Origin of the sequence: Micromonospora sp. NPDC093243, from assembly GCF_044753725.1 — a bacterium.
GTDB lineage: Bacteria > Actinomycetota > Actinomycetes > Mycobacteriales > Micromonosporaceae > Micromonospora.
Window position 1 is genome coordinate 540,368 of record NZ_JBIVNT010000002.1, and the last position, 56,362, is coordinate 596,729.

Here is a 56,362-nt window from a genome sequence, read left to right on the forward strand (position 1 = left end):
CCCGCCAGCCTCGTACGCCTGGGCCGCCCGAATCCGGTTGACGGCGGTGCCCCGCCTCGCGCCTACTGACTCACCGGAACGCGGCCGGCGGGGCCGCGGCGCGGAGGACGGACGACGGTGGACCCGACGACTCTTACCTGGCAGCCCTACGGCGAAGAGCACCTGCCGGCCCTGACCGGGCTGGCCCAGGCCTGTCTCGCGGCCGACGGGGGACTGCCACTGATCGTCCAGTCGCCGCTGCTGCGGGCGCGGCTGCTCCAGGCCCGTACCCTCGGCGCCTGGCACGACGGCGAGCTCGTGGCGGCCGTCGGTGTGGGCACCGACCGGCGCCCGGTCTCGATGACCGGCCTCGTACACCCGGCTTGGCGCGGGCGGGGCCTCGGCGGCCGGCTGCTGAGCTGGGCGGGCGAGCAGGTTGGCGGCGAGGAGCTGCTGGTGACCACCGAAACGTGGAGCCCGGGCGCGGAGGCGCTGTTCGCGGCGCGCGGCTTCGACCGGACCTTCGTCGAGTGGGTGCAGCGGCACGACCTGGGCACCCTCCCGGACGTGGCGGCTCCCGAGGGCCTACGTGCCGAGCCGGTGACCTGGGACGCCGGCCCGGAGCTGTTCGTGACCTACCAGGCGTCCTTCGCCGACCGGCCCGGCTTCCGCGCTCCCGAGGCCGAGGAGTGGCTGGGCGAGCTGCGCGAGGACGACGAGTACCGGCCGGACCTGTCCCTGCTGGCCCGGGGGCCGGACGGGCGCCCGGTCGGCTTCGTCAACGTCATCGGCACCTGGATCGACCAGGTGGGCGTCGTCCCGGAGTGGCGAAAGCGGCGGGTCGGGGCCTACCTGGTGGCGCGGGCGTTGCGCTCGCTGGCGGGCGACGGGGCCGGCGAGGCCTGGCTCTGCGTCAACGACGACAACCCGGCTGCCGCCCTCTACCGCCGGCTGGGCTTCGTCGACGCCGGCCGCCGCACCCGCCACCTGCTGCGCCGCCCCTGACGCGCTTCGCCCCGTCGATCATGCACCCGTGGTGCCCGACCAGCCCTGCTGTGCCCGGTTCGCGAGGCACCACAACTGCATGATCGGCGAAGGCCCGGCGCCCACCTGTGGTGGACGCCGGGCCGTGGGCGGTCCCGGCCGGCCGCTGCCGGGCCGCCGAACGGGTCAGCCGCGCCCGAAGACCTTCCGGCTGGACCCGAGCCGCAGCAGGACCGTCTCGCCGGTGGCGTCCTGGACCGCGTCGTTGTCGGTGATCGCGTACACCTCGCCGTTGCCGGCCACGGTCACGCCCTCGAGCTTCTCCTGCGTCCACCCGTTGGTGGCGCGCAGCGCGGGCAGCACGTCGACCGCGAGCGTCTTCGGCAGCACACGCAGCGGGCCGGGCGCCGCAGCTCCGCCAGGCAGCGGCACGGTGTAGATCCGCTTCACCGTGGCGGCCGGGCCGTTCAGCTTGTCCCGCTCGATGACCGCGAGGCGGTCGCCGACCACGGTGATCTCGGAAAGTCCCATCCAGTCACCCGGCACGGTGGTGCTGCCCAACTGGTAACCGAACCAGCTCCAGGTGCCGGCTGTGACGTCGTACCGGCCCAGCCGGACCACGCCGGCCGGGTCGGTGCTCAGCTCCCGCTGCACGGCCACCCAGACGATCTCCCGGCCCTGCCGGTCGGTGGTCGCGGTGACCCCCTCCAGGCCCTGCTTGGCCAGGCCGGCGGCGACCTCGGTGGGCAGTGCGACGGTCTGCCGGGTGACCCCGGCGGCGTCGAGGCGGACCAGCTTGTTCTCCGCGCCCGTGGCGCCCTCGACGGCGAGCCAGAAGCCGCCCTGCGGGCGGGCGAAGATGCCCTCGGCGTCGTACCCGACCGGCGCGCCGGTCGCGTCCAGCACCGGCAGCGCGCCGGTGATCACGGCCGGAGTCCGCTTCACGTCGACAGTGAGGATCCGGGTCTGGCTGTACGCCGCGTCGGTGACGCTGTAGAGCTGGTCGCGCTTGCCGGGTGCCGCGGTCAGCGCGCCGAGCGCCCCCCAGCCGATCGGCGTGCCGGCCCGGTCGGTGCCGGAGACGATGCTCGGAAAGGCCGGAGTGCCCTTGCCCAGCTGGAAGAGCGAGACCGAGGCGCGGACGTTGACCGAGGCGTCGTCCTCCTCGCTGGAGACCGCGAGCAGGCCGCGCGACGGGATGGGCAGCAGCCCCTCCGGCCCGTTCGTGGTGGGCAGCACCTGCTTGAACACCGGTGCGGTCGGGCGGCTCAGGTCGTAGACGGCGACGAAGTTGCTCCGCTCCGAGCCGACGAACGCGTACCGCACGCCGTCGTACTCGGCGACGGCGACGCCCTCCGGCTCGGTGCCCTTCTTGCCGGCCCGGTCCTCGTTGTGCAGGCCGTAGGTGACGGCGAGCCGCTCGAAGCTGTTGCCGGCGTCCCAGGCGACCCGCCCGGTGCGGCTGTCGAAGACGGACCAGCCCCGGCTGCCGCCCCGCCAGTCGCCCTCGTTCGCCGTCGCCAGGTAGCGGTCGTCGATCCAGGAGACCGCGTCCGGCTCGCGCGGCACGTCGGTGATCGACCCGGTGAGGTCGATGACCCCGTCCTTCTTGGTGTCGATCCCGCTGATCGTGGCGGTCCCGGCGCTGAACACCTTCGTGATCCGGCCGGTGGGCAGGTCGATCAGGGCGACGCCGTTGTTCTCCTGGAGGGTCACCGCCAGCTCGTCGCGGCTGTTGATCGAGACGTACTCCGGCTCCGGGTCGGTCGGCGCGGCGAGGCCGGCCTGGACCAGGGTGGGCAGCGCCTGACCGTTGGCGCCGGTCAGCGGGACCGGCCGCAACCGCCAACCGGCCGGCGACGTGCCGGTCAGGTCGACGATCTGCACGAAGCCAGCCGGGAGCTGGGGCAGGTCGCCCTCCTCGCCGCCGGGCGGGGTGGCCTCCTCGTCGCGCTCGTTCTCGATCGCGATGGCGGCGTACCGCTTGTTCCTGCTGATCGCGATCGAGTCGGGCTGACCGCCGAGGTCGAAGCTCTTGACCCGCTTGCGGGTGGCCAGCTCGATCACGTCGAGGCGGCCGGACGGCTCGGTGTAGCTGCTGCTGGTGTTCACCACCACGAGCACGTACCTGCCGACCACGGCCACCGACGTGGGCTCGTCCTCGGCGTTGCCGAGCTGGGCCAGGGAGAGAGTGCCGAGGCCGTGCGGACGGTCGGCCCGGGAGATGTCGAGGAAGCCGATCCGGCGGGCCAGCGCGTCCGTGTGGATCAGGGTGCGGCCGTCCTCGCTGACCGCCGAGATCTCGGCGACCGTCGGGGTCGCCGGGTCCTCGCCGGCCGGCCGGTTCTCAAAGACCGGGTAGGTGGCGACCCGGTCGAAGGCGAGCGGCTTGCCCGGGTGGTGCCCGCCCGCCGACGCCGGGGCGGCACCGGTCAGGCTGGCGGCCGCGACACCGGCCGCAGTGAGCGCCGTAAATGCTCTTCTGAGTGTCAAGGACTTCCTCCGTAAGGTCATGCCCGGACGGAGGCTGACACCCGTGGGGGAGCATCAGCTTGCGGGGACGTGAACAGTCGGCGAAGCGCGGCGCAGCCGCCACCAGGCGCCACCGATCAGGGCGAACGTGACCACGCTGACCGCGATGTCGCCGGTCAACGCCGCCGCCGCAGACGCCGGCGCGTACGGCGGCACGAGGTACGCGAACGCGGCGGCGGAGACCACGCTGGCCGAGCCGGCCGCGAGCACGTGCCGCTGCCCCCAGCCGGCGCGCCCGGACCAGCGCACGATCAGCCCCCCGACGACGGCGGCGACCGCCAGCGCGATGCCCACCCCCACCCACCCGGGCGCCAGGGCGGTGCCGAGGTGGGCGACCAGCACCAGCAGTGCCACCAGGATCGGGCGCGGTGCCCGGGCGGTACGCGGAGCTGCCAGCGATCGCCAGCGGGGCAGCAGGGCCGCGCCGACGAGGACGAGGATCACTGCGACGGCGAAGGCCAGCTGGAGCGGGCTGGCCAGGAAGCCCTTCCGGCCACTCTCGTCGGAGAAGATCAGAAGGCTGCCGGCCAGCCAGAGCAGCGTGACCACCACCAGGCCCGGCCGGCCCAGCCACGGCCGCAGCCGCCGGCCCGCCCCGAGGTACGACTCGACGATCGCGATCGGCGCGCAGATGGTCAGCATGATGTGGTTGCCGACGTAGTCGAACGCCTGCCGGAGGCTGAATCCGAGCCCGGGCACCAGCGTCGCCGCTGCGGTCGCCTGGGCCTCGGCGTACTCCGTGTCGTCCAGGTAGTCGGGGTTGAACAGCGACTGGTCGACCAGGCCGGCCTGGACCACGCCGAACGCGGCGGCGAGCAGCACGATCACCGGCCAACCGCCGCCGAGGTGCCGGGCGGTCTCCCGGATCAGGATCGCCGCTCCGCCGTACATCGGGCCGAGGAAGACCACCACCGGGAGAAAGTCGTCGAGGGTGAAGCCGCCCCACGAACACTCGGCGGCCCACGGGGCGAGCACCAGCAGCGCAAGGACCGGTACGAGCCGGCGCCGCACGGGTAGCCGGCCGGCGCTGGGCTGTTCGACGGTCGCGGAGCTGGCACGGTGGTGTTCTGCGGCGGGGCGGTGCTCCTGCGGCATGGGCGCTCCTCGGCGGTGCGGGGGTCACCTCGGATCCTGGCCACGCCATCCGGCCAGCCGATACCGTCCTCGGCCCACCGGCCGGTGACCAAAGTCGATCGTTGCGCCGATGGGTAGGCTGACCGCGAAGTCGTCCCGGGGAGCGTGGAGATGCAACCGACCATCGCGACCGACCTGCCGGCCCCGCTCAGCGGCCCGCCGGCGATCCACACCGACCACGCACTACGCGCCGACGGGCCGGCCGCGGACGCCGACCGCCCGTTGCTCACCTACCGCGACGACGCGACGGGTGAGCGGGTCGACCTCACCGCCAGCCAGCTCGGCGGCTGGGCGGCCGGTGCCGCCAGCCTGCTGCGCGACGGCTGCCGGCTCGGCCCGGGCAGCCGGGTCGCGGTGCTGCTGCCGCCGCACTGGCGCACCGCCGCGGTGCTGCTGGGCGCGTGGGCGGTCGGGATGGCGGTGTCGTTCCGGCCCCGGGCCACCGCCGGCCTGCCGGTCCTCGAACCCGGCGGCGACCTGCCGTACGACGCGGTCTTCGTGACCCCGGAACGCCTCGACGACTGGCTGGAGGACGTGCCCGACGGCACCCACCGCTACCTCGTCGGCACCGGGCCCGCCCCGATCGCCGATGTGCCGGTGGGCTGGCTCGACTGGTCGGCCGAGGTGCTCCGGCACGGCGACGCCCCGCCCGACCACACCACCATCCACCCGTCGGACCCGGCCAGCGCGGACGGCACCACCTACGGCGAGTGGGGCGCGATCGCCCAGGGCATCGCCGAGATGCTGGACCTGCGCGCCGGCGACCGGCTGCTGGTCGACGCCGCCGAGCACGAGCAGCCGCTGAAGTGGCTGCTCGCCCCGCTCTCCGCCGGCGCGTCCGTGGTGGTGTGCGCCAACCTCGACCCGTCCCGCCGCGACGCGATCGCCACCGCCGAACAGGTCACCCGGATCCTGTAGCCAGTTGGCTCCCGCCCGTCCGGGCGCCTTGCCAACAGCGCTCCTCGGCCCCGCTTCGTTACATCGAAATCAGTGCTGTCAGCAGGTCTTTTGTCGACGCCACCGACGTGGTCTTATACCGGGCAGACGACGTCATTGGCCCTGGTCATGGCAACCCCGCGTCGATTCCGCACCGCTTCCATTCCCTGAAAGGTGCACCGATGCACAGGAGACCTATCTACCGACTGGCAGTCCTCACCGCCACCGCCGCGACGTTGCTGGCGTCCGGTGGCGCCTACGGCGCGGTGGCGGCAGCACACCTGACCGTCTCCCCGGGTGTCGAGGCGTGTGAGCCGGGTGCCGACGAGCACAGCGTGGCGCGGGTCGCCGAGGGCGCCACCGCGAAAGAGCCGGAGCTGTACTCCAAGAACGAGGCGAACGCCTACGGCGTGATCAAGGATTCGCCGCGCCTGCCCAACGGCAGCGTCACCGTGCCCACGATCTTCCACATGGTCTCCGACCACCCGCTCAGCGCGGCGGAGACGACCAGGTGGAACACCCTGATCGCGGCGCAGATGACGGTGCTCAACGACTCGTTCGCGGGCCGTACGGCGGCGAACGCCTCCGACACGCCGTTCCGGTTCTCGCTCGTCGACACCACGTGGACGGTGAACAGCGACTGGTACACCGTCGTGCCGGGCAAGAACGAGCGGAACATGAAGCAGGCGCTGTACACCGGCGACGCCCGCACCCTGAACGTGTACGCGGCCAACATCGGCGGCGGGCTCCTCGGCTGGGCGTACTTCCCGAAGGGTTACAACAACGGCCGGGACTACATCGACGGCGTGGTGATGCTCGACGAGTCCATGCCGGGCGGAACGGCGGGCAAGTACGCCCTGGGCGACACGCTGACGCACGAGGTCGGGCACTGGCTGATGCTGGAGCACACCTTCGCGCACGGCTGCTCCGCTTCCGGCGACTTCGTCGCGGACACTCCGCGGGAGGCGGCGCCGCAGTTCGACTGCCCGGTGGGCGCGGACACCTGCACCGCGCCCGGGCTTGACCCGATCCACAACTTCATGGACTACACGCAGGACTCCTGCATGAACATGTTCACCGCGGGACAGGCGGACCGGATGAGCGACGCCTGGGTCGCGTTCCGAGCCGGTGGCGGCAAGTAAACAGGCACTGCCGGGTTGACGGGCCGCGCTCAGCGGCCCGTCAACCCGTTCCAGGCCCAGGCTCGCGTAGCGCTAGTCGACGGTCGGGAGCTTCGGGCCGAGGACGTCGTCGGCGTCCACGATGGTGTACGCGTACCCCTGCTCGGCCAGGAACCGCTGCCGGTGCGCCGCGTACTCCGTGTCGATCGTGTCCCGGGACACGACCGTGTAGAAGTGCGCCTGCCGCCCGTCGGCCTTCGGGCGGAGCACCCGGCCCAGCCGCTGCGCCTCCTCCTGCCGCGACCCGAACGTCCCCGACACCTGGATCGCCACCGCGGCCTCGGGCAGGTCGATGGAGAAGTTGCCGACCTTCGAGATGACCAGCGTGCGCAGGTCCCCTGAGCGGAACGCGTCGAACAGCCGCTCCCGCTCCTTGTTGGTGGTCGAGCCCTGCACGATCGGCGCATCCAGGTACTCGCCGAGCTGGTGCAACTGGTCGATGTACGCGCCGATCACCAGTACCTGGTCGTCCTTGTGCCGGTCGACCAGCGCCTTCACCACGGGCAGCTTCGTCCGGGCGGTCGCCGCCATCCGGTAGCGCTCCTCGGCCTCGGCCGTCGCGTACGCCATCCGCTCCGCGTCGGTCAGGGTGACCCGGACCTCGGTGCACTCGGCCGGGGCGATCCAGCCCTGCGACTCGATGTCCTTCCACGGCGCGTCGTACCGCTTGGGGCCGATCAGGCTGAACACGTCGCCCTCCCGGCCGTCCTCGCGGACCAGGGTCGCGGTGAGGCCGAGCCGGCGGCGGGCCTGCAGGTCCGCGGTGAACCGGAAGATCGGCGCGGGCAGCAGGTGCACCTCGTCGTAGATGACCAGGCCCCAGTCGCGGGCGCCGAAGAGGTCCAGGTGGGTGAAGGCGCCGCCGCGCCGCGAGGTGAGCACCTGGTACGTGGCGATGGTGACCGGACGGATTTCCTTGCGCTCGCCCGAGTACTCGCCGATCTCCTCCTCGGTCAGCGAGGTGCGCGCGACCAGTTCCCGCTTCCACTGCCGGCCGGCCACCGTGTTGGTGACCAGGATCAGCGTGGTCGCCTTGGCCTCGGCCATCGCGGCCGCGCCGACCAGCGTCTTGCCGGCGCCGCAGGGGAGCACCACCACGCCCGACCCGCCGGCCCAGAACGTCTCCACCGCCTCCCGCTGGTACGACCGCAGCGTCCACGGCTTGCGGCCGTCCTTGCCGGCCTCGGCCAGCTCGATCGGGTGCGCCTCGCCGTCCACGTAGCCGGCCAGGTCCTCGGCCGGCCAGCCGAGCTTGAGCAGCGCCTGCTTGAGTCGGCCCCGCTCGGACGGGTGCACCGCGATGGTGTCGTCGTCGATCCGCGCGCCGAGCATGCCGGCGAGCTTCTTGCTCTTGGCGACCTCGACCAGCACCACCCGGTCGAACGCTCGCAGCACCAGCCCGTGCACCGGGTCGTTGGCGAGCTGGAGCCGGCCGTACCGGTCCATCGTCTCGGCCACGTCCACCAGCAACGCGTGCGGGACCGGGTAGCGGGAGAACTTGATCAGCGCGTCGACGACGCTCTCGGCGTCGTGCCCCGCGGCCCGGGCGTTCCAGAGCCCGAGCGGGGTCAGCCGGTAGGTGTGCACGTGCTCCGGAGAGCGCTCCAGCTCCGCGAAGGGCGCGATGGCCATCCGGCAGGCCTGCGCGTCGGGGTGGTCGATCTCCAGCAGCAGGGTCTTGTCCGACTGCACGATCAGTGGTCCACCGCTCACGCCAGCGTCCTCTCCTCGGGGTTGCCGCCAGTCGGTTACCCGCTACGGCGAGTGACCGGCCGCAGGCCGACCATCCAGTGTTGCACGCGGCGGGAGGCCCGAAGAAAGATGCTCACCCGATGCAACCGGTCTGGCACTTATAAACGTCTACGAAGGGGACGGTTCTGCAGGGAGGGCTCATGAAGCGCGTTCGACTCACTTCCCGGCTGGTCGCCCTGGTGGTGGTCACGCTGGTCGGCGCCGGCGCGTGCGCGCTCGACCCGTCGACCGGCGGGAGTGGTGGCGGGGGAGCCGCCCCGGCCGGGGCGGCGGAACAGACATCGGGGGCGAGCGCAGCGCCCGGTACCGACCAGCGTGACCAGCCCGCGACGACGGCGCCGAAGCCGACCGCGTCCCGAACGACCCCGCCGAAGCCCAGGCCGTCGCCGACCCGCACCGCCCCGAAGCCGGCGACCAGCACCACCCCGGCCGGCTGCCCGCAGGGCGAGCAGCAGCGCGCGGTGGAGACCTACCTGGCCCAGCTGGGCGGGTTCGGCGCGGTGACCGTCGACGGCCGGCAGTCCGCCGCCGACTGCGCCGCGATCAAGAAGTTCCAGCAGCGGTACGACATCCGTCCGGCCGCCGGTCGCGCCGGCCCGACGACGTACGACGTGGCGAAGCGGCTCGCCACCACCGACACCAGCCGGTGCCGGGCCGGCTCGGGCACCACGTTCTGCATCGACCTGACCCGGCAGACCACCTGGGTGATGCGCAACGGCAAGGTGCTCGTGAAGCCCACGGTGACCCGGACGGGGATGTCCGGCTACCGGACGCCGGCCGGCACCTTCACGATCAACTACCGCAACATCAAGGAGTGGTCCAACCCGTACGAGGTCTGGCTGCCCTACTGGCAGCACTTCACCCAGGGCATGGGCTTCCACGAGACCACCACCTACCTGCACAACAAGTCGATCGGCTCGCACGGCTGCGTCAACCTGCTGCACCGCGACGCGGTCCGCTACTGGGAGCTGGGCAAGGTCGGCAGTCGGGTCGTTCTGATCGGGCGACGCCCCGGCACCTGAGCCGCCCGAATCCGGGATTTATCCCCTGTCACTTCCGCCCCGCCGGTGCCACGCTGGACGTCTGGCGTCGCACCGGCGGGGAGGGGCGGAAGATGACGGTCGATCGTGACGTGGTCCCCGAACACGACCGGGCGCCGGCCGGCGAGGTCTCCACCGCCACCCTGGTCGCGTACGCGGTCGCCGGCGTGGTGCTCCTCGGCTGGTTCCTCTTCGGCTGGCTGGTGCTCCGGCAGGGCTTCGTCAACTCCGTCGGCGAGACGGCCGGCGCCGGCTCCGCGCTGTTGCTGGTGATCTCGGTCGTCGGCACGGTCCGCCGCAGCCGCCGCTGACCGGCCGACCTCGGTCGTACCGGGTCGACCGCAGCACGTCCGGGTCAGTCGGCGAGCACCGCCGCGGTGATCCGGTGCAACGCGAAGGTGTGCAGCATCTCCGTCCGCTCGTCCTCGGCCCGCAGGTAGCCGGCGCCGATCGAGACCGGCTTGACCAGCCGGGACGCGGTCGCCCCGTGCGCGTCGACGTAGCCGACCCAGACCAGCGCCTTGTCCCGTACCGCCTGCTGCAGCACCGCGAGGGCGTCGGTGTGGCTGTGCGTCGGCGTCGGGCCGGTGACCCCCCGGACGCCGCCGCGCACCACCGCCGGGGCCCGCCGGGCCGCCCGGGCCGCGGCGTCCCCTCGCCGGATCTGCTCCACCACCCCGAGCAGCCGCGGCATCGGCAGCTTCGGCGCGACCAGCGGGTCGAGGGTCCGAGTGGCCACCGACACCCGGGCGGGTGCCCGTCGGGTCTTCGGGCGGGAGAGCACCGCCGCGCCGCTGGCGTCCTCGGGCACCGGGGCGTAACCGGCGTCGCGCAGCGCGCCGAGCAGCCGCCCCACCTGGTACGGGGTGATCAGCACGGTGGGCGCCAGCCGACGCATGGCCAGCGACTCCAGCCGCCGGTCGGCGAAGACCTCGCTGAGCAGCGCCTCGTCGTCGCTGCGCAGGTACGCCCCGGCGGCGCCGCCGCGCAGCCCCCCGTGCTTGCGGGCCACGTCGTCCACCAGGTAGGTGAGCGACTGCGGTATCGGGGTGCGGGAGCGCCGACGGAAGACCGCGTGCAGGTCGTCCGCGGTGTAGCCGGCGTCCAGCGCCCGGCGCACGCTCGCCGGGCTCACCCGGTAGACGCTGGCACCGCCCGCCGACTCCTGCTCGGCCACCGCGTCCAGCTCGCCGGCGAGCGTCGGGTCCGGCGGGCCGGGCACCACCACGGTCAGGTCGGCCTGCACCAGGAAGTGGTCGACCGGGGCGGGCAGCAGCGCGTCCAGCGCCCGTACCGCGGTCGACGGCTCCTCGCTGTCGGCCTCGGCGCGCACCCCGAGTGGGTCGTCCGCGCCGTGCTCGTCCGTGTCGGCCAGCAGTAGCCGCCCGTACGAGGTCAGCGCCCCCAGCCCGGTGACGCCGAGCTGAGCGGCCTCGGCGAGCACCTCCCGGTGCGCGTTCTCCCGGCCCCGGCTGCGCCGGGGTGCCCGCCAGTCGAGCAGCTCCAGCACCTCGTCGGGCGTGGGGGCGGTCGCCGGCTCCAGGTCGGCGAGGACGCCGAGCACCGCCCGCCGGGCGGCCGGCGCGCCGGCCCGCTCCGCCTCGGCGGAGTGCACAGTGATCGGCCGATCCCGGTCGTCGCGCTGGCCGATCAGCCCCACCTGCCGGGTCATGGTCAGCCAGGCGCGGGCCAGTTGCTCCCAGCGCTGGGCCAGTGAGGCGGCCCGCCACACCTCGTAGCCGCCCGTCGGCAGCACCTGCTGATCGGCCCCGTAGCGGGTGGTGGTGGCGCCGGGCAGCTCGAGTTCACCGGTCAGCCCGGCCGCGTACGCCACCTCGAGCAGCAGGGCGGCGTTCGGCTCGTCCAGCCCGGCGGCGCGGGCCAGCCGGCGCAGGTCGCGTACCCCGATGCCGCCGGAGCGGAGCACCGGGGCCGGCTCGGCGGCGAGCTGCTCCAGCAGCGCCTCGGTGTGGCGTACCACCTCCATGGTCTGGCCGGCGCCGGCCGAGTCGACGGCCTTCGGCTCTCTCGGCGTGGCGGCGACCGGCGGTGGGCTGGTCCGCAGCGGGCCGAGCGGTCCGCTGTCCCGGCGCAGCAGCAGCCCGATCTCCCGAGGCAGCTCCACCGTGCCGCCCACCCCCGCCCGGCCAGTGGAGATCGAGACCAGCAGCCGGTTGTCCACCAGCCAGCGCACCGGCGACCCGGTCGGCGCGCCGCCGTTGGTCGGGTCCGGCGGCAGCGCGTCCTCCGCCCCGAGCGGCGGCGCCTGCAACGCGCCCGGTGGCACGCTGCCCACCGGCGGTCCGGCCGCGAGTCGGTCCAGGATCGCCCGGGCGGAGGGCGGCGCGGCGAGCAGGGTCCGGCGCAGCTTCGCCGGGTCCGCGCAGAGCGCGGCCGTGCGTGGGTCCAGCTCCGCGGCCGGTCGGCCGAGCCCCGCAGGGTACGGCGCCACCTCGTCGACGCTCGGCACCACGGTGAGGGCGCTCTCCGGGCCGTACAGCAGGAAGAGTGCCCCCAGTCGGTTGACCGCGCGGCGGACGGCGGCCGGCTCGGGTGGCCGGGGACCGGCCGCCGCCATCGCGAGCACGGCTTCGGTCGAGGTGGTGCCGTCCGTCGGGTCGCCGGTCAGCCGGGCGGCGTCGAGGATCAGAAGGGTGAACTGGTCCAGCCCGTCCAGCGCCCGGGCCACCGAGACCCGGGACTGCGCCCGGATGGCGAGGGCGGAGATGTCGGACGGCACGGGTACGACGAGGTCCGGCCGCAGCTGGAGGAGGGCGGCCAGCGACTCGTCGGGCAGCGACCGCAGGTGGTCGGCGAGTGAGGTGGTCATCGTCGTTCCACGCTAGCCCGGTCCGGGGTGGTCCCGCCCCTCGGACGTCCGGCTGGCTGGGTGGGGCCGGTAGGTTCTTCGCATGCTCCCTCTGACGGTCGGGTTCGACCTCGACATGACGTTGGTCGACTCGCGCCCCGGCATCGCCGCCGCCTTCCGGGCGCTCACCGCGCAGACCGGTGTGCCGGTGGACGCGGACGCGGCGGTGTCCCGGCTCGGGCCGCCGCTGCGCACGGAGATCGCCCGGTGGTTCCCGCCGGAGCAGGTCGAGTCGGCGGTGCGGCTCTACCGGGAGCTCTACCCCGCGTACGCGATCACCCCGACCGTCCCACTGCCCGGCGCCCGGGAGGCGATCGAGGCGATCCGCGACCGGGGCGGCCGGGTGCTGGTGGTCACCTCCAAGCTCGGCCGGCTGGCCCGGCTGCACCTGGAGCACCTGGGGCTGGTGGTGGACGAGCTGGCTGGTGACCTTTTCGCCGAGGAGAAGGCGACCGCGCTGCGGCAGCACGGCGCGACCCATTACGTCGGGGATCACGTGGCCGACATGGTGGCCGCCGCGGCGGCGGGGGTGCCGGGCATCGCGGTGACGACCGGCCCGTGCTCGGCCGAGGAGCTGCGCGAGGCCGGTGCCGAGGTGGTGCTGGACGATCTCACCGGATTCCCGGCGGCGCTCGACGGCATGATCCAGCTAGCCTTGGGGCAGTAGACGTCTCAAGCGAAGCAGGGGTTCTCAGGTGCCTACGGGTCGAGTGAAGTGGTACGACGCGACCAAGGGATACGGGTTCGTCACCAGTGACGAGGGTGGCGACGTGTTCCTGCCGAAGGGCGCGCTACCGGCGGGTGTCACCGACCTCAAGGGTGGTCAGCGGGTCGATTTCAGCGTGGTGGACAGCCGCCGGGGCGCGCAGGCCATGGGGGTCAAGCTGTTGGAGGCGCCGCCGTCGGTGGCCGAGCTGCGCCGCCGGCCGGCGGAGGAGCTGCACGGCCTGGTGGAAGACATGATCAAGGTGCTGGAGGCGAAGGTCCAGCCGGACCTGCGCCGGGGCCGCTTCCCGGACCGGAAGACGTCGCAGAAAATCGCTCAGCTGGTCCACGCGGTGGCGCGTGAGCTGGAGGTCTGAGGCACCAGCCCGGCGTCGGCGGCTCGGCCGAGCAGCGCCTCCACGGCGGCGAATCCCGCGTCCCCCAGGTCGGCGGTGAATTCGTTGACGTAGAGGCCGATGTGCTGGTCGACGACGTCGGGCTCCATCTCCTGGGAGTGCGCGAGCACGTAGTCACGGCTGGCGGCCGGGTCGGCCCAGGCCTGCCGCACGGATTCCCGGATCCACTCGGCGGCGGCCTTCGGGTCGACCACGCCGCGCCGGGCGAGGATCGCGCCGAGGGGGATGGGCAGCCCGGTGTCGGCCTCCCACCACTCGCCGAGGTCGACCAGGGCGGTCAGGCCGTGCCGGTGGTAGGTGAACCGGGCCTCGTGGATGACCAGACCAGCGTCGTAGCGGCCGGCGGCCACGCCGGGCATGATCTCGTGGAACGGCACCACCTCGATCCGCGCCGGCGGGTGGCCTGCCGCCCAGAGCCGGAAGAGCAGGTACGCGGTGGTCCGGTCACCGGGTACGGCGACGGTCGCCCCGGAGAGTTCGGTGCGGTCGCCGCGGGTGAGCACCAGCGGCCCGCAGCCGCGACCGAGCGCCCCGCCGCACGGCAGCAGGTGATACTTGTCCAGTAGCCACGGCAGCGCCGCGTAACTCACCTTGACCAGGTCGAACTCCCCGCGCTCGGCAGCGGTGTTTGTCACGTCCACGTCGGCGTAGGTCACCTCGACCGGCGGTGCGCCGGAAACCCGGCCGTGCACCAGGGCGTCGAAGACGAACGTGTCGTTGGGGCAGGGCGAGATCGCCAGGGAGAGCGCCACGCCCCCACCGTAGCCCCGCCCCCTCAGGCCGGCCCTCTGCGGGCCCCTGCCACTGTGACCCGGCACCCCCCGTTCCCCGGGAGCCCCCCGACACCCGCGGCGCGCAGGTGCTCGACGCCGCCGCTCGGCGTCTGGCTCGGCTGCTCGGGGCTGTCCCTCGGTCGCTGTCGAACTGCTCCAGATATGAACATCCCCGTGCCGAAGGCCCCCCGCCACATCGGCCGCCCTCGTCGGTGGTTGTGGTCGGTGTTCGTCATCGGCCACTGGTCGTCGCCGCAGGTGCTCGGTGGCCGGTCCTCGGCGGCGGTCGGGCGTTGTCGGTCGGGCGGCGTCGGCGGGCGTCGGTGGTGGTGGTCGGCGGTGGCCGTGGCCGTGGCCGTGGTGGTGGTCGGTGGTCGGCGGCGTTTTCGGGCGTTGTCGGTCGGGCGGCGTTGGTGGGCGGCGGTGGCGGTGGCCGTGGTGGTGGTGGTCGGCGGCGGTGGCCGTGGCCGTGGCCGTGGCGGTGGGGTCGGTGGTCGGGTGGCAGTCGAGCGTTGTCGGTCGAGCGGCGTTGGTGAGCGTCGGTGGTGGTCGGCGGTCGGTGGCGGGCGTTGTTGGTTGCGCGGCGTTGGTTGGGCGGCGTTGGTGGGGGTCGCTCGTCGGGCGTTGGTCGGTGGTCGGTGGTCGGTGATCGTCGGTGTCGGTGATCGTCGGTGTCGGTGATCGTCGGTGTCGGTGATCGTCGGTGTCGGTGTCGGTGTCGGTGGTCGGTGGTTGGGTTCGTCGGTGGTCGGTGGTCGGTGGTCGGTGGTCGGGCGTTGGTGGCGGCGGCGGCCGTCGGTGGTTGGTCATTGCTGGTCGGTGACCGTCGGCGGTTGGTGACCGACGGGTGGCGGCGGTAGCGCTGGCGGGGGTGGGGGGTCGAGGGGGTGGGGTCCGTCGGAGGCCGGCGGTGGGCCGCGGTTCATATCTGGAGCAGTTCGACAGCTCGCGTAGACCACATCGGATGGTCGTCGGGGGACTCTCGCGGTGGGTTGTCACCGGGCTACCGCGAGCGGTTGTCCACAGGTTTTCCACAGGCGTGGCGGGGGTATTGAAGTTGGCTGCGCGGCCTGTAGACCATGGGGCCGTGACGGAGATTGGTGGTCTTGTCGACGTGGCGGTGACGCTTCGGGCGCTGCGACGACAGGCCGATCTGAGCCAGCGCGAGCTGGCAGAACGCGCGGGGGTGCCCAGAAGCACTCTGGCCCGGATCGAGACGGGCCAGGGTTCCGAGCCTGGGTTTCGGACCGTGGAGCGACTGATTCGCGCGGCGGGTGGCGAGTTGGCGATCGGGGGCCCGACCCACGCGCCGCTGAGCGCGGTGCCCGGTGTGCCCCATGAGGGACGGCGGGACGAGGGCGGTCGCCGCTACCCGCCGCACCTGGACGTCCGCGAGGTGCGGAGGCTGACCGACTGGCCGGGTGCCTGGTGGGCGCACTGGTACACGCTTCCGCCCGAGCGGTGGCCGCTGCGGGTTCCGGAGGTCACCTACGACCGTGACCGGCGGCGTCGTGACGAGCGCCGCTGGCGGGAACGGGTCCGACGCCAGGTGCGGGTGCGTCGGGTGACCGATGAGCTGCCGGAGAGTTCGTGGTGCTTTCTCGCCGAACTGCCTGGCGACGCGGTGGTCGGTGAGCTGCGGGCGCACGAACGGAGCGAGGATCTGCTCCTCGGTGACGACCTGGGCGACCAGCGCGAGATGATCCTGGACGGTGTGGTCGTGGCCCCCGAGCTGCGGCTGCTGGGGATTGGACGGCGGCTGGTAGCGCGGCTCTCCGAGGAGATGGGGCGGGCTGGGATCCGGACGGCACGAGCCTTCGCCCAGTTCGGCGACGTCAGGTTCCTGCTGGCCTGCGGATTCCAGCTGGAGGCGAGCCGGCCCGAGGCGTTGCGGTTGGACCGGCGTGACCCCGAGGAGGGACCCGACACCGGGGCGGGCCGGGAACGGCCGGGGTCAGCCGAGGGCGGGGGCGGCCTCGGTCAGGGCGACGAGGGCCTCGCGTAGGCGCCAGGCGTCGCGGTCGCGGGGGCCGATCGGGTTGGAGATGGTGCGCAGCTCGGCGAAGGGCAGCCCGGCCTGGGCGGCGGCCACCGCCACCCCGTACCCCTCCATGGCCTCGGCCACGGCGTCCGGGTGACGCCGGCTCAACGCCTCGGCGCTGGCGGCGGTGCCGGTCACCGTGGTGACCGTGAGCACCGGCCCGACGGTGGCCGCCGGCAGCGCGGCACGGAGCGCGGCCAGCAGCTCCGGATCGGCGGTGACGGTGCTGCCGCCGCCCAGCAGCGCCGGCGGCATGCCGAGCGCGTCGATCGGGATGAAACCCTCCGGGGACTCGGCGCCGAGGTCCGCGGCGATGCTCGCGGTGCCCAGCACGGTGCCACCCACCGCGACCCGAGCGGTGAAGCCGCCGGCCACCCCGGCGCTGACCACCGCGCGGTAGGGCCGGCCGGCCGCCTCGGCCAGCGCCAGCAGCCGGGCGGTGGCCGCACCCGCGACCGCCGGTCCCACCCCGACCGGGGCAACCGTCACCGTGGGATCGGCGAGGCCGGCCCGGACCGCGTCCGCCTCGGCCGGCACCGCCGTGACCACCAGCAGGGCGCTCACGAGAGCGGTCCGTGCGGTTCCCGCCGGTTCTCCTCGTCGCTGCCGCCCGGCCCGCCGACGGCCGAGGACGGGCGGTAGATGTGGTAGCCGGGCGGGGCGAGCCCGGGCTCGTAGCCCGCGGCGCCGTTCGCCGCCGGGGCCGGTGAGGTCGGGCTCGGGTCGTCGGCCTTCGTCGCCGTGCCGTCCGGCTCGTCGGCGGGCTCCTCGGCCAGCTCGTCGTCGCCGAGCGGCCGGCCGGCCAGGCGCTGACCACGCAGCCGGCTGGCGACCAGCACGCCCCGGATGGCGGCGAGCACACCGACCCCGGCGGCGACCGCGATGCCCGTCCGACCGTCGAACGGGACCAGCCCGAGCCCGCCACCGAGAACGAACGCGAGCATCAGCACCGTCTCGGAGTGGGCGAAGGAACTGGCCCGCAGGCGCTCCGGGATCCGCTCCTGGATCGAGGCGTCGACGGCCAGCTTGGCCACCCCGCTCAGCATCGCGGTGACCAGGCAGAACAGCGCCACCATTGGCAGCGAGAACTTCAGCACGGCGAGCACCGCCACACCGGCGACGATGACCATGCTGCTGGACTGGATCGCGGTGGGCCGGTGGATCCGCAGCCGGGTGCCGACCGCGGTGGCGAGGAAGGTACCCACCGCCAGCGCGCCGCCGACCAGCCCCAGCGCGGCCTCGTCGCTCAGCTCCCGGCCGAACACGACCGTGGTCAGGTCGCCCTTCTTGATGGCAAAGGCGAGGAAGAGCAGCAGGAAGCCGTAGATCGCGCGCAGCGTGGCCGAGCCGATCAGGGTGGCGATCACCAAGCGGCCCGCCGGTCGGCCCCGGCCCAGTGGACGGTCACCGGAGCGCCGGCCGAGCGCCCGCAGCGCACGCGGCACCCGTTCCGGCGGTTCCGAGTCGGCCTTCGGTGGTAGCCGCAGCGCGATGACCATGCCGACCAGGAAGATCACCGAGGCGACCCGGAGCGGCCACTGCGGTCCGAACCAGAACGCGGCCAGCCCGATCGGGGCGACCAGCGCGCCGGCCACGGTGCCGTAGACGCTCGCCCTCGCGCCGACCTGAGAGAGGCCCAGCCCCTCCGGAAGCAGCCGCGGTACCGCGGCCGAGCGGGCCACCCCGTACGCCCGGGAGAGCGCCAGCACCCCGAACGCCGCCGGATAGAGCCCGAAGCCGTGGATGTAGTCGGAGATCAGCCAGGCCAGGAACGCCCGGCCGAGCATGGTGGCCGCCAGCGCGTAGCGGCGGCCGTGCCGGAAGTGGTCGAGCAGCGGCCCGACCACCGGCGCGAGCATGGCGAACGGCACCATCGTCACCAGCAGGTAGAGCGCGACCTTGCTGCGCGCCTCGCCGAGCGGCACGTTGAAGAAGATCGTCCCGGCCAGGCCGATGGCGATCAGAGTGTCCCCGGCACAGGAGACCGCGTGCAGGTCGAAGAGGCGAACCATGCCGACCTCGCCGCCGGCACCCCTGGCGCGGGCCCGGCCCGCCCGGCGGGTCACCCAGCGCCCGCTGCCGACCGAGCCGCGGAACAGCAGCCGGAGTGCGCGGATGCCGGTGCCGACGGTCCGCCCGAGGACGGACCGGTCAGGGCGGGAGGACAGCGGCATGTGCACCATCCTCGCCCATTCGATCCCGGTGCGCCGCACCACTTGCGCAGAACGTGACCGGGGAGTCCCTGTCACCCCGCCGTAAGCATGGGGAACAATGGTCGGGTGACCAGGCCCGCCTCCACCCGCGCCGCCCGCCTCGACCAGGTCTGCGCTGACGCCGTCGAGGTGGCCCGCGCCGCCATCACCGAGGTGGATCCCGACGATGTCGGTGAACACCTCCAGGCAGTGGCCGAGGGCGACCGACTCGTCACCCACTACTTCGAGTGTCGGCTCGCCGGCTACCGCGGCTGGCGCTGGGCGGTCACCGTCACCCGGGTACCGCGCAGCCGCCAGGTCACCGTCTGCGAGACGGTCCTGCTGCCCGGCGCCGACGCGATGCTCGCCCCCGGCTGGCTGCCCTGGCAGGAGCGCCTCAAGCCGGGTGACCTCGGCCCCGGCGACCTGCTGCCCACGCCGCCCGACGACGAGCGGCTGGTCCCCGGCTACCTGCTCTCCGACGACCCGGCGGTCGAGGAGACGGCCTGGGAGTTCGGCCTGGGTCGGGCCCGGGTGCTCTCCCGCGAGGGGCGCTCCGAGGCGGCCCAGCGCTGGTACGACGGCGACCACGGTCCCGCCGCCCCGATCTCCGCCGCCGCCCCGGCCTCGGCCCGCTGCGGCACCTGCGGCTTCTACCTGCCGCTGGCCGGCGCCATGCGGCAGGCCTTCGGCGCCTGCGGCAACTTCTACGCCCCCGACGACGGCCGGGTGGTGAGCGCCGACCACGGGTGCGGCGCGCACTCGGAGACCCTCATCGAGGCGGCCGAGACGTCCGTCGAGGAGATGCCGACCGTCTACGACGACAGCGCGGTGGAGGCCATGTCGGTCAGCCGGGCTCCCGGGTCGGTCGAGGCGGCCGAGCCGGCGGAGCCGTACGGCCACCCCTGACCGGTCGAGCCGGCGCGCGGGTCAGTTGGCCGCGGCGCGCCGACGGCGACGGTTGGCGTCGTGTCGCAGCATGACCGCCAGCCCGGGGAACCCCCAGAGGAAGCCGGCCAGGCAGATCCAGAGCCAGTTCTGGTGATCGTGGTCGGTCAGCCAGCCGCGGAAGAAGATCAGGAGCACCAGCCCGACGAGCGCCCAGCCGGCCATTCCGGCGAGCGCGAACGGCACCATCGGTGGGTCGAGCGGCTCCGGCCGCGGTGGCTGCTCGTTCGGCACCGGGCAAGCGTACGCGATCGGCTTCCCCTGCACGCCACTGATCTGGGACGATGCGCGCGACGTCCGGAAGATCACCTGCGAGGACCTGATGGTTGTAACGCCGCCCCCCGACAACGGCACCCCACCCGACCCCGCTCATCCGCGTAACGGATTCGATCGCTTCTTCGAGATCTCCGCCCGTGGCTCGACGATGAGCCGCGAGGTACGCGGTGGCCTGGCGACCTTCTTCACGATGGCCTACATCGTGGTGCTGAACCCGCTCATCCTCGGTAGTGCCGTCGACGGTGACGGCAAGACCCTCCCGATACCGGCGATCGCCGCGGCGACCGCCCTGGTCGCCGGCGTGATGACCATCCTGATGGGCGTGGTGGGCCGGTTCCCGCTGGCGCTCGCCGCCGGCCTCGGCGTCAACGCGCTGGTCGCGTACGAGATCGCACCGGAGATGACCTGGGCGGACGCCATGGGTCTGGTGGTGATCGAAGGTGTGATCATCGCGGTGCTGGTGCTGACCGGCCTGCGTACCGCGGTGTTCCGTTCGGTGCCGACCCAGCTGAAGACGGCGATCGGCGTCGGCATCGGTCTCTTCCTGACCATCATCGGCCTGGTCGACGCCGGTTTCGTCCGGCGGGTGCCGGACGTGGCGAACACGACGGTGCCGGTCGGGCTGGGCATCGGCGGCAAGCTGGTCAGCTGGCCGTTGCTGGTCTTCGTGGTCGGGCTGCTGCTGACCCTGGTGCTGGTGGTGCGCCGGGTCCGGGGCGCGATCCTGATCGGCATCCTCGCCTCGACCGTGCTGGCGGTCGTCGTCGAGGCGGTGGCGAACATCGGGCCGTCCGTGGTGAACGGTCAGCCCAACCCGAAGGGCTGGGCGCTGAACGTCCCGGAGCTGCCGAAGACGGTGGTGGACGTGCCCGACCTGTCGCTGCTCGGCAACTTCAACGTGCTGGACTCGTGGAGCCGGGCCGGCTGGCTGGTCGTGCTGATGTTCGTGTTCACGCTGCTGATCACGGACTTCTTCGACACCATGGGCACGATGGTCGCCGTCGGTCAGGAGGGCGGCATGCTCGACGAGCAGGGCACCCCGCCCCGGGCGAAGGAGATCCTGCTGGTCGACTCGATCGCCGCGGCGGCCGGCGGTGCGGCCAGCACCTCCAGCAACACGTCGTACATCGAGAGCGCCTCCGGTGTGGCGGAGGGCGCCCGGACCGGGGTGGCCAACCTGGTCACCGGCGCGCTCTTCCTGCTGGCGATGTTCCTGGCGCCGCTGGTGCTGGTGGTGCCGTTCGAGGCGGCCTCCACCGCGCTGGTGGTGGTCGGCTTCCTGATGATGACCGCGGTGCGGACCATCGACTGGTCCGACTACGAGATCGCCATCCCGGCGTTCCTCACCATCGTGCTGATGCCCTTCACCTACTCGATCTCGAACGGCATCGGCGCAGGTCTGATCACGTACGTCGTGGTAAAGGTGGCCAGGGGGAAGGCCCGGGAGGTGCACCCGCTGCTGTACGGGGTGGCCGCGCTGTTCGTGCTGTACTTCCTGCGTGGACCGATCGAGTCTCTGGTGCTCTGACGCGCGTCCGGGCGGGGGACAGAAGCGGATTCCTCGCCCGGACCAGCACAAACTTCCTCGTGAGCCTGGTCATATCGGATGTCGTTAGCCAGGCTCATTAGTTAAGCTAACTATTGTGACGGAGCGGACGGTGACGGCGAAACGCGTGCCACCGGCGCAGCTGGCTCCCCAGTTGCGTGATGCGATCACCCGACTCAACCGGCGGGTCCGCCAGGCCCGACCGGTCGGCGACCTCACGGTCACCCAGGTCTCCGCGCTCACCAGCCTGCGGCTGGCGGGTGCGCTGACGCCCCGGGAACTGGCCGATGTGGAACGGGTGCAGCCACCGACGATGACCAAGATCGTCGCGAAGTTGGAGGAGCGCGGCCTCGTGCAGCGCACCCCTCATCCGACCGACGGACGACAGGTCATCCTCGCGGCGACCGAAGGAGGGCAGGCCGTGCTCGACCAGTTCGAGCGGGCCCGCGATGAGTGGCTGGCCCACCGGCTGGCCGCGCTCGACGAGGACGAACGGGAGACCCTGCACAGGGCCGCCGGGATTCTCCAGCAGCTCGCTCGCGCCTGAGCCGCGCCCGCGCCACCGGGCCGTGCCGTCACCTGTCGATGACGCGTACGTCCCGGAGGAGGCGCACCAAGAGTGCAGGCCAAGCTGAGCACGATGTTCCAGTCCCTACAGGTCCGCAACTACCGGCTCTTCGCATCCGGGCAGCTGATCAAGCTGATCGGCGTCTGGATGATGTTCATCGCCCAGGACTGGCTGGTCCTCGAGCTCTCCGACAACTCGGCCACCGCGCTCGGCGTGGTCACCGCGCTCCAGTTCACCCCGGTGCTGCTGCTCACCCTGCTCTCCGGGCGGCTCGCCGACCGCTACGACAAGCGGGTGCTGCTTTTCGTCGCCAACTCCCTCTGGACCGTGCTGGCGCTCGGCATGAGCCTGCTGGTCCTCACCGACCTGGTGCAGCTCTGGCACGTCTTCGCGTTCGCCGCCCTACTCGGCGTCGCCAACGCGGTGGAGACCCCGGTCCGGCAGGCGTTCGTCTCTGAACTCGTCGGGATGTCGCTGCTGCCGAACGCGCTCTCGCTGAACGCGGCCGTCTTCAACTCCGCCCGGATCGTCGGCCCGGCCGTCGCCGGTCTGGCCATCGCCGCCTTCGACGTCGGCCCGGTCTTCCTCTTCACCGCGCTCAGCTCGATCGCGCCGCTGGTCAACGTGGTCCGGATGCGCACCTCCGAGCTGCACCGCGAGGCCCTGCCGCCGCGGGACGAGCGGGCGTCGGCGAAGGTGATCGACGGGCTGCGGTACGTCTGGCGCCGCTCCGACCTGTTGCTGCCGATGGTGGTGATGTCGGTGATCGGCATGTCGCTCTTCAACTTCCAGCTCACCCTGGCCGCGCTGGCCAAGACGGTGTTCAACACCGGGGCGGCCTCGTTCGGCCTGTTCAGCACCGCGCTGGCGGTCGGCGCGCTCGGCGGTGCGCTCTCCGGCACCGGGCGTCGCAGCCGCCCGTCGGTCTGGCTGGTGCTCGGCGCGGCGATCGCCTGCGCCAGCTTCGGCACGCTGGTCGGCCTCGCGTCGACGTACTGGCTGGTGGTGACGCTGCTGGTGCCGACGGGGTTCTTCATGGTGTTCTTCGCCCAGGCCGCCAACCAGCGGGTCCAGCTCGGTGTGGACGCCGCCTTCCGGGGACGGGTGATGGCCCTGTGGGTGCTGGTGTTCCTGGGCACCAACCCGGTCGGCGCGCCGCTGATCGGCTGGGTGGCGGAGACCTTCGGCGCCGGTGCCAGCATCTGGATCGGCGGGCTCATCTCGCTGGCCACCGCACTGCTGGCGCTGACCTGGCAGCTGCGCCGCTCCGGCGCCCGGCTGCGGTTCCGGGTGCTGCCCATGCCCCGCTTCTACGTGACCTCCACCGACTGCTGAGTCGGCCGGGGCCCCTGGTACGGGGGCCCCGCCGGCCTGAGCCACGGAGTCCCGTTGGGCGGATGGCGCGGATGCCGCCAATCCGGTGGCGGAGCGGCACCATGAGGCTTAGCGTCGATGCGTGGGAGTCGGACGCGCGCTGCTGCTGGCCCTGGCGTTCCTCGCCGTGGCCAGTTTGCCGGCGGCCTTCGCCCTGCTCTTCTGCGCCGACGAGATCCTCGACCGGGTGGTCTGCGGCTACACGGAATGGCGGGACCGCCGCCGCGAGCGGCGCACCATCGCCAAGCTCGACCGGGCCATCGAGGCCGACGCGCTGACCCGCGACATCGACCTCTCCGAGTTCGACCGGGAGGACCGGCGGCCGTTGGGACAGCTCGCCGCCGACCTGCGCCGGCTGGGTAGCCAGCGGCTCGGTGGAACCGGCCGGTCGATGGTGTGGCACGGCGCCGTGCTCCAGGCGTACGACGACCGGCTCCGACGGGCCTGCCGGGCCCTCGGCATCACCGAGCACCTGAGCGAGCTATCCGGCGTCGACCAGGAGATCGAGCGGGTCCGGGTGGAGGGGCTGCTGCACGCCGCCGGGATGAGCCTGCCGGCCGCCCGGGCCGGTCACCACCAGCGGCACCGCTGATCGGCGTACGGGGTGCGGCTCTTCGTCGCGGTCTGCCCACCGGCGGAGGCGGTCGACCACCTGAGCGCCCAGATCGCGCGACTGCGGATCGGAGCGGCGGCCGCGGCCGGGATCAACGTCCGGCTCGCCGACCCGGCGCACGTCCACCTCACCGTCGCCTTCCTCGGCGATGTCGAGGAGGCGCGGCTGGTGGAGGTGGAGAGCGCGCTCGGGCTCGCCGCCGAGTGGTTCCGCGACGGCCGGGACGCCTCGCCCCGGCTGAGCCTCGGCGGCGGCGGCCGGTTCGGCCCGGACCGGTTCACCGTGCTCTGGGTGGACGTACGCGGCGAGATCGAGGCGCTGGCCACCCTGGCCCGGCTGGTCCGCTCCCGGCTGCGGCACGCCCGCCTGCCGCACGACGAGAAGCCGTTCCGCGCGCACCTGACCGTCGCCCGGCCCGGTGACCGGCTGGACCGCGTCGACATCGAGGCGGACCGGGCCACTCTGGACGGTTACCAAGGGCCGGAGTGGCCGGCGACCGAGCTGCTGCTGGTACGCAGTCACCTCGGTCCCCGGCCCCGCTACGACCGGCTCGCCGCCTGGCCGATCTGACCGGCGCGCGGATGGCCGGCAGCGCACCGGTTGGTCACCCGGCGCGCCCGGCCGCGACCGGCCGTCGGGCGGTCACCAGGCCCAGGCCTCCGGGCCCGCGCCACCCTTGCCGACCGGCGGGAAGAGCTCGTCCAGCCGGCCGAGGGTCGCCTCGTCGAGCTGGACGTCCAGCGCGCCGAGCGAACGGTCCAGCTGCTCGGCGGTGCGCGGGCCGATGATCGGCGCGGTGACCCCCGGCCGGGAGAGCAGCCACCCGAGCGCCACGTCGGCCGGGTCGTGACCGAGGTCGGCGCAGAGCTTCTCGTACGCCTCGATGGTCGCCCGGTGCTCGGCCAGCGTCTCGGCCGAGCGGCCGCTGGTGCCCCGCGCGGCGCTGCCCTCGGCCATCTTGCGCAGCAGCCCGGCGAGCAGCCCGCCGTGCAGCGGCGACCACGGGATGATGCCCAGCCCGTGGTGCTGCGCGGCCGGGATCACCTCCAGCTCGACGTGCCGGGTCATCAGGTTGTAGATGCACTGCTCGGAGACGAGGCCGAGGAAGTGCCGCTTCGCCGCCGCCTCCTGCGCCACCGAGATGTGCCAGCCGGCGAAGTTGGACGATCCGACGTAGAGCACCTTGCCCTGCGCGACCAGCGTCTCCATCGCCTGCCAGATCTCCTCCCAGGGGGTGCTCCGGGAGATGTGGTGCATCTGGTAGAGGTCGATGGTGTCGGTCTGCAGCCGGCGCAGCGAGGCCTCACAGGCCCGGATGATGTGCCGGGCGGAAAGGCCCTGTTCGTTGGGCCAGTCGCCCATCTTGCCGTAGACCTTGGTGGCCAGTACGACCTTGTCCCGGCGGCCGCCGCCCTGGGCGAACCACCGGCCGATGATCTGCTCGGTGATGCCCTCGCCGGTCTGCCAGCCGTAGACGTTGGCGGTGTCGAAGAAGTTGATCCCGTGCTCCAGCGCGCGATCCATGATCGCGAAACTGTCCGGTTCGCTGGTCTGCGGCCCGAAGTTCATCGTGCCGAGGCAGAGACGGCTGACCGACAGGCCGGTGCGGCCAAGATTCGTGTACTCCATGGACCCAGCCTGCCACCGTGGCACTTAGAGTGCCTCACGCCGGACGGGCGGCCGTTCAGCCACCCGCCCGACGCGTGGTCAGGAGGACTCGCGGGCCGCCGGGCCGCTGCCGAAGAGCACGTCGTCCCAGCTGGGCAGGCGCTTGCGCGGCTTGCCCGTGGCGTCGGTCGACTCGCCGCCGGCGGCGGCCGCCGCACCGGTGCGGCGAGGCCGGAGGACCGCCAGCGACGGCACGGCCGGCACCTCCTTGGGCGCGTCCGAGTCGTCGTCGAAGGCGGAGCCGGGGCCACCGCCGAGCAGCGCCGCGGCGCCACCGCCGACGGCCCGCTGCCGGGGCGCGTCGGACCCGGCCAGGGCGGCCGGCGTGCGCGGCTCCAGGCTCCGGCCCGACGACCCGCCGAGCGGCCGGTCGAGGGAGGCGAGCAGGGCGTCGCGGCCGGCGCGGATCGGATCCCGCCCGGGGCGGGCGTGCTCGGCGGGGCCGGGCAGGCCGTGCCCGCCCCGACTCGGCTCGCGCGACGGGCCCGGCAGGGCGTGCCCGCCCCGCTCCGGCGCCGGCTCCTGGCCGAGGATCGGCGTGGGCCGCTCGGCGCAGAGGTATTGCGCCATGTCGTCGTGCGGGGCGACGTTCTGCCGGGTCTTGTCGAGATCCCAGATCGCCTGGGCGGTGGCCTTGCCGGACGGCCAGGTGGCGACGATCCGCCAGGTCCCGTCGTCGCGCCGGTAGGCGTCCCAGGAGATCTTCTCGGTGTCGATGCCGTGCTGGGCCAGCCGACCGTTGACCACCTCGGCCAGCGGGGTCGGCTTCTCCGCGCCCTTGAGCCGGGTGCGGCGGGCGTGCTGGGCCAGCATCGCCCGCTCCTGGAGCACCGGGCCGGCGTAGCGCAGCACCCGGTCGACCGGGACGCCGGCGATCCGCGCGACGTCCTCTGCGGACTCACCCGAGCGGATGCGGGCCTGGATGTCGCGTGGGGACAGTGACGGGGTCGGGTCGGCGGCGGCCGGCGCGACGGCGAGCGGCGGGGCGCCCGGTTCGGCGTGCATCGCGCTCGCGATGCGCTCGTCGATGGGCAGGGCGAGCAGTCGACCCACCTCGTCGGCGAGCACCAAGGCCTGGCCGTCCTCGGAGAGGGCGACGAAGCGTACTGGGCGCATAGCGTTGCCTCCGTCCCGCTTCGCTGGCCGCATGCCACGGGTCGGCCACCCGGGCGTCTCGGACTACCGTACGCTGATCCGCCCTGAGGTGGGAGACGCCACGCCCGCATGTCGTGGATGAGCAGCGGCGATGGTCACGGTGGGTGTCCGCCGCACCGGGCGGTGGACACCCACCGTGACTCTGGTCAGAGTCGCTCGACGACGTAGTCGATGGACGCGGTCAGCGCCTCGACGTCGGCCGGCTCCACGGCCGGGAAGAGCGCCACCCGCAGCTGGTTGCGGCCGAGCTTGCGGTAGGGCTCGGTGTCGACGATGCCGTTGGCGCGCAGCGCCTTGGCGATCGCGCCGGCGTCCACCTCGTCGGTGAAGTCGATGGTGGCGACCACGTTGGACCGCAGCGCCGGGTCGGCGACGTACGGCGTGGCCACCGCCGAGCGCTCCGCCCAGCCGTAGACGACCGCCGCGCTCTCGGCGGTCCGCTTGGCCGCCCAGGTCAGGCCGCCCTGGGCGTTCATCCAGTCGGTCTGCTCGGCGGCCAGGAAGATGGTGGACAACGCCGGGGTGTTGTAGGTCTGCTCCAGGCGCGAGTTGTCGATCGCGGTGACCAGGTCGAGGAACGCCGGGATGTAGCGGCCGGAGGCCTTGATCTCGGTGGCCCGCTCCAGCGCGGCCGGCGACATGAGGGCCAGCCAGAGGCCGCCGTCGGAGCCGAAGCACTTCTGCGGCGCGAAGTAGTAGACGTCGGTGTCGCCGACGTTGACCTCGAGCCCGCCGGCGCCGGAGGTGGCGTCGACCAGCAGCAGCGAGCCCTCGTCGGCGCCGGGCACCCGGGAGATCGGCACCGCCACGCCGGTCGAGGTCTCGTTGTGCGGGGTGGCGTAGACATCAACCCCGGCCTCGGCGACCAGGGTGGGCGCGCTGCCCGCCGCCGACTTGCGAATGGTCGGCTCGCCGAGGAACGGCGCGTCGGAGACCGACTTGGCGAACTTGGCGCCGAACTCGCCGAAGCTGGCGAACTGGGCCCGGTCGCGGACCAGGCCGAAGGTGGCGACCTCCCAGAAGGCGGTGGTGCCGCCGTTGCCGAGCACCACCTCGTAACCCTCGGGCAGGGAGAAGAACTCGGCGATGCCGCGCCGCAGGCGCGCCACCTGGTCACGGACCGTCTTCTGCCGGTGCGAGGTGCCCAGGTAGCTCGTCGCCACCTCGGCGAGGGCGGAGACCGCCGCCGGGCGGACCTTGGACGGGCCGCAGCCGAACCGTCCGTCGGCGGGCTTGATCTCTTCGGGAATCCGGATGGTCGGTGCGTCAGCCACGGTCTTCAAGATCCTTCCGCATGGGCCGTGAGCCCGGTGAGCTGGCGGGCGCGGACCGGCGGCGGGCGTGTGGGCGCGCGGCGGCCGGGATCCGAGCCTGGTCCGGCGGCACTGCCGAGTCTTCATCCTCCCATCCCCTGGCGTTCGTCTCGCCGCTGGTCTCGGCCCCGCTACTGAGGCGTACGCCACAGGACGCCGGGATCCGGGCGCCGCTCTTTCGGCCGGAACGACCCGGGCCGGGGCTGGGGGAAGCGCGAGGGGCCCCGTCCGCGACGGACGGGGCCCCTCGGCGTACGCGGGTCAGACGCCGTGCGGGATGGCGTCCCAGCCCTCGACCTGCTGCGGCCGGCGCGGGCCCGGGCCGACGTAGCGGGCGGACGGGCGGACCAGCCGCTGGAGCTTCTTCTGCTCCAGGATGTGCGCGCTCCAACCGCCCATCCGGGCGCAGGTGAACATCGAGGTGAACATGTGCGCCGGCACCTCGGCGAAGTCGAGCACCACGGCCGACCAGAACTCGACGTTGGTGGCCAGCACCCGGTCCGGGCGGCGGGCCTGGAGCTCGGCCAGCGCGGCCTTCTCCAGCGCCTCGGCGATCTCGAAGCGCGGCGCGCCCAGCTCCTTCGCGGTGCGGCGGAGCACGCGGGCGCGCGGGTCCTCGGCCCGGTAGACCCGGTGGCCGAAGCCCATCAGCCGCTCGCCCCGGTCGAGCACGCCCTTGACGTAGCCCTCGGCGTCGCCGCTGCGCTCCACGGCCTCCAGCATGCTCAGCACCCGCGACGGCGCGCCGCCGTGCAGCGGGCCGGAGAGCGCGCCGATCCCGGAGGAGATGCAGGCCGCGGCGTCCGCGCCGGTCGAGGCGACGATCCGGGCGGTGAAGGTGGAGGCGTTCAGGCCGTGCTCGGCGGCCGAGATGAAGTACGCGTCGACGGCCTTGACGTGCCGCGGGTCCGGCTCGCCACGCCAGCGCTTCATGAACCGCTCGACGATGGTCTGCGCCTTGTCGATCTCCTTCTGCGGCACCGCCGGCAGACCCAGGCCGCGGGCGGACTGGGCGACGAAGGAGAGGGCGGTCACCGAGACCCGGGCGAGGTCCGCGCGGGCCTGCTCGTCGGAGATGTCCAGCAGCTGGTTGAGCCCCCAGTACGGAGCGAGCATGGCGACCGCGGACTGCACGTCGACCCGGATGTCGCCGGAGTGCACCGGCACCGGGAAGGGCTCCGCCGGCGGCAGGCCCGGCCCGAACCGGCCGTCGACGAGCAGCGCCCAGACGTTGCCGAAGGAGACCTGACCGATCAGATCCTCGATGTCGACCCCGCGATAGCGCAGCGCGCCGCCCTCGCGGTCGGGTTCGGCGATCTCGGTCTCGAAGGCTACGACGCCCTCCAGCCCGGGTTTGAAGTCGGCCATGTCGCTCTCCTGGATCTGGTCGGTGCGCCCGGTCAGGCTCAACGCGGCCCAGCCGGCCGAGCACCCTTAGGCGACCCTCAGGGATGTGTTCGGAACATCTTGCCTGCTGAGTAACCGAGTACGCGACCCGCTGCGACTGTGCCGCACACGACATCCCCGGACGCGCATCCCGCCGCCGGCTGGGCAAGACTGGTCGCTACGGGCTGGCCAGCGTCGCAGGGCGGAAGCCGGCCCGGCGAGAAGGAGTGCGAACGTGACGGGCGACACACCCGCCCTGGCCGCGATGCGTAACGAGTACGCCGCGGACCTGGGCCTTTCCGAGGCCGACCTGGCCGGCGACTGGCACAGCCAGTTCGCCCGCTGGTTCGCCGACGCGGTGGCCTTCGGGCTGCCCGAGCCGAACGCGATGGTGGTCGGCACGGCCGACGCCGCCGGCCGGCCGAGCGGGCGGACCGTGCTGCTGAAGGGGCACGACCCGGGCGGGTTCGTCTTCTTCACCAACCACGCCTCGCGCAAGGGCACCGAGGTGGCCGCCAACCCGTACGCCAGCCTGGTCTTCCCCTGGTTCGCCATGCAGCGTCAGGTGGTGGTCGCCGGCACCGTCGAGCCGCTGCCGCGGGCCGAGACGGAGGCCTACTTCGCCACCCGGCCGCGCGGTTCCCAGCTGGGTGCCTGGGCCAGCCCGCAGTCGCAGGTGGTCGCCGACCGGGCTGCCCTGCAGGAGCGCTACCAGGCGGCGGCGGAGCGGTTCGAGGCCGTGCCGTCGATCCCCGCCCCGCCGCACTGGGGTGGGCTGCGGGTCCGCCCCGACTCGGTGGAGTTCTGGCAGGGCCGGGCCGGGCGGCTGCACGACCGGCTGCGGTTCCGCCGCACCGAGGCGGACGCCTGGACGGTCGAACGGCTGGCGCCGTGACGGGAGTGCAACAGGCCCGGGGGCGCGGGGCGCGCCGCTGGGCGATCGACCTGCGGCCGCTCGGGGTGCCCGCGTACCGGCGGCTCTGGCTCGGCAACGGCATCGCGATGTTCGGCTTCCAGTTCACCGCGGTCGCCGTGCCGGTGGAGATGTGGGCGCTGACCGAGAAGTCGCTCTGGGTCGGCCTGCTGGGCATCGCCGGGTTCGTACCGTTGTTGATCTTCGGGCTCTGGGGCGGCGCGATCGCCGACGCCCGCGACCGGCGGCTGGTGCTGCTCGGCGGGTCCGCGCTGCTCTGGGCGTCCACGCTCGGCCTGCTGGCGCAGGCGGTGTTCCGGGTGGGCAGCCCGGTGCTGCTGCTGGTCCTGGTGGCCGTGCAGTCGATCGCCTTCGCGATCAGCTCGCCCGCGCGCAGCGCGATGCTGCCCCGGCTGGTCCCGGCGGAGCTGGTGCCGGCGGCGAGCACGCTGAACTACACCACCTTCACCGCCGCCTCGGTGGTCGGCCCGCTGGCGGCCGGGCTGATCCTCTCCATCTGGGCCGACCCCCAGGTCGCCCTGCCGATCGCGTACGGGGTGGACGCGCTGCTCTTCACCGCGATGGTCTGGGCCGCGCTCCGGCTGCCGGCGCTGCCGCCCGAACCGCACCCGGACGGCGACACCACCCCGGCTCGGGCCGGCCTGGCCAGCGTGGTCGACGGCTTCCGCTACCTGGCCACCACCCCGGTGCTGCTGCTGTCGTTCGCCGTCGACCTGATCGCCATGATCCTGGCCATGCCGCGGGCGCTCTTCCCGGAGATCGCGCACGAGCGGTTCGGCGGCGACGGGTCGGTCGGCTGGCTCTTCAGCGCCATCGCCATCGGGTCGATGCTGGGCGGGCTGACCTCCGGCTGGATCGGTCGGCTCCGCCGACAGGGGCTCGGGCTGGTGGTCGCGGTGGTCGCCTGGGGGCTCGCCATCGCGGCGGCCGGGCTGGCTCACCAGCTCTGGCTGATGATCCTGCTGCTCGGCGTGGCCGGCGCGGCCGACCTGGTCAGCGCGGTGCTGCGGCAGTCCATGCTGCTGGTCTACGCGCCGGACCGGATGCGGGGCCGGCTGCAGGGAGTGAACACGGTGGTGGTCGCCGGCGGCCCGCGCCTCGGCGACCTGCGCGCGGGTGGGATGGCCGCCGGGCTCGGCGGTGGGGTCGCCTGGGTGGCCGGCGGCGTCGGTGCGGCGGTGCTGGTGGTGCTGCTCGCCGTCGCGTTCCCGGCGCTGCTGCGCTACCGGGCGGCGACCTCGTCCGACGGCGCGCAGGGGGACGTCGCGCCGGGCGACGAGCGGGCGGCGACGGCGTCAAGCGGTGACCGAGAGTGACCGGTTAGGGTCGCGGACATGGACACCCCTGACCAGCTCCCGCTCTCGGGCACCCAGTGGACCATCTCCGCGGCCGGCCATGAGGCCGTCATCGTGGAGGTGGGCGGCGGGGTACGGACCTACCGGCACGACGGCGTCGACTACCTCGACGGTTACGCCGCGGACGAGCTCTGCCCCGGCTGCGCCGGGCAGGTGCTGGCGCCGTGGCCGAACCGGATCCGGGACGGGCGGTACACCCTCGGCGAGCAGTCGTACCAGCTGCCGCTGACCGAGCCGGAGCGGCACGTGGCGATCCACGGGCTGGTCAACTGGGTGCGCTGGCAGCTGGTGGAGCAGTCGCCGGACGCGGTGACGCTCAGCTACGACCTGCCGCCCCAGCCGGGCTACCCGTGGCCGCTGCGGCTGATCAGCCGGTGGAGCGTCGGGGCGGACGGCCTGCGCGCCGAGCACGAGGTGCGCAACATCGGTGGCGAGGCTGCCCCGTTCGGCTTCTCCGTGCACCCGTACCTGCAACTGGCCAGGGTGGCGGTGGACGACCTGGCGATGCGGGTGCCCGGTGAGACCCGGATGGTGCTGGACAGCCGGCTGCTGCCGGTCGCCGCGACCCCGGTGGACGGCACCGAGTACGACTTCACCAGCCCGCGCCGGATCGGGGACGCCGTCCTCGACCTCTCCTTCGGTGACGTTGTCCGGGACGCCGACGGCGGTTCGTCGGTGAGCCTGGCCGGGCCGGACGGCGCCTCGGGCGTGACCATCTGGGCCGACCGCGAGTTCGGTTGGTGGCAGGTCTTCACCGGCGACACCCTCACCGGCGTCCGGCACCGCCGCTCCGTCGCGGTCGAGCCGATGACCTGCCCGCCTGACGCGTTCCGCTCCGGTAAGGACGTGATCATGTTGAAGCCGGGGGCGACCTGGCGCGGCGTCTGGGGCGTCCGACCGGGCGCCTGACCGGCCGGCGTCTCGGGAGGATGGGCATGGAGTTCGCCGAGGTGGTCCGGCGACGGCGGATGGTGCGCAACTACGACCCGGACCGGCCGGTCCCGCCCGAGGTGGTGCAGCGGCTGCTCGACCACGCGGTCCGGGCGCCGTCCGCCGGCTTCGCGCAGGGCTGGGGCTTCCTGGTGCTGGAGGAGCCGGCCGACCGGGAGCGGTTCTGGGCGTCGACCACGCCGGAGGGCGGTGGCCGGGAACGGTGGTTGGCCGGCATGCGCCGGGCACCGCTGATCATCGTGCCGCACGCCAACCGGTCGGCGTACCTGGAGCGGTACGCGGAGCCGGACAAGGGTTGGGTGGACCGGTCCACCGAGCGCTGGCCGGTGCCCTACTGGTACGTGGACACCGGCTTCGCCGCCCTGCTGATGTTGCTCACCGCGGTGGACGAGGGGCTCGGCGCCTGCTTCTTCGGCATTGCGCCGCAACGGCTGTCGACCTACCGGGACGCCTTCGGCGTGCCCGAGGAGTACGCGCCGATCGGTGCGGTCACTGTGGGTTACCGGGCGGCCGACCATCGGTCATCTTCGCTGCGGCGCGGGCGCCGTCCGGTCGACCAGGTGGTCCGCCGGGGACGGTGGAGCTGAGCGGTACGCCGGATTCGCCCTGTTGAGGATCGGGCGAGCGGTAGCGAAACTGACATCAGGGAGCAGAACGCGGTGTGCGACAGGCGGTTAGGCTGGCACGGTCATCGGTGCCGCGCCGCGCGGTGCCACGCCGCGACCCGGCACGGCGCCGTCGGTCGGACCGGCCACGGGGAGGGGAGCGTTCCGTCGTGATCTTCAGAGCGGTCCGGGACGGGCGTCCCTACCCGGAGCACAACCTGACGCTCAAGCAGTGGTCGGAGATCCCGCCGCGGCCGCTGCGTCTGGATCAGCTGATCACCACCAAGCGCGAGCTGGCGCTGGACAAGCTCCTCGCCGAGGATTCCACCTTCTACGGCGACCTGTTTCCGCACGTGGTGCAGTGGAACGGCGGCCTCTACCTGGAGGACGGCCTGCACCGGGCGCTGCGCGCCGCGCTCCAGCAGCGCAACCAGATCCACGCCCGGGTGCTGGTGCTCTCCGAGGCGGTCGAGTGACGCGCGGTCGCGCCCCGCGCTGAGCCTTCGTTAGGGTGCTGCCATGAGCTCGCGCCCCAACGCCCCGCTCGACCTGCTCGACCTGGACTCCTCGCTCAGCGAGGAGGAGCGGCAGATCCGCGCCGTCGTGCGCCAGCTGGTCGACGACCGGGTCCGCCCGCACGTGGCCGGCTGGTACGAGGAGGGCCAGGTGCCCGCCCGCGAGCTGGCCCGCGAGTTCGGCAAGCTCGGCCTGCTCGGCATGCACCTGACCGGCTACGGCTGCCCCGGCGCGTCGGCCGTCGCGTACGGGCTGGCCTGCCTGGAGCTGGAGGCCGGCGACTCGGGCATCCGCTCGCTGGTCTCGGTGCAGGGCTCGCTGGCCATGTACGCCATCTGGCGCTACGGCAGCGAGGAACAGAAGACGCGCTGGCTGCCGTCGATGGCCACCGGCGAGGCGATCGGCTGCTTCGGGCTGACCGAGCCCGACCACGGCTCCGACCCGGCCTCGATGACCACCCGGGCCCGCCGCGACGGCGACGACTGGGTGCTCACCGGCGGCAAGATGTGGATCACCAACGCCCCGATCGCCGATGTCGGGGTGATCTGGGCGCGCACCGACGACGGGGTGCGAGGTTTCGCCGTACCGATGGACACGCCGGGCGTGAGCGCGCGGGAGATCCGGCACAAGATGTCGCTGCGGGCGTCGGTGACCGGGGAGATCGTGCTCGACGACGTCCGGCTCCCGGCGGATGCGCGACTGCCCGAGGCGGTCGGGCTCAAGGCGCCGCTGAGCTGCCTCACCGAGGCCCGGCACGGCATCGTCTGGGGTGCGCTGGGCGCGGCCCGCGAGTGCCTGGAGATGACCCTGGCGTACGCCGGCACCCGCACCCAGTTCGGCCGGCCGCTGGCCGGTTTCCAGCTCACCCAGGCCAAGCTCGCCGACATGGCGGTCGAGCTGGAGAAGGGCTACCTGCTGGCGCTGCACCTCGGCCGGCTCGCCGACGCCGGCCGGCTCCGCCCCGAGCAGGTCAGCGTCGGCAAACTGAACAACGTACGGGAGGCGCTGGGCATCGCCCGGCAGTGCCGCACGATCCTGGGCGCCAACGGCGTGTCCGGCGAGTACCCGGTGATGCGGCACGCCAACAACCTGGAGAGCGTGCTCACCTACGAGGGCACGTCGGAGATCCACCAGCTGGTGATCGGGCAGCGGCTGACCGGGATCAGCGCCTTCGCCTGACCCGCACGCCACCCGCGCTGACCTGCGGCGATGTCGCATCGGGCCACTCGGCGCGCGCCTGTCGTACGGCGGACGTACTGTCATTCTCAGACGGCTATGTCTGACGAGGACGGTGAGGGCGATGGCCCGCGACGGTGACAGCAACGAGCCCACCACGGAGTTCCCGGGATACCCCACCGGCGACGCGCTCAAGGTTCGCTCCGACGTCACACCCGAGCCGCCGACGACGCCGCCGAGCTCCTCCGGCGGGCCCGCGAAGGGCCTGCTCTGGGTGCTCGGCGCGGCGGCGCTCGCGGTGGTCGTGCTGCTCGGGGTGCAGGGCAGCGGGCTCTGGCCCAGCTTCCGCAACCCCTTCGCCGAGCAGCAGACCGACCGGAGCCAGCCGACGCTGCTGAAGTCGATCCAGGACCTCAGCCGCTACGTCGCGGCCGAGGGCAACTTCCAGGTGGTGGTCGACCTGCAGACCGACCGGAAGTACGTGCCCGAGTTCCTGCTCAACGAGCGCACCCTCTTCGTGGGGGCGGGCAGCGTCGAGGCGTACGTGGACTTCGCGAAGATCGCCGACGGTGCGGTGGTCGAGTCGGCCGACGGCAAGTCGGTCGAGATCAAGTTGCCGGCGCCGCAGCTCGGCGAGACCAACCTCGACCTGGAGAAGAGCTACGTCTTCGCCGAGAAGCGCGGCCTGCTCAACCGGCTGGGCGACGTGTTCGCCAGCGATCCCAACCGGCAGCAGGAGGTCTACCGGCTCGCCGAGGAGCGGATCACCGCCGCCGCCCGGGACAGCGGGCTCGGTGCCCGGGCCGAGGAGAACACCCGCAAGATGCTGGAGGGGCTGCTCCGCTCGCTCGGCTACGAGCGGGTGACCATCACCTACGTCGCCCCCTGACCGGAGCGCCGACGGCGCCCGCCCCGACGACCCGGGACGGGCGCCGCCGCCTGTCCAACCCCGCCGCGCCCCCGGCCGTCCGCCGCGCCCCCGGCCACCCCGCCGCGCCTTCCTCATGATCCACACAACTTCAGGGAAGTTGCTGCTTCCTCGTCGGCGGAGGCCGCTACTTCAGGGAAGTTGTCCCCTCGATCCGGGCGGCGGGCGGCGGGCGGGCCGGGTCGGTGCGGTCGGTCAGTGGCGGGTGGTGGCCAGGTAGCGGTCCTCGTTCGGCATCAGGAGCCATAGCACCAGGTAGACGATCACCTGGGTGCCGGGCAGCAGCAGCGACAGCAGGAACAGCAGCCGGACGAAGCCGGCGGACACGCCGAACCGCTGAGCCAGGCCGGCGCAGACACCGGCGAACATGCGCCCCTGGCGGGGCCGGACCAGTTTGCGACTCATCGTCGTCACTCCCACTCTGCGGCGGTACGCCGCTCTGAAATCCACGGTAGGAAGGGGTGGCCACCACGCCCTCAGCCCACAGGACGATCGGTGACCCCGGTACCCGTAGGTGATTACCCGGCCCGGCCGGCCCCGACGCTTCGTCGATCGCGTGGGCACGGCTCCCCGGGCGTTCACCCGTGGTCCCGGCGGCGTTCGGTTGGCGGGTGACCTGGGCGGGTAGGCTCGCAGGTTGGGCACCCACACCCCGGGCGCCCGCCGGCCGCCCGGACCCGGGCGGCACGACCGGGCCGGACCCCGCACCACGGGGACGACGGCGAGGAAGCGCAGCCATGATCAGTGTTTTCGACCTCTTCAGCGTCGGCATCGGGCCGTCCAGCTCGCACACGGTGGGGCCGATGCGGGCCGCCCGGACGTTCGTCACCGGGCTCAAGGCCGACGGGTTGCTCGCGGCGACCGCCCGGGTGCAGGCCGAACTCTTCGGCTCGCTCGGCGCGACCGGGCACGGGCACGGCAGCGACCGGGCCGTCCTGCTCGGGCTGGCCGGGGAGGCGCCGGAGACCGTCGACACCGACAGCGTGGCGCCCCGGGTCGCCCGGATCCGCGCCGAGCGGCGGATCGGCCTGCTCGACGCGCACGAGATCGACTTCGACCCGGACCGTGATCTGGTGCTGCACCGTCGACGCTCGCTGCCGTACCACCCGAACGGGATGACCTTCGTCGCGTACGACGACACCGGCGCGGAGCTGCGCTCGCGCACGTACTACTCGGTCGGCGGCGGGTTCGTGGTGGACGAGGCGGCGGCCGGCGCGGACCGGATCACGCCGGACACCACCCGGGTGCGGCACCCGTTCCTCACCGGCGCGGAGCTGCTGAAGATCACCACTGACACCGGCCTGTCGATCAGCGAGGTGATGCTCGCCAACGAGCTCTCCTGGCGCAGCGAGCGCGAGGTGCGCGACGGTCTGCTGGAGATCTGGCGGGTGATGCGCGAGTGCGTGGAGCAGGGCTGCGAGCGCGACGGCGTACTCCCCGGCGGGCTGAAGGTCCGCCGGCGCGCCGCGGAGCTGCGGCGCAGCCTGGAGGCGGAGACCGGCGGCAGCGACCCGCTGCGGGTGATGGACTGGGTCACCCTCTTCGCGCTGGCGGTCAACGAGGAGAACGCCGCCGGCGGCCGGGTGGTCACCGCGCCGACCAACGGCGCGGCCGGCATCATCCCCGCGGTGCTGCACTACTACACCCGGTTCGTGCCCGGCGCCTCCGACGAGGGCGTGGTCCGGTTCCTGCTGGCGGCCGGCGCGATCGGTGTGCTGTTCAAGGAGAACGCCTCGATCTCCGGAGCCGAGGTCGGCTGCCAGGGTGAGGTGGGGTCGGCCTGTTCGATGGCCGCGGCCGGCCTGGCCGAGGCGCTGGGCGGCACCCCCGAGCAGGTGGAGAACGCGGCGGAGATCGGCATGGAACACAATCTCGGTCTGACCTGCGACCCGGTCGGTGGGCTGGTGCAGATCCCCTGCATCGAGCGGAACGCGGTGGCTAGCATCAAGGCGATCACGGCAGCCCGGCTCGCGCTGCGCGGTGACGGGGTGCACGCCGTCTCGCTCGACAAGGTCATCAAGACCATGCGGGAGACCGGCGCGGACATGAAGGTCAAGTACAAGGAGACGGCACGGGGCGGTCTGGCCGTCAATGTGATCGAGTGCTGAGCGCGCCCGACGAGGGGCATACGTTCACCGACTGCTAACCTGTCGTCCGTTTCGAAGGCGGGAGGCGGCGGTGACCTCTGGCGTCGCGGCGTTGTGGTCGCACCGCAACTCCCTGCGCATCCTGGTCAAGCGCGACCTTGCGGTCAAGTACCAGCAGTCCGTGCTCGGCTACTTCTGGTCACTGATCGAGCCGCTCGGCATGGGGGCGATCTACTGGTTCGTCTTCGGCGTCCTCTACTCCCGGGACACCGGACGGCACCTGGGCGACGCGGCCGAGTCGTACCCCCTCTTCCTGATCACCGGGATCTTCGCCTGGATGTGGACCAGTTCGGCGTTGAGCGAGGCGACCAACGCGCTCACCGGCCAGTCACGGTTGATCACCACGATGAACGTGCCCCGGCAGGTCTTCCCGATCGGCCGGGTCACCGGCCGGTTCGCCGAGTACGCCGCCGGCCTGCCGATCCTGATCGCCGTCGCGCTGGTCTACGCCGCGCACGGCCGGGTCGAGCTGGGCTGGTCGCTGCTGGCGCTGCCGCTCGCGGTGGCCGTCCAGGGCACCCTGCTGATCGGGCTGGCCCTGCTGCTCTCCGCCTTCAACGTGCTGATGCGCGACGTCGAGCGGTTCATGCGCCTCATCATCCGGGTGCTCTTCTACGCCACGCCGATCATCTATCCGCTGAGCCTGGTCCGGGAGTCCGACCTGCCCGGCTGGCTGAAGGTGGGGTACGAGCTGAACCCGCTGGTCGGCATCTTCCAACTGCACCACTCGGTCTGGTATCCGGACGAGTTCCCGGACGCGCGGCTGCTCGCCACCACCGTCGTCGGCAGCCTGCTGGTGCTGGCCGCCGGCTGGTGGTCGTTCCGCCGGCTCGAACCCGCCGTGCTCAAGGAACTGTAGAGATGGCCGACCCGATCATCGAGGCGGACGGGCTCGGCATCCGGTTCGTCCGCAACCGGCGCCGCCAGCTGCGGCTGCGCGAGCTGTTCATCCATCGCGGCGGGCGCAACGCCCCGGCTGGCCAGTTCTGGCCGCTCCGCGACGTGTCGTTCCAGATCAACGCCGGCGAGACGGTCGGCGTGATCGGCCGCAACGGCACCGGCAAGAGCACCCTGCTGCGGCTGATCGCCGGGGTGCTGATCCCGGACGAGGGAAGCATCCAGGTCCGCGGCGACGTCGCGCCGCTGCTGGAGCTCTCCGCCGGGTTCTCCAACGACCTGAGCGGGCGGGAGAACCTGCACCTGGTCGGCGGCCTGCACGGACTCTCGGCCGGCTACCTGAAGCGGCACTTCGACGAGATCGTCTCGTTCGCCGGCGAGCAGGTGGAGCGGGCCATCGACACGTCGGTGCGGCACTACTCGTCCGGGATGAAGGTACGGCTCGGCTTCGCGATCATCTCCCACCTGCCGCACCCGATCCTGCTGATGGACGAGGTGACCGCGGTCGGCGACGCGGAGTTCCGCAAGAAGTGTTACGCGACGATTGATCGTCTGCTCGGGGAGGGGCGCACGCTGGTGCTGGTGTCACACAACGAAAAGGACCTGACCCGGTTCTGCCGTCGGGGGCTCTACCTCGACGCGGGCCGGTTGACGCTCGACGGCACCATCGCCGAGGCGCTCGACGCGTACCACGCCGCGGTTCCGCGGTGATGCTCGCGATCGTGCTCGCCGCCGGCACGCCCGCGGCGGGCCTGAGCACCGCGACCGGCGAGCCGCTGGCCGACCGGCTCGCCGCCCAGTTGCGCCGCGCCGGCGCGGACCAGGTGCGCTTCGCCGCCGACCTCGACGAGCTGGCCGGGCTCGCCGACTCCGCCACCGGGCCGCTGCTGGTCACCGGCGCCGACCTGGTCGCGCACACCGCCGTACTGCGGCATCTGGCCACCAGCCCGGTGGGGCCGACGGTGGCGCTGGTGCTCACCGACCCGCCGGTACCCGGCCGGACCGCGGTGCGCGAGGAGCGCGGCCAGGTGGTCGTCGCCGGCCCGGTCGGCGCGCTCGACGGCGACGCCACCGGCGTCTTCGGCGGCGCGCTGCGGGTCGGCGTGGACGACCTTCCGAATCTCGGCGCCGCCGCCCGGGCCGCGGCGGCCGGCGTGCTGCCCGTCGCCACGCCGCTCGGCCCGGCCGGGGACGTGGCGCCGCTGCCCATGGCCGGCGGGGGCGGATCTCCCGCGTCGGTCGCCGCGGGTGGCCCTGGCTCCGCGGTGGACCGGCTCTTCGCCGGGCTCACCGCGCTCGGCACGCTGGTCTTCGCCCAGCGGGTACGGCTGCTCGTCGCGCACCGGGTCGCCGACGCGGCCGGGTTGGCCACCGCCGAGGCGGCGGTGACCGCGGTCGACGAGGACCGGGCCGAGCTGCGACTCTCGGTGAAGGAGCGGGACGACTTCTTCTCCACCTACTTCGTCAGCACCTGGTCGCCGTACGTGGTGCGGTTGGCGGCCCGGCTGCGGCTCACCCCGACCGGAGTCACGGTCATCTCGGTGCTCTTCGCGCTGGCCGCCGCGGTGCTGTTCGGCGTCGGCGGCCGGTTGGCGCTGGTCGGCGGGGCGGTGCTGCTCTACCTCGGCTTCGTGCTGGACTGCGTGGACGGTCAGCTGGCCCGGTACACCCGCAACTTCAGCGCCTGGGGCGGCTGGCTGGACACCATGGCCGACCGGGCCAAGGAGTACCTGGTCTACGCCGGTCTGGGCTTCGGGGTGGCCCACGCCGGGCTGGGCAACGGCTGGGCGCTGGCGATCGCCGCGATGACCCTGCAGACCGTGCGGCACATGACCGACACCTGGTACGGGGTGCTGCACGACGAGGCGGCGCGCCGGCCGCGTACCGCCGGTGGCGGCGGTGGCGGCATCGGTGACCGGCTGAACGCCGCGTCAACCCGGGTGCAGGCGGACACCGGTTCGCTGTCGTACTGGCTGAAGCGGACCGTGGTCTTCCCGATCGGCGAGCGGTGGGCGTTGATCGCGCTGACCGTGGCGCTGTTCAACCCGCTGGTCAGCCTGGTCGCGGTGCTGGTCTGGGGCACGCTGGCGTTCGCGTACACCGGTGCGCTGCGTACCCTGCGGGCGCGCTGGATGTGGGTTCCGGTGCTGGACACCGTCGACGCCACACTGCACCGCGACGACGGGCCGCTGGCCGTCCGGCTGCCGGTGGTCCGCCCGATGGGGCCGCTCACCCTGGCCGTGATCGCGGCGCTCGGTCCGGCGGCCCTGCTGGTCGCGGCGCTGGTGTCCGCGTACGGCGACGGCTCGGCCACCGGGCTGCGCTGGTGGCTGCCGGTGGCCCTGCTGGTGCTGCTCGTCGGCGGCCTGGGTGCCCGGGCGGCGCACAACGGCCCGCTGGACTGGCTGGTACCGGCGGCGCTGCGGGCCGGCGAGTACCTCTTCGCGATCACCGTCGGGGTGGTCGGGGACGTCCCGCCGTGGCTGATCTTCGGCTACGTCTTCGTGCTCACCGTGCACCACTACGACCTCACGGCCCGGCTGGAGAAGCGGCAGGCGGCACCGCCGTTGCACGACGCCACGCTGGGCTGGGAGGGGCGCTCGGTGCTGCTGGCCCTGGCGGCAATCGTCGGGTTCGCGGGTATCGGGATGGCTACACTCGGTACGTACCTTCTCGTGGTTTTTGTGGCGAGCGTCGTCCTGGCCTGGGTCGTCCTGCCGGCCCGCGCGGCGCGGGCGTCGGCGGTCCCGGTGCGGACGGGAGGCGGCGCGCCGGGCTGACGGAGGGGAAGGCCGGATGACCCTGATCAGCTTCGTCGTTCCGGCCTTCCGGGTGCAGGGCTACCTGCGCGAGTGCCTCGACTCGATCCTCGGCCAGCCCTTCACCGACCTCGAGGTGATCGGGGTCGACGACTGCTCGCCGGACGACAGCGGCGAGATCATCGCCGAGTACGCGGCGCGTGACCAGCGGGTCCGCCCGGTCCGGCTGACCGAGAACGCGGGGCTCGGTCCGGCCCGCAACATCGGGCTGGACCGGGCCACCGGCGAGTACGTCTGGTTTGTCGACGGAGACGATTGGCTGGCACCGGACTGCCTGCCGGAGGTGGCCGCCCGGCTGCACGCCACCCGACCGGACGTGCTGCTCGTCGACCACGTCCGGACCCACTGGAACGACACCGTGACCCGCAGCGCGATGCGCGAGGTCTTCCCCGAGCCGCCCGGGGAGGGGACGTTCCGGCTGCGTGAGCGGCCGGCGGCGATGCGGCTGCTGCACACCGCGTGGAACCGGCTGGTCCGCCGGAAGTTCCTGCTCGATCTCGGTCTGCGCTTCGAGCCCGGCTGGTACGAGGACGTGTCGTTCAGCTACCCGGTGCTGATGGCCGCGGACCGGATCGGCGTGCTGGACCGGGTCTGTGTGAACTACCGGCAGCGTCGGGCCGGGGCGATCACCCGGACCCGGGGTGACCGGCACTTCGAGGTGTTTCCGCAGTGGCACCGGGTGTTCCAGCTGATGGAGCGCTGGGGTCCGGCCGTCGACGAGCTGCGCCCGGCGGTCTTCGAGCGGATGATCTGGCACTACCTGACCGTGCTCGGCAACGGGCAGCGGATCGCCCCGGAGCTGCGTCCGGCCTTCTTCGCCCAGATCACCGCCGACTACGCCCGCTGGCTGCCGGCCGGCGGCTACCCGGCGCCGGACGGGGTGGAGGGGCTCAAGCACCGGCTGGTCGCGGCCGGTCGATGGCGGACGTTCAGCGCGTTGCGCGCCGCCAACCGGGCCCGCGACGCCGCCCGGCGATCGGCGCGGACCGCCAAGCGGCGGGTGACGCCGGTGGCCCGCCGCAACGCCCGTCGCGCCCGCGACGTGCTGTTCCGGGAGTACTACCGGGCGGAGCTGCGCCGCCCGATCGACCCGTCGCTCGCCGTCTACGCCGCGTACTGGTACCGGGGGTACGCCTGCAATCCGGCGGCGATCCACGAGACGGCCCGCCGGCTGGCGCCGGAGATCCGCGGCGTGTGGATCGTCCGCCGGGACCGGGTCGACACCCTCCCGCCGGGGGTGGAGTACGTGGTGGCCGGGACCCCGGCCTACTACCGGATGCTCGCCCGGGCCCGCTGGCTGGTCAACAACGTCAACTTCCCGGACTTCGTCCGCAAGCGGCCCGGTTCGGTGCACGTGCAGACCCACCACGGCACGCCGGTCAAGGTGATGGGGCTCGACCAGCAGCGGTACCCGATCGGCGCCGGACGGATGGACTTCGCCGGCCTGCTGCGCCGGGTGGACCGCTGGGACTACAGCATCACCTCGAACAGCTTCTCCACCCAGATGTGGGACCGGGCGTACCCAGCCACGTACACCACGCTGGAGGTCGGCTACCCGCGCAACGACCGGCTGGTCACGGCGACCGCCGAGGACGTGTTACAGCTCCGCGCGGAGCTGGGGATCGGCCCGGCCGAGCAGGTGGTGCTGTACGCGCCGACGCACCGCGAACACCTGGCGCGCTACCGGCCGCCGTTCGACCCGGACCGGTTCCTGGAGGCGCTCGGGCCGTCCGGCCGGTTGCTGATGCGTAGCCACTACTTCCACGACCGGGATCGCCGCCCGCGTCGGCCGGCCGAGCGGGAGCGGATCCACGACGTCAGCTCGCACCAGCGGGTGGAGGACCTGTACCTGGTCGCCGACGTGCTGGTGACCGACTACTCGTCGGCGATGTTCGACTACGCGGTCCTGGACCGGCCGATCGTGCTCTACGCGCCGGACTGGGAGGCGTACCGGCTGGCCCGGGGGGTCTACTTCGACGTGACCGAGGAACCGCCGGGCGCGGTGGCGCTGACCTTCGCCGACCTGATCGAGCTGTTCCGGAGCGGCGAGGTCCGCTCGGAGTCCGCGGCCAAGGCGCGACAGCAGTTCCGGGCCCGGTTCTGTGCGCTGGACGACGGGCGGGCGGCGGAGCGGGTGGTCCGCACGGTCTTCCTCGGCGAGCCGGTGGAGGCGCGCCGTTCCTGCTGACGTCCGCCCGCGAGGGGATAGTCGGTGTTCGATGAGGTCGTAACAGGACCGTCACTGACTGAACATGGCACGTTTACCCGATGTGCGGGGGGCATGATCTTGGTCACAGTCATTCGGGGGGTTCGTCGGACGAGCTGGGGGAGGTGACGGTGTCAACCGTCGCGCTCAAGGATGTCACCAAGGTCTTCAAGGACGGCACAGTCGCGGTCGACAGCATCAACCTCGACGTCACCGACGGTGAGTTCATGGTGCTGCTCGGCCCGTCCGGCTGTGGAAAGTCGACGGTGCTGCGGATGATCGCCGGCCTGGAGGACCCGACCAGCGGGGCCATCCTGCTCGACGGCGAGCTGGCCAACGACCTGTCGCCACGGGACCGGAAGATCGCCATGGTCTTCCAGGACTTCGCGCTCTATCCGCACATGACCGTCGGCGACAACATCGCCTTCCCGCTGCGGCTGGCCGGGATGGAGCCGGAGCCGCGCGGCGAGCGGGTCAGCGACGTGGCCAGCGCGCTCGGCATCGGCGACGTGCTCGGCCGCCGACCGGGCCAGCTCTCCGGCGGGCAGCGCCAGCGGGTGGCGATGGGCCGGGCGATCGTCCGCCGTCCCGGGCTCTTCCTGATGGACGAGCCGCTGTCCAACCTCGACAGCGGGCTGCGCGCCGAGCTGCGCGCGGAGATCTCCGGGCTGACCCGCGAGCTGGGAGTCACCACCATCTACGTCACGCACGACCAGGCCGAGGCGCTCACCATGGCCGATCGGGTGGCGATCATGCGCCGCGGCGTCCTCCAGGACGTCGGCACCCCCACCCAGGTGTACGGCCGCCCGGCCACCCTCTACGTGGCCGCGTTCCTCGGCAGCCCGCGAATGAACCTGCTGGAGGCGTCGGTCTACGTCCACCTCGACCGGTACGTCACGCTCACCCTCGGCGAGCAGGCGCTCTACCTGCCGTGGGACGACATCCGCAGCCGGGCGGTGGCGCACTACCACGGCGAGCGGATCGTGGTCGGGATGCGGGCCGAGGCCCTCACCCCGGTGGCGCCGGACAGCCCGGGCGACGTGCTGCACGGCCGGATCCGCTACCTGGAGCACCACGGTCACGAGTCGCTGGCCTTCCTCGACATCGGCGCGACCGCGATCGTGGTCGACGAGATGGGCAGCCGGGGTGGCAACACCCTGGACGCCGGCCAGCGCGGGCTGCGCCGGTTCGGCCAGGTGATGCAGCGCTTCGCCAGCAAGCCGACGGACGCCGCCACGGAGCCGGCCGCGCGTGGCACCCGGACGAGCGTGCTGCCCGACCCGGGGCGGCACCATCGGCGCCCGGCCGAGTTGGCGGTGCGCCTCGCTCCCTACCCGGCGGTCTCCACGGGGCACCCGCTCTCCGTCCGGGTACGCATGGACGCTTTGCACTTCTTCGACGAGCGGGGCGATCGCATCGACGTGGGGTGGCGCTGAATCGAACCGGTGCCCTACGGTTCGGCGACCGGAGTCCACATGGCAACAACCGAGAGGGGTGCGCCCGTGTCGGGTGACCGTCCGAATCCGCTCGTCATCGAGCGCATCCTGCGTGACCGCGAGGGCATCTGGCAGCAGATCGTGGCCGAGCGCGACCTGAACGCGCTGACCGGCCGGATGCTGGCCAGCTCCGCGATCGCGCTGGCCTGCTACGGCGCTGTGCTCGGCGCATTCCACAGCCCCCTGATGGCGTTGACCTCGGCGGTGAAGCTGCCGCTGCTCTTCCTGGTCACGTTGGCCATCTGTCTGCCCACGCTCTACCTGTTCAACCTGGTCTTCGGTGCCCGCCTCTCGGTACGCCAGTCGCTGGCGCTGGTGATGGTGGCGATCACGGTCACCGCGATGCTGGCCGTGGCGTTCGCCCCGATCAGCCTCTTCTTCCTCATCACCGCCCCCGACTACGGCTTCTTCAAGCTGCTCAACGTCGCGATCCTGACCCTCTCGGCGTTCGTCGGGCTGCGCTTTCTGACCGGCGGCATGCAGGTGCTCAACCAGCACGGCCTGCTCGCTCCGGCCGAGCCGGCCGCCGCCCCCGTGGCCGTACCGGCCGCTTCCCCGGTGGCCGTACCGTCGGCGCCGGCCGCCGTCGAGCCGGCCGCCGTCGAGCCGGTTGCCGTGCCGGCGGGCGTGGCCGCGAACGGCGCGACCGCGAGCGGGTTGGACGGGCCCGCGCCCGCTCCGGCGATCCCCGCGCAGGCGGTCGGCCCGCAGCCCGCGGTCGTCCCCGCGTTCCCGCCGGGGATGGCGCCGCCCGGCTACGCGTCGCCGCAGCGGCCCTGGGTCACCCCGCCGGTCCGCCGCGTCGAGCCGAGCCAGCGGCCGGCGAGCATGACCCTGCTCTACATCTGGATCCTGCTCTTCGGCTTCGTCGGCACCCAGCTGGCCTGGACCCTGCGCCCGTTCTTCGGCGACCCGGAGCAGGATTTCGCCCTCTTCCGCAGCATCGACGGCAACTTCTACGCGGAGATCCTGCGCACCATCGCCAACCTCTGACGCACACTCCGGGCGCGGCGCTGCCGCAGCTTGTCGATCATGCAGTTGTGGTGGGAGGAATGGGGCCGCTCGCCCCTTTCGTCAGGCACCACAACTGCATGATCGACGGGGTGGACGGGGGTGGAGCCGGGCAGAGCGGGGTGGGGGTCGGGGAGGTCTTGCTCTGGGAAATTACTGGCGAGTAGCGTCGGGGCATGTCCATCGACTCACGCCAGGTGGCGGCCGGGATGCTCGAGGCCGTGCCGTTCGCCCGCACACTCGGCTTCGAGTTCGTCGAGGTCGCCCCGGAAGCCGACGGTGGGGTCCGGGCGGTCGTCCGGCTGCCCGACTCGCCGGACACCCACAACCATGTCGGCGGCCCGCACGCCGGCGCCATGTTCACGCTCGGCGAGACCGCCTCCGGCGCGGTGGTGCTGGCCGCGTTCGGTCAGCTCCTCGACCGCGCGGTGCCGCTGGCCGTCCGGGCCGAGATCGCGTACCGCAAGCTGGCCATCGGGCCGGTGCGCGCCACCGCCCGGCTGGGACGCCCGGCGTCCGAGGTGACCGCGGAGCTGGAGTCCGGCCGGCGGCCGGAGTTCCCGGTCGAGGTCGAGATCAGCACCGAGGACGGCACGCCCACCTCGGCGATGACGGTGATCTGGACGCTGCGCCCGCAATAGCCCCAGGCAGGCGGAAACGGGTTTGCCGGGCCGATCGGGTGGTTAGATTCGTACCGTGCTGGGCCTACCTGCTCACGTGACCGCCTGTCTCTTCGATCTGGACGGTGTGCTGACGCAGACCGCCCGGGTGCACAACGCCGCCTGGACCGAGACGTTCGACGCGTTCCTGCGCCACCACGCCGCCGCCACCGGTGTGCCCTACCAGCCGTTCGATCCCGGCCCGGACTACAACCGGTACGTCGACGGCCGCCCCCGGGCGGACGGGGTGCGCACCTTCCTCGCCTCCCGCGGGATCGTGCTCCCCGAGGGCGCGCCCGACGACCCACCGGACGCCGACACGGTGAACGGGGTCGGCAACCGCAAGAACGTCCTGCTGCTGGAGCACCTGCGCACCCACGGCGTCGACGTCTACCCGGGCTCGGTGGCGTACCTGAAGGCGGTCGCCGCGGCGGGGCTGCGCCGGGCCGTCGTCACGGCCAGCGCCAACGGCCGGGAGGTGGTGGCCGCCGCCGGCCTTGAGCCGCTGCTCGAGGCCCGGGTGGACGGGCTGGTCGCCCGCGCCCAGGGGCTGCGTGGCAAGCCTCACCCGGACTCCTTCCTGGCCGGGGCGAAGCTGCTCGGCGTCGAGCCGGCCCAGGCCGTGGTCTTCGAGGACGCGCTCGCCGGGGTGGCCGCCGGGCGGGCCGGCGGCTTCGGCTACGTGGTCGGGGTCGACCGGGTCGGCCAGGCCGACGAGCTGCGCGCGCACGGCGCCGACGTGGTCGTCACCGACCTCGCCGACCTGCTGAACGAAGGGCACACCGCGTGATCAGGGAACGCGCCTATCCGGTCGATCCGTGGCACGTCCGGGAGATCCGGCTGGACATGGACGTGCTGGCTCAGTCGGAGTCGGTCTTCGCCCTCTCCAACGGGCACATCGGGCTGCGCGGCAACCTGGACGAGGGAGAGCCGCACGGTCTGCCCGGGACGTACCTGAACTCCTTCTACGAGCTGCGGCCGCTGCCGTACGCCGAGGCCGGCTACGGCTTTCCGGAGTCCGGCCAGACCATCGTCAACGTCACCAACGGCAAGCTGCTCCGGCTGCTGGTCGACGACGAGCCGCTGGACGTCCGCTACGGCGAGCTGCTGTCCCACGAACGGACCCTCGACATGCGCGCCGGCACCCTGCACCGGGAGTTGCACTGGCGCTCGCCGGCCGGCCGCGAGGTCAAGGTCCGCAGCACCCGGCTGGTCTCGTTCACCCAGCGGGCGGTGGCCGCGATCAACTACGAGGTCGAGGCGGTGGAGGGCCCGCTGCGGCTGATCGTCCAGTCCGAGCTGGTGGCCAACGAGTCGCTGCCGGCGCAGAGCCGGGACCCGCGGGTGGCGGCGGTGCTCGAGTCGCCGCTGCTGGCCGAGGAGGAGCTCACCACCGAGGACGGCGGGCTGCTCGTGCACCGGACCAAGGTCTCCGGGCTGCGGGTCGCCGCCGCCATGGACCACGAGGTGTACGGCCCGGACCGCACCACCATCGAGTCCGAGGGGTACGAGGACTGGGTCCGCACCACGATCGGCTGCGTGCTCAAGCCGGGCGAGAAACTGCGGGTGGTCAAGTACCTGGCCTACGGCTGGTCCAGCCGCCGTTCCCTGCCGGCGCTGCGCGACCAGGTGGGCGCGGCGCTGGCCGCCGCCCGCCTGGACGGCTGGGAGGGTCTCTGCCGCGAGCAGCGGGAGTACCTCGACGAGTTCTGGGACGCGGCGGACGTGCGGGTCGAGGGCGACCCGGAGATCCAGCAGGCGGTCCGCTTCGGGCTCTACCACGTGCTCCAGGCCGGCGCGCGCGCCGAGCGTCGGCCGATCGCCGCGAAGGGGCTGACCGGCCCGGGGTACGACGGGCACGCGTTCTGGGACACCGAGATGTTCGTCCTGCCGGTGCTCACGTACACCCAGCCCAGCGCGGTCCGCAACGCGCTCTACTGGCGGCACGCCACGCTCAACCAGGCCCGGGAGCGTGCCGAGACGCTGAACCTGAAGGGCGCCGCGTTCCCCTGGCGGACCATCGAGGGGCCGGAGTCGTCCGGCTACTGGCCGGCGGGTACCGCGGCGTTCCACATCGCGGCCGACATCGCCGACGCGCTGCGCCGCTACGTCCTGGTCACCGGCGACACCCAGTTGGAGCAGGAGATCGGGCTGGAGCTGATGGTGGAGACCGCCCGGCTGTGGCGCTCCCTCGGCCACCACGACCGGCACGGGGTGTTCCACATCGACGGGGTGACCGGGCCGGACGAGTACACCGCGGTGAAGAACGACAACATCTACACCAACCTGATGGCGCAGCGGAACCTCATCACCGCGGCTGAGCTGGTCGGGCGCTACCGGGACCAGGCCACGCACCTCGGCGTCACCGACGAGGAGGCGGCGAGCTGGCGGGACGCGGCCGCCTCCATGCACCTGCCGTACGACGAGGAGGTCGACGTCCACCAGCAGGTGGAGGGGTTCACCCGGCTCCAGGAGTGGGACTTCGCCTACACGCCGGCGGAGAAGTATCCGCTGCTGCTGCACTACCCCTACTTCGACCTGTACCGCAAGCAGGTGATCAAGCAGGCGGACCTGGTGCTCGCCATGCACTGGCGGGGCGACGCGTTCACCCCGGAGCAGAAGGTGCGCAACTTCCTCTACTACGAGCGCCGGACGGTGCGGGACTCGTCTCTCTCCGCCTGCACCCAGGCGGTGCTCGCCGCCGAGGTCGGCCACCCGGAACTGGCGCACAGCTACCTGCGCGAGGCCGCGCTGATGGACCTGCACGACCTGAACGAGAACACCCGCGACGGCGTACACATGGCCTCGCTGGCCGGCGCCTGGATCGCCCTGGTGTCCGGCATGGGTGGCCTGCGGGACCACGACGGCATGCTCTCCTTCGCGCCCCGGCTCTCCAGCAAGCTCAGCCGGCTGGAGTTCTCGTTGCAGTGGCGCGGGCTCCGGCTGCGAGTGGATGTCCGGCCGCACCAGACCACCTACGCGCTTCGCCACAGCGATCCGGACGACGTCGTGGAGCTGCGGCACCACGACGAGACGATCCGGGTCACCCCGGGCGAACCGGTGACCGTGCCGGTGCCGCCGGCCCATCCGGCCGGTCCGCCTCCGGAGCAGCCGCCCGGCCGGGGCCCGCTGCTCCGGCTGCCGGAGACCGAGCCGTGACCGGCGAGTGGTCCGTCGGGCGTCGGCGGGCCCGATGACGTACGCGGCCGGGGCGGGTTGCTCCCGCCCCGGCCGCCGCACACATCGCATTCAGCTCAGACGGGGTCTCCGGTGGACGGGCGGCCCGCGGCGTCGCGGGGTGCCATCGCCCGCGGATCGTCGGCGGTACGCGCGTGGGCCGCGTTGTCCGCCCAGTCCTTGTTGCGCTCGGCTGCCTGCAGCCGGCCCTCCTCCTCGGACCTCTGCTGGTGCCGGGACGCCTGTTGCTGCCGGGATGTCTGCCGCTGCTGGGCCATGGTGATCCTCGCGATCCGTCGGGGCGCACACTGCGCCGACACGGTCTGCGGTCGCTTGTCGGCTACCCGACCCGCCCGTCGACAAACTCGGCCCGGTGGCCCGGTGGCCCGGGTTTCGGTCGGCGGACCCGGCGGGGACGATGTGGTGGCGTGGTGCCTCGGGGCCGGTGTGACGGCGGTGGCTGGGACGGGCTGACCGGCGCCACGCGTGCGGCGGGTCGGCCGGGGTATGCGCAGCGCAGCCGGCGAACCGGCCGGCGGGCTGGAGGTCGGGGCATGGACGTGCGGAGCAGTGCGGTGACGGTCCCGGTCGGGGACGCGGGGCTCCCGGCCGATCTGGTGCTCCCCGCCGACCCGGCCGGGGTGGTGCTCTTCGCGCACGGTAGCGGCAGTTCCCGGCACAGCCCGCGGAACGTGGCGGTGGCCCAGGTGTTCAACCGGCAGGCGCTCGGCACCGTGCTGGTCGACCTGCTGACGCCGGAGGAGGACGAGGTGGACGCCCGCACCGCCGAGCTCCGCTTCGACATCGGGCTGCTCGCCGGCCGGCTCGCGGCGATCGTCGACTGGCTGGCCGCCGAGCCGGCGACGCGCGGGCTGCCGATCGGTCTCTTCGGTGCCAGCACCGGCGCGGCTGCGGCGCTGGTCGGTGCGGCGGCCCGGCCCGATCAGGTACGCGCGGTGGTTTCCCGGGGCGGCCGGCCCGACCTGGCCGGTGCCGCCCTCGCCGCGGTACGCGCGCCGACGCTGCTGCTGGTGGGTGGCCTGGACGAGCAGGTGATCACCTTGAACGAGCAGGCCCGCGACGCCCTGCCCGGCCTCGTTGAGCTGCGCGTGGTGCCCGGCGCGACCCACCTCTTCGAGGAGCCGGGCACCCTCGACCAGGTCGCCGACGCCGCCACCGCCTGGTTCGCCACCCATCTGCCCGGGTCCTGACCCGCCCGCTCTCGTCCGGGGTCACCGCCCAGCTCGACCGCTGATCCGCCCGGCCAGCTCCAAGATCAACCCGGCTGGCCGGCCGGGGCGGGAGGCGGGGTCGGGGTCGGGGGTGGGGTCGTGCGGCGGTGTTGTTGGACGGTGTCGATGACGCGCCAGACGACGGCCGTGATCGGCACCGAGACGAAGGCGCCGGCGATGCCGGCGATCAACGTGCCGGCGGTGACCGCCACCAGGATCACCGCCGGGTGCAGCCGGACCTGCCGCTTCATGATCAGTGGTTCCAGCAGGTTGCCCTCGATCTGCTGCACGGCGATGACCGCGGCCAGGGTGAGCAGCGCCGTGGTCGGCCCGTTGGCGGCGAGCGCCACCAGCACCGCCACCGCGCCGGCCACGGTGGCGCCGATGATCGGTATGAACCCACCGAGGAAGGTGATCAGCGCGAGCGGCAGCGCCAGCGGCACGCCGAGCAGCACCAGCGCCAGTCCGATGCCGATCGCGTCGATCGCCGCGATCATCATCGTCCCTCGGCTGTACGCGCCGAGCGTCCGCCAGCCCATCCGGCCCGCCTCGGCCGTCACCTGGCGGTTGGGGCCGGTCGTCCGGGTGAGCACCCAGTTCCACATCGTCCGGCCGTCCTTGAGCAGGAAGAAGAGCAGCACCAGGGCGAGCAGCGCGGAGCCGGCCACCTCGGCGGCGGTCCGGGCACCGGCCACCGGGTCGAGCGAGCTCTGCCCGAAGCCCTGCCGGGCCTGCTCGATCATCCGGTCCAGCTGCTGGTCGGTGACCGGCAGAGTGGAGGTGACGAAGTCGCGGGTACGGCCCAGTCCCTGCGACAGCTCCTGCCGTAGCTCGGTGAACTGGCTGGCGGTCAGGTCCCAGACCAGCACGCCCACACCGACCAGGACACCGACCAGCAGCAGGATGCTCAGCAGCGCGGCCAGTGACGCGGGCAACCGGAGCCGGCGGAGCAGGAGCAGCACCGGATCGAGCAGCGCGGCCAGGAAGATGGTGGCGGCCAGCGCGATCGCCAGCGGTGCCAGCAGCATCGCGATCCGGCCGAGCAGGTACAGCCCGGCGACGATGACGACCAGACAGGCGCTCCACACCACCGCCGAGCGGACCAGCCAGGGCAGCCCGGCCCAGGCTTGTCGGGGGGCGTTGCCGGCTCGGCCGATCACCGGCCCGCCGGGCGTCCGCCCGGCATCGTCCTCGTCCACCTCGGCCCTCCTCGATCGCTGGCGGGCAGGTACCCGGCCGGCGTCATCCCGACACCCGCCCGGGCGATCTGCGCTGTCCCGGACGGCGCGCGGATCGCGGTGACGGCAGGGTGGAAATCGACTGTGGACGCTCTGGCTGGCCCGGTCTGGGTGCCGATGCGCTGCACGGTGGTGCGGCGTACCGCTCGGCTGCCGCCGTCCCGTATCGACGGGATGACTGGTGTTTGCGGCGCTCGGCCGAGGGAAGCCAGCAGATCCGACCCGGAACCGAGGAGGACGTCGTGGGCGACTTCATGGACAAGGCCAAGGACATGGCGGACAAGCACGACAAGCAGGTCGACCAGGGGATCGAGAAGGCCGGCGACGCGGCCGACAAGCGCACCGGCGGCAAGTACGACGAGCAGATCGACAAGGGTGTCGACCAGGCGCAGGCGCGTACCGGCGAGGGCGACCAGGTGCGCTGACCGGTGGAGCTGTCCCGGGCCGCCGGCGACGGCCCGGGACCGTCCGGTTCGGACGGCGTGGCCTACTGCGCCGAGTCGAGCAGGGCGCCGAGGGTGTGTCGCGCGACGCCGGCCATCACCGGGTTGGTCTCGACGTAGTACGGCAGTGCCCCGATGGCCTGGGCCAGGGCCCAGCCGCGCCCGCGTACCCAGGTCGCGTCGTCGACGGCGAGGGCCCGCCGGTAGGCCTCCCGGCCGAGAGGTGGCAGTAGGTTCCACGCCGGCATGAGGTCCAGGGCGGGGTCGCCGACGCGGACCGCGCCGAGGTCGATCACCGCGGCCAGCCGGCCGTCGCGTACCAGCAGGTTGCCCGGCATGAGGTCGCCGTGCAGCCACACGTCCGGCCCGTCGTGGGCCGGCGAATCCAGACAGGTGGCCCAGATTTCGGCGAGCCGGACGGTGTCCACCAGATGGGTGCTCGCGGCCAGGTACTCGCGGACGTACCGGTCCTGGGTGTGCAGCGGCCCGCCCCGGCCTCGGCCGTTCCACGTCGCGCCGCCGGTGTCCACCCCGCGCAGGGCGGCGACGAATCCGGCGAGGTCGCGCGCGAACGCGACCGGGTCACCGATGGTCGAGCGGCTCGCGGTCTCGCCGGGGATCCAGCGGTACGCCGCCCAGCGGCCCGGGTAGCCCGGCCCGGGATCACCCAGAGCCAGCGGTTCGGGAACGGGCAGGGGTACGCGGCCGGCGAACCGGAGCGCGCTGGCCTGCTCGTCGACCAGCTCGTCCCACAAGTCGGGGCCGGGCTGCAACGGAAAGCGCAGGACGATCTCGTCGCCGAGCCGGAACAGCGCGTGCACGGTGCCGTGCGAGACGATCGGGCGTACGGGGTGGTCGGCCCAGTGCGGAAACTGGGCGGCGACCAACGCGGCGACGACGTCGACGGGGACGTCGACCTGGTCGGCGTGCATTCTCACCGGCTGATCCTGCCCCGGGGCGTTGACGAGGGGCGAGCGGTTTTCCGCCGCTCTGCCGGTGCCCGCGCGATTCACCCGGGCCGGGTGGGGTAACCGCCGCCATGGCCGACGATCGTCCCGCCACGGAGCCCGAGCGGTCCTCGCTCGGCGACGTTGCCGAGCGGGGCGGCCAGCGGATGGAGGAGGCCCGGCGACGCGGTGGCGAGGCGGGCAAGATCCGGCTGCGCCAGCTGGAGATCACTCTCGTGATCGCGTTGCAGTCGGGGCTGGCGGCCGCGCTCGCGGCCCTGATCGCGCAGAACCTGCTCGGCCCGGGCGCGCACGTCTTCGCCCCCGCCGCGGCGGTCGCCACCATCGCCAGCGCCATCGGTCAGCGGGCCCGCCGCACCTTCGAACTGCTGGGCGGGGTGGGGCTCGGTGTCATCATCGGGGACCTGCTGCGCGCCGGGCTCGGCAGCGGCCCCTGGCAGACCGGGCTGGTGGTCGGGTTGGCGATCGCCACCGCGCTGCTGGTGGCCGGCCGGGGAGGTCAGCTGGTCGGCCAGGCGGGCGGTACCGCCGTCCTGATCTCCACGCTCGCCCCGATGGAGCGTGGGCTCGAGCTGCCGCGGATCTTCGACGCCCTGGTCGGCAGCATCGTCGGCCTGGTGGTGGTCGCGCTCCTGGTGCCGGTCAACCCGATCCGGGTGCTGGACCGGGCCGCCGCGCCGGTGTACGACGCGGTCGGCGGCCAGCTCCACGAGCTGAGCGCCGCGCTCCGCCGCCGGGACGCCGAAGGGGCGGTCCAGGTGCTGGAACGGGTGCGCTCGCTCGACGGCGACATCGGCCGGTTGAACGAGGCGCTCAGTGGCGCGGACGAGGTGGTGACCCTGGCGCCGATTCGCTGGCACCGCCGGGAGCAGTACCACCAGTACGCGCGCAGCGCGGAGCACCTGGAACGGATGGCGCTGGACACCCGTGCGCTCGCTCGATGGTCGGCGACCGCCCTTCAGTACCAGGAACCGGTTCCGGATGAACTGACCGCCGCCATCGCCCGACTCGGCGACGCTGTCCGGGCCATGCGCCAGGAGTGTCGGGCGGGGGAGCAGCCAGGTCAGGCACGGTCGCTCACCCTGGAGGCGGCCAATCTCGCCGGCCGGGCCTGGGCGCAGGGGGTCCGTACCTTCGGCGACGCGATCGTCACCGGCCTCCGTACGGCCGCCAGTGACCTGCTCCGGTCCGGCGGCTGCGAGCCGGAGGAGGCCAACCGGCTGGTGCGGACGGCCGCCGGTGCCGGTGAGCGGGCCATCCATCCGCCGCTGCGCCGCCAACTGCAGCGGACCGCCCGGCAGAACTTCGTCACCGGCGCCGGGGCGCGGGTTCGTCGGGCGAAGCGCCGGAGCACGCTGCGCGGTCGTTCGGGTCGGGCCCGGGAGAACAGCCGGGCCGGGCTTCCCGGTAGGGGAGGCCCGGCCCGGTGAGGCCTCGGGTCAGGAGGAGTAACCGCGCTCGGCGATCCAGTTGGCGACCTTGCCGAGGGGCATCCAGTACTCGCCGTCGGTCGGGTCGGCCGGGTCGGCGATCTGGATGGCGTCCCCACCGTCGCGGTAGCCGACCAGGGTCAGGTAGTGGCCACCCTCGTACGAGTGCGGGATGCCGTTGACGTCCACGGCGGTGCCCTTGACGTTCGCCACCACCGGTCGCCCGGCGTCCAGCGCGTTCAGCACGTCGGTGCGAAGCCGCTCGACCTGCTCCGGCTTGGCCACCGAGTCACGGATCTCGGTGGTCTTGTACTTGCCGCCGGTCAGCGCGTTGAGCACCCGGGTGGTGTCCTCGGCCGAGTCGGTGCCGGCCTCGGTGGTGCCCAGCAGCGCCGCGACCTCGTCCTGCGAGATCGCCTTGCCCTGCGCCGAGAGCGCGATCCGGGTGGCGGCGGGACCGCAGTAGTAGAAGTTCGGCTGGGCCTGGTAATCCACGCCCACCGTCCGCTCGGCCCGCCGGTCGTGCTGGCCGCCCTTGTCGGACTGGGTGGACGTCGCCGGGCCGGTCTGGACCGGGGCGGCCTGGGCGGCCACCGCGGGGCCCAGCACGCACCCGCCGGCGACCAGCAGGCCGGCGACGGAGAGGCCGCTCTTGTGCAGGATGGGATTCATGCGTCGGGCTCCAATCGGGGGGTTTGTCGCCTCCGGTGGGAGGCGGGCAAGCACCAGGACAGGCGCTCGGCTCATCAGCTGAACGACACCCGGGCGCCGTCGCGTCCCGGGGGTACCGGGG

The 56,362-nt window shown here is 73.0% G+C and carries 51 protein-coding genes; 34 read left to right on the forward strand and 17 right to left on the reverse strand.

Translation table 11 applies throughout. The features are described from left to right. Positions 1 to 117 precede the first annotated feature (117 nt). Positions 118 to 984, forward strand: a complete 867-nt coding sequence (locus ACIP9D_RS07305; protein WP_350867916.1) for a GNAT family N-acetyltransferase — start codon at positions 118 to 120, stop codon at positions 982 to 984. A 165-nt stretch (positions 985 to 1,149) separates the two neighbouring features. Here the strand turns inward: ACIP9D_RS07305 and ACIP9D_RS07310 are convergent, their stop codons facing one another. Next, positions 1,150 to 3,456, reverse strand: a complete 2,307-nt coding sequence (locus ACIP9D_RS07310; RefSeq protein ID WP_350867914.1) for an esterase-like activity of phytase family protein — start codon at positions 3,454 to 3,456, stop codon at positions 1,150 to 1,152. Positions 3,457 to 3,510: 54 nt separating this feature from the next. Then, a complete protein-coding gene (locus tag ACIP9D_RS07315) occupies positions 3,511 to 4,590 on the reverse strand; it encodes a hypothetical protein (protein WP_350867912.1) in 1,080 nt (359 codons plus the stop codon). Positions 4,591 to 4,740: 150 nt separating this feature from the next. Between ACIP9D_RS07315 and ACIP9D_RS07320 the strand changes: the two genes are divergently transcribed. Then, on the forward strand, positions 4,741 to 5,547 hold the full coding sequence (locus ACIP9D_RS07320; RefSeq protein ID WP_350867910.1) for a TIGR03089 family protein: 807 nt from the start codon (positions 4,741 to 4,743) through the stop codon (positions 5,545 to 5,547). A gap of 200 nt (positions 5,548 to 5,747) precedes the next feature. After that, entirely contained in the window at positions 5,748 to 6,707 is a 960-nt protein-coding gene (locus tag ACIP9D_RS07325) for a zinc metalloprotease (protein WP_350867908.1), read from the forward strand. A 72-nt stretch (positions 6,708 to 6,779) separates the two neighbouring features. On the opposite strand, the gene ACIP9D_RS07330 is transcribed toward ACIP9D_RS07325, so the two are convergent. Next, a complete protein-coding gene (locus tag ACIP9D_RS07330; RefSeq protein WP_350867906.1) occupies positions 6,780 to 8,459 on the reverse strand; it encodes a DNA repair helicase XPB in 1,680 nt (559 codons plus the stop codon). Positions 8,460 to 8,638: 179 nt separating this feature from the next. Between ACIP9D_RS07330 and ACIP9D_RS07335 the strand changes: the two genes are divergently transcribed. Together ACIP9D_RS07335 and ACIP9D_RS07340 are read left to right on the forward strand one after the other, a co-directional pair. Further along, a complete protein-coding gene (locus ACIP9D_RS07335) occupies positions 8,639 to 9,520 on the forward strand; it encodes a L,D-transpeptidase family protein (RefSeq protein ID WP_350867905.1) in 882 nt (293 codons plus the stop codon). Between the two features lie 92 nt (positions 9,521 to 9,612). After that, positions 9,613 to 9,849, forward strand: coding sequence for a hypothetical protein (locus ACIP9D_RS07340; RefSeq protein WP_350867903.1), 237 nt, complete (start codon positions 9,613 to 9,615; stop codon positions 9,847 to 9,849). Positions 9,850 to 9,893: 44 nt separating this feature from the next. On the opposite strand, the gene ACIP9D_RS07345 is transcribed toward ACIP9D_RS07340, so the two are convergent. Beyond that, on the reverse strand, positions 9,894 to 12,368 hold the full coding sequence (locus ACIP9D_RS07345; RefSeq protein WP_350867901.1) for a helicase-associated domain-containing protein: 2,475 nt from the start codon (positions 12,366 to 12,368) through the stop codon (positions 9,894 to 9,896). A gap of 82 nt (positions 12,369 to 12,450) precedes the next feature. Between ACIP9D_RS07345 and ACIP9D_RS07350 the strand changes: the two genes are divergently transcribed. Continuing rightward, the gene (locus ACIP9D_RS07350) at positions 12,451 to 13,074 is read left to right on the forward strand and encodes an HAD hydrolase-like protein (protein ID WP_350867899.1); all 624 of its coding nucleotides are present in this window, start codon (positions 12,451 to 12,453) and stop codon (positions 13,072 to 13,074) included. 28 nt (positions 13,075 to 13,102) lie between these two features. Further along, positions 13,103 to 13,489, forward strand: a complete 387-nt coding sequence (locus ACIP9D_RS07355; protein ID WP_350867898.1) for a cold shock domain-containing protein — start codon at positions 13,103 to 13,105, stop codon at positions 13,487 to 13,489. On the opposite strand, the gene ACIP9D_RS07360 is transcribed toward ACIP9D_RS07355, so the two are convergent. Then, the gene (locus tag ACIP9D_RS07360; RefSeq protein ID WP_350867896.1) at positions 13,450 to 14,280 is read right to left on the reverse strand and encodes a 1,4-dihydroxy-6-naphthoate synthase; all 831 of its coding nucleotides are present in this window, start codon (positions 14,278 to 14,280) and stop codon (positions 13,450 to 13,452) included. The genes ACIP9D_RS07355 and ACIP9D_RS07360 overlap by 40 nt on opposite strands. A gap of 985 nt (positions 14,281 to 15,265) precedes the next feature. On the opposite strand from ACIP9D_RS07360, the gene ACIP9D_RS07365 reads away from it, so the two are divergent. Next, a complete protein-coding gene (locus ACIP9D_RS07365) occupies positions 15,266 to 16,306 on the forward strand; it encodes a GNAT family N-acetyltransferase (RefSeq protein ID WP_400449506.1) in 1,041 nt (346 codons plus the stop codon). On the opposite strand, the gene ACIP9D_RS07370 is transcribed toward ACIP9D_RS07365, so the two are convergent. Both ACIP9D_RS07370 and ACIP9D_RS07375 read right to left on the reverse strand, forming a co-directional pair. After that, the gene (locus tag ACIP9D_RS07370) at positions 16,256 to 16,906 is read right to left on the reverse strand and encodes a futalosine hydrolase (protein ID WP_350867892.1); all 651 of its coding nucleotides are present in this window, start codon (positions 16,904 to 16,906) and stop codon (positions 16,256 to 16,258) included. The genes ACIP9D_RS07365 and ACIP9D_RS07370 overlap by 51 nt on opposite strands. Continuing rightward, the gene (locus tag ACIP9D_RS07375; protein ID WP_350867891.1) at positions 16,903 to 18,516 is read right to left on the reverse strand and encodes an MFS transporter; all 1,614 of its coding nucleotides are present in this window, start codon (positions 18,514 to 18,516) and stop codon (positions 16,903 to 16,905) included. The genes ACIP9D_RS07370 and ACIP9D_RS07375 overlap by 4 nt, the downstream gene beginning before the upstream one ends. 87 nt (positions 18,517 to 18,603) lie before the next feature. Between ACIP9D_RS07375 and ACIP9D_RS07380 the strand changes: the two genes are divergently transcribed. Beyond that, the gene (locus ACIP9D_RS07380) at positions 18,604 to 19,443 is read left to right on the forward strand and encodes a DUF3027 domain-containing protein (RefSeq protein WP_350867889.1); all 840 of its coding nucleotides are present in this window, start codon (positions 18,604 to 18,606) and stop codon (positions 19,441 to 19,443) included. Between the two features lie 21 nt (positions 19,444 to 19,464). On the opposite strand, the gene ACIP9D_RS07385 is transcribed toward ACIP9D_RS07380, so the two are convergent. Next, positions 19,465 to 19,716, reverse strand: coding sequence for a DUF2530 domain-containing protein (locus ACIP9D_RS07385; protein ID WP_350867888.1), 252 nt, complete (start codon positions 19,714 to 19,716; stop codon positions 19,465 to 19,467). A gap of 88 nt (positions 19,717 to 19,804) precedes the next feature. Between ACIP9D_RS07385 and ACIP9D_RS07390 the strand changes: the two genes are divergently transcribed. The 5 genes from ACIP9D_RS07390 (at position 19,805) to thpR (ending at position 24,429) form a co-directional block, all read left to right on the forward strand. Next, complete coding sequence (locus ACIP9D_RS07390; RefSeq protein ID WP_350867886.1) at positions 19,805 to 21,286, forward strand: NCS2 family permease; 1,482 nt, start codon at positions 19,805 to 19,807, stop codon at positions 21,284 to 21,286. Between the two features lie 115 nt (positions 21,287 to 21,401). Beyond that, positions 21,402 to 21,851 (forward strand): MarR family transcriptional regulator, encoded by a 450-nt coding sequence (locus tag ACIP9D_RS07395; protein ID WP_350867884.1) that lies wholly within the window; start codon positions 21,402 to 21,404, stop codon positions 21,849 to 21,851. 72 nt (positions 21,852 to 21,923) lie between these two features. After that, positions 21,924 to 23,207 (forward strand): MFS transporter, encoded by a 1,284-nt coding sequence (locus ACIP9D_RS07400; protein WP_350867882.1) that lies wholly within the window; start codon positions 21,924 to 21,926, stop codon positions 23,205 to 23,207. A 121-nt stretch (positions 23,208 to 23,328) separates the two neighbouring features. Continuing rightward, positions 23,329 to 23,838, forward strand: coding sequence for a hypothetical protein (locus tag ACIP9D_RS07405; protein WP_350867880.1), 510 nt, complete (start codon positions 23,329 to 23,331; stop codon positions 23,836 to 23,838). Positions 23,839 to 23,850: 12 nt separating this feature from the next. Next, positions 23,851 to 24,429, forward strand: a complete 579-nt coding sequence (thpR, locus tag ACIP9D_RS07410) for an RNA 2',3'-cyclic phosphodiesterase (protein ID WP_350867878.1) — start codon at positions 23,851 to 23,853, stop codon at positions 24,427 to 24,429. Positions 24,430 to 24,501: 72 nt separating this feature from the next. On the opposite strand, the gene ACIP9D_RS07415 is transcribed toward thpR, so the two are convergent. The 4 genes from ACIP9D_RS07415 to ACIP9D_RS07430 form a co-directional block, all read right to left on the reverse strand. Beyond that, on the reverse strand, positions 24,502 to 25,488 hold the full coding sequence (locus ACIP9D_RS07415; protein WP_350867876.1) for an aldo/keto reductase: 987 nt from the start codon (positions 25,486 to 25,488) through the stop codon (positions 24,502 to 24,504). A gap of 78 nt (positions 25,489 to 25,566) precedes the next feature. Beyond that, entirely contained in the window at positions 25,567 to 26,643 is a 1,077-nt protein-coding gene (gene sepH / locus ACIP9D_RS07420) for a septation protein SepH (RefSeq protein WP_350867874.1), read from the reverse strand. Between the two features lie 185 nt (positions 26,644 to 26,828). Then, positions 26,829 to 27,956, reverse strand: a complete 1,128-nt coding sequence (gene serC / locus ACIP9D_RS07425) for a phosphoserine transaminase (protein WP_350867872.1) — start codon at positions 27,954 to 27,956, stop codon at positions 26,829 to 26,831. A gap of 300 nt (positions 27,957 to 28,256) precedes the next feature. Then, positions 28,257 to 29,363 carry a citrate synthase 2 gene (locus ACIP9D_RS07430; RefSeq protein WP_350867870.1) on the reverse strand — a complete coding sequence of 369 codons (1,107 nt, stop codon included), beginning with the start codon at positions 29,361 to 29,363 and terminating at the stop codon, positions 28,257 to 28,259. A 283-nt stretch (positions 29,364 to 29,646) separates the two neighbouring features. On the opposite strand from ACIP9D_RS07430, the gene pdxH reads away from it, so the two are divergent. From pdxH to ACIP9D_RS07465, 7 genes are all read left to right on the forward strand, one after another. Continuing rightward, on the forward strand, positions 29,647 to 30,276 hold the full coding sequence (pdxH, locus tag ACIP9D_RS07435) for a pyridoxamine 5'-phosphate oxidase (protein WP_350868802.1): 630 nt from the start codon (positions 29,647 to 29,649) through the stop codon (positions 30,274 to 30,276). Then, positions 30,273 to 31,631 carry an MFS transporter gene (locus tag ACIP9D_RS07440; RefSeq protein WP_350867868.1) on the forward strand — a complete coding sequence of 453 codons (1,359 nt, stop codon included), beginning with the start codon at positions 30,273 to 30,275 and terminating at the stop codon, positions 31,629 to 31,631. Before pdxH ends, ACIP9D_RS07440 begins: the two co-directional genes overlap by 4 nt. 18 nt (positions 31,632 to 31,649) lie before the next feature. Further along, positions 31,650 to 32,579, forward strand: coding sequence for an aldose 1-epimerase family protein (locus tag ACIP9D_RS07445; RefSeq protein ID WP_350867866.1), 930 nt, complete (start codon positions 31,650 to 31,652; stop codon positions 32,577 to 32,579). Between the two features lie 26 nt (positions 32,580 to 32,605). Beyond that, positions 32,606 to 33,208 (forward strand): nitroreductase family protein, encoded by a 603-nt coding sequence (locus ACIP9D_RS07450; RefSeq protein ID WP_350867864.1) that lies wholly within the window; start codon positions 32,606 to 32,608, stop codon positions 33,206 to 33,208. Positions 33,209 to 33,396: 188 nt separating this feature from the next. Next, positions 33,397 to 33,702, forward strand: coding sequence for a type II toxin-antitoxin system VapB family antitoxin (locus ACIP9D_RS07455; RefSeq protein WP_350867862.1), 306 nt, complete (start codon positions 33,397 to 33,399; stop codon positions 33,700 to 33,702). A 43-nt stretch (positions 33,703 to 33,745) separates the two neighbouring features. Beyond that, positions 33,746 to 34,921, forward strand: a complete 1,176-nt coding sequence (locus ACIP9D_RS07460; RefSeq protein ID WP_350867860.1) for an acyl-CoA dehydrogenase family protein — start codon at positions 33,746 to 33,748, stop codon at positions 34,919 to 34,921. Between the two features lie 121 nt (positions 34,922 to 35,042). After that, positions 35,043 to 35,807: a DUF4230 domain-containing protein gene (locus ACIP9D_RS07465; protein WP_350867858.1), complete on the forward strand. Its 765-nt coding sequence runs from the start codon at positions 35,043 to 35,045 to the stop codon at positions 35,805 to 35,807. Positions 35,808 to 36,041: 234 nt separating this feature from the next. Here the strand turns inward: ACIP9D_RS07465 and ACIP9D_RS07470 are convergent, their stop codons facing one another. Continuing rightward, positions 36,042 to 36,251, reverse strand: a complete 210-nt coding sequence (locus tag ACIP9D_RS07470; RefSeq protein ID WP_350867857.1) for a PspC domain-containing protein — start codon at positions 36,249 to 36,251, stop codon at positions 36,042 to 36,044. A gap of 332 nt (positions 36,252 to 36,583) precedes the next feature. Between ACIP9D_RS07470 and ACIP9D_RS07475 the strand changes: the two genes are divergently transcribed. From ACIP9D_RS07475 to ACIP9D_RS07520, 10 genes are all read left to right on the forward strand, one after another. Continuing rightward, complete coding sequence (locus ACIP9D_RS07475) at positions 36,584 to 37,954, forward strand: L-serine ammonia-lyase (protein WP_350867856.1); 1,371 nt, start codon at positions 36,584 to 36,586, stop codon at positions 37,952 to 37,954. A 70-nt stretch (positions 37,955 to 38,024) separates the two neighbouring features. Beyond that, a complete protein-coding gene (locus ACIP9D_RS07480; RefSeq protein WP_350867854.1) occupies positions 38,025 to 38,852 on the forward strand; it encodes an ABC transporter permease in 828 nt (275 codons plus the stop codon). Between the two features lie 2 nt (positions 38,853 to 38,854). Beyond that, complete coding sequence (locus ACIP9D_RS07485; protein ID WP_350867853.1) at positions 38,855 to 39,601, forward strand: ABC transporter ATP-binding protein; 747 nt, start codon at positions 38,855 to 38,857, stop codon at positions 39,599 to 39,601. Next, entirely contained in the window at positions 39,598 to 41,670 is a 2,073-nt protein-coding gene (locus ACIP9D_RS07490; RefSeq protein ID WP_350867852.1) for a DUF5941 domain-containing protein, read from the forward strand. The genes ACIP9D_RS07485 and ACIP9D_RS07490 overlap by 4 nt, the downstream gene beginning before the upstream one ends. A 16-nt stretch (positions 41,671 to 41,686) precedes the next feature. Further along, entirely contained in the window at positions 41,687 to 43,897 is a 2,211-nt protein-coding gene (locus ACIP9D_RS07495; protein WP_350867850.1) for a bifunctional glycosyltransferase family 2 protein/CDP-glycerol:glycerophosphate glycerophosphotransferase, read from the forward strand. Between the two features lie 149 nt (positions 43,898 to 44,046). Further along, on the forward strand, positions 44,047 to 45,351 hold the full coding sequence (locus tag ACIP9D_RS07500; protein ID WP_350867848.1) for an ABC transporter ATP-binding protein: 1,305 nt from the start codon (positions 44,047 to 44,049) through the stop codon (positions 45,349 to 45,351). 66 nt (positions 45,352 to 45,417) lie between these two features. Beyond that, on the forward strand, positions 45,418 to 46,404 hold the full coding sequence (locus ACIP9D_RS07505; RefSeq protein ID WP_350867846.1) for a hypothetical protein: 987 nt from the start codon (positions 45,418 to 45,420) through the stop codon (positions 46,402 to 46,404). Between the two features lie 194 nt (positions 46,405 to 46,598). Further along, positions 46,599 to 47,063, forward strand: a complete 465-nt coding sequence (locus tag ACIP9D_RS07510) for a DUF4442 domain-containing protein (RefSeq protein ID WP_350867844.1) — start codon at positions 46,599 to 46,601, stop codon at positions 47,061 to 47,063. Between the two features lie 55 nt (positions 47,064 to 47,118). Continuing rightward, positions 47,119 to 47,871: a beta-phosphoglucomutase family hydrolase gene (locus tag ACIP9D_RS07515; RefSeq protein WP_350867842.1), complete on the forward strand. Its 753-nt coding sequence runs from the start codon at positions 47,119 to 47,121 to the stop codon at positions 47,869 to 47,871. Then, a complete protein-coding gene (locus ACIP9D_RS07520) occupies positions 47,868 to 50,240 on the forward strand; it encodes a glycoside hydrolase family 65 protein (protein WP_350867840.1) in 2,373 nt (790 codons plus the stop codon). Before ACIP9D_RS07515 ends, ACIP9D_RS07520 begins: the two co-directional genes overlap by 4 nt. Before the next feature lie 95 nt (positions 50,241 to 50,335). On the opposite strand, the gene ACIP9D_RS07525 is transcribed toward ACIP9D_RS07520, so the two are convergent. Then, on the reverse strand, positions 50,336 to 50,536 hold the full coding sequence (locus ACIP9D_RS07525) for a hypothetical protein (RefSeq protein ID WP_350867838.1): 201 nt from the start codon (positions 50,534 to 50,536) through the stop codon (positions 50,336 to 50,338). Between the two features lie 276 nt (positions 50,537 to 50,812). On the opposite strand from ACIP9D_RS07525, the gene ACIP9D_RS07530 reads away from it, so the two are divergent. Further along, on the forward strand, positions 50,813 to 51,469 hold the full coding sequence (locus ACIP9D_RS07530; RefSeq protein ID WP_350867837.1) for a dienelactone hydrolase family protein: 657 nt from the start codon (positions 50,813 to 50,815) through the stop codon (positions 51,467 to 51,469). 65 nt (positions 51,470 to 51,534) lie between these two features. Here the strand turns inward: ACIP9D_RS07530 and ACIP9D_RS07535 are convergent, their stop codons facing one another. Then, on the reverse strand, positions 51,535 to 52,689 hold the full coding sequence (locus ACIP9D_RS07535; RefSeq protein WP_350867835.1) for an AI-2E family transporter: 1,155 nt from the start codon (positions 52,687 to 52,689) through the stop codon (positions 51,535 to 51,537). A 293-nt stretch (positions 52,690 to 52,982) separates the two neighbouring features. Here ACIP9D_RS07535 and ACIP9D_RS07540 point away from each other — a divergent pair, with 293 nt between their 5' ends. After that, the gene (locus ACIP9D_RS07540; RefSeq protein WP_400449603.1) at positions 52,983 to 53,153 is read left to right on the forward strand and encodes an antitoxin; all 171 of its coding nucleotides are present in this window, start codon (positions 52,983 to 52,985) and stop codon (positions 53,151 to 53,153) included. A 62-nt stretch (positions 53,154 to 53,215) separates the two neighbouring features. On the opposite strand, the gene ACIP9D_RS07545 is transcribed toward ACIP9D_RS07540, so the two are convergent. Continuing rightward, positions 53,216 to 54,103 (reverse strand): aminoglycoside phosphotransferase family protein, encoded by an 888-nt coding sequence (locus ACIP9D_RS07545; RefSeq protein ID WP_350868800.1) that lies wholly within the window; start codon positions 54,101 to 54,103, stop codon positions 53,216 to 53,218. A gap of 107 nt (positions 54,104 to 54,210) precedes the next feature. Here ACIP9D_RS07545 and ACIP9D_RS07550 point away from each other — a divergent pair, with 107 nt between their 5' ends. Then, positions 54,211 to 55,569: an FUSC family protein gene (locus ACIP9D_RS07550; protein ID WP_350867831.1), complete on the forward strand. Its 1,359-nt coding sequence runs from the start codon at positions 54,211 to 54,213 to the stop codon at positions 55,567 to 55,569. Positions 55,570 to 55,578: 9 nt separating this feature from the next. On the opposite strand, the gene ACIP9D_RS07555 is transcribed toward ACIP9D_RS07550, so the two are convergent. Continuing rightward, positions 55,579 to 56,241 carry a C39 family peptidase gene (locus ACIP9D_RS07555; protein WP_350867829.1) on the reverse strand — a complete coding sequence of 221 codons (663 nt, stop codon included), beginning with the start codon at positions 56,239 to 56,241 and terminating at the stop codon, positions 55,579 to 55,581. Between the last annotated feature and the right edge of the window lie 121 nt (positions 56,242 to 56,362).

Excerpts from the sequence above, each read along its gene's own strand:
- ACIP9D_RS07315 (WP_350867912.1), bottom strand. The coding sequence starts at position 4,590 with ATGCCGCAGGAGCACCGCCCCGCCGCAGAACACCACCGTGCCAGCTCC.
- ACIP9D_RS07320 (WP_350867910.1), top strand. The coding sequence starts at position 4,741 with ATGCAACCGACCATCGCGACCGACCTGCCGGCCCCGCTCAGCGGCCCG.
- ACIP9D_RS07325 (WP_350867908.1), top strand. The coding sequence starts at position 5,748 with ATGCACAGGAGACCTATCTACCGACTGGCAGTCCTCACCGCCACCGCC.
- ACIP9D_RS07335 (WP_350867905.1), top strand. The coding sequence starts at position 8,639 with ATGAAGCGCGTTCGACTCACTTCCCGGCTGGTCGCCCTGGTGGTGGTC.
- ACIP9D_RS07340 (WP_350867903.1), top strand. The coding sequence starts at position 9,613 with ATGACGGTCGATCGTGACGTGGTCCCCGAACACGACCGGGCGCCGGCC.
- ACIP9D_RS07345 (WP_350867901.1), bottom strand. The coding sequence starts at position 12,368 with ATGACCACCTCACTCGCCGACCACCTGCGGTCGCTGCCCGACGAGTCG.
- ACIP9D_RS07350 (WP_350867899.1), top strand. The coding sequence starts at position 12,451 with ATGCTCCCTCTGACGGTCGGGTTCGACCTCGACATGACGTTGGTCGAC.
- ACIP9D_RS07365 (WP_400449506.1), top strand. The coding sequence starts at position 15,266 with ATGGTCGTCGGGGGACTCTCGCGGTGGGTTGTCACCGGGCTACCGCGA.
- ACIP9D_RS07375 (WP_350867891.1), bottom strand. The coding sequence starts at position 18,516 with ATGCCGCTGTCCTCCCGCCCTGACCGGTCCGTCCTCGGGCGGACCGTC.
- ACIP9D_RS07380 (WP_350867889.1), top strand. The coding sequence starts at position 18,604 with ATGGGGAACAATGGTCGGGTGACCAGGCCCGCCTCCACCCGCGCCGCC.
- ACIP9D_RS07390 (WP_350867886.1), top strand. The coding sequence starts at position 19,805 with ATGGTTGTAACGCCGCCCCCCGACAACGGCACCCCACCCGACCCCGCT.
- ACIP9D_RS07415 (WP_350867876.1), bottom strand. The coding sequence starts at position 25,488 with ATGGAGTACACGAATCTTGGCCGCACCGGCCTGTCGGTCAGCCGTCTC.
- sepH (WP_350867874.1), bottom strand. The coding sequence starts at position 26,643 with ATGCGCCCAGTACGCTTCGTCGCCCTCTCCGAGGACGGCCAGGCCTTG.
- ACIP9D_RS07430 (WP_350867870.1), bottom strand. The coding sequence starts at position 29,363 with ATGGCCGACTTCAAACCCGGGCTGGAGGGCGTCGTAGCCTTCGAGACC.
- pdxH (WP_350868802.1), top strand. The coding sequence starts at position 29,647 with ATGCGTAACGAGTACGCCGCGGACCTGGGCCTTTCCGAGGCCGACCTG.
- ACIP9D_RS07445 (WP_350867866.1), top strand. The coding sequence starts at position 31,650 with ATGGACACCCCTGACCAGCTCCCGCTCTCGGGCACCCAGTGGACCATC.
- ACIP9D_RS07450 (WP_350867864.1), top strand. The coding sequence starts at position 32,606 with ATGGAGTTCGCCGAGGTGGTCCGGCGACGGCGGATGGTGCGCAACTAC.
- ACIP9D_RS07460 (WP_350867860.1), top strand. The coding sequence starts at position 33,746 with ATGAGCTCGCGCCCCAACGCCCCGCTCGACCTGCTCGACCTGGACTCC.
- ACIP9D_RS07465 (WP_350867858.1), top strand. The coding sequence starts at position 35,043 with ATGGCCCGCGACGGTGACAGCAACGAGCCCACCACGGAGTTCCCGGGA.
- ACIP9D_RS07470 (WP_350867857.1), bottom strand. The coding sequence starts at position 36,251 with ATGAGTCGCAAACTGGTCCGGCCCCGCCAGGGGCGCATGTTCGCCGGT.
- ACIP9D_RS07475 (WP_350867856.1), top strand. The coding sequence starts at position 36,584 with ATGATCAGTGTTTTCGACCTCTTCAGCGTCGGCATCGGGCCGTCCAGC.
- ACIP9D_RS07485 (WP_350867853.1), top strand. The coding sequence starts at position 38,855 with ATGGCCGACCCGATCATCGAGGCGGACGGGCTCGGCATCCGGTTCGTC.
- ACIP9D_RS07495 (WP_350867850.1), top strand. The coding sequence starts at position 41,687 with ATGACCCTGATCAGCTTCGTCGTTCCGGCCTTCCGGGTGCAGGGCTAC.
- ACIP9D_RS07510 (WP_350867844.1), top strand. The coding sequence starts at position 46,599 with ATGTCCATCGACTCACGCCAGGTGGCGGCCGGGATGCTCGAGGCCGTG.
- ACIP9D_RS07525 (WP_350867838.1), bottom strand. The coding sequence starts at position 50,536 with ATGGCCCAGCAGCGGCAGACATCCCGGCAGCAACAGGCGTCCCGGCAC.
- ACIP9D_RS07530 (WP_350867837.1), top strand. The coding sequence starts at position 50,813 with ATGGACGTGCGGAGCAGTGCGGTGACGGTCCCGGTCGGGGACGCGGGG.
- ACIP9D_RS07540 (WP_400449603.1), top strand. The coding sequence starts at position 52,983 with ATGGACAAGGCCAAGGACATGGCGGACAAGCACGACAAGCAGGTCGAC.
- ACIP9D_RS07545 (WP_350868800.1), bottom strand. The coding sequence starts at position 54,103 with ATGCACGCCGACCAGGTCGACGTCCCCGTCGACGTCGTCGCCGCGTTG.
- ACIP9D_RS07550 (WP_350867831.1), top strand. The coding sequence starts at position 54,211 with ATGGCCGACGATCGTCCCGCCACGGAGCCCGAGCGGTCCTCGCTCGGC.
- ACIP9D_RS07555 (WP_350867829.1), bottom strand. The coding sequence starts at position 56,241 with ATGAATCCCATCCTGCACAAGAGCGGCCTCTCCGTCGCCGGCCTGCTG.